Source organism: Ilyomonas limi (assembly GCF_005233845.1).
Classification (GTDB): domain Bacteria; phylum Bacteroidota; class Bacteroidia; order Chitinophagales; family Chitinophagaceae; genus Ilyomonas; species Ilyomonas limi.
Genome location: NZ_SZQL01000005.1, coordinates 173,015 through 230,685, shown reverse-complemented (window position 1 = coordinate 230,685; position 57,671 = coordinate 173,015). Strand labels below are relative to the sequence as shown.

Sequence of the window (57,671 nt, the reverse complement as noted above, 5' to 3'; positions counted from 1 at the left end):
ATCATAACAGCCGGAATAATCTGACCGCCCATATTATCATACACCTGACTCATACCGCTGCCCTCAGAAGCAATCCAGATAGGTCCATTCGGGTTTACCGCTATACCCCACGGATTCACCAGGGTTTCATCTATACGCGATGCTTCGTATTCTTCATTATCTTCATCGCTCACCAGATTGGTTTGCGCATAATTGTGCGTAGGTACATTATCGAGGCGGTTACAACCCGTAGAAATAACAAGTGCTAAGAGCGGAAGCGTAATAAAAGCAAAGAGTGATTTGTTTAGAAGTTTTTTCATAAATGGCAATTTGGAGGTGATAAAAGAGGGTTATACTTATGAGTACGCAACATTAATCACCCGGTTGCCACATAGGAAAATATTTATGCAGTAAATGGTTATATATTTATCAGCCAACACCAGGCCGATAGCTGTATCAAAGATTTACGAAATTCATCTGGCTCATTTCTTTATCGTATTTACTATAAACGACCGTCCTCGGGCTTCGTTATGCTGAGATATGAAGCATCTAAAGATTATACATAATCACTCTTTAAAACAGATGCTGATTTAAGGCAATGCACAAGTGCTCACTTCGTCAGAATGGCAAAAGCAGCTTTTGGTTATAAAACAAAACCTCACAAAAAATAAGCAAATACTTCTCCCGCATTCCTTTAGAAGTGAACAACCCGTTAGATTGACGAACATCAATGCGTAAGAATCTTAATCAATTCTTATTGAGTTTTATCCATCAGCCTTGCAAAAACCATTCGGCGGTAGCTTTTATACCTTCTTCGTAAGGCGTTGGTTTCACATGAAAAGTCTGCTCAAACTTTGATGAATCCAGCCAGTAACCGTATTCATCCTGGTACATCATTTCGTGTATTTCTTTCATTACCGGATTGAATAATCCAATAAAACCTACCACCCATTTTGGTATGACCTGCACTTTATTGGTGCCATGCATGTACCGGGCAGCAAGCTGTATAAATTGTTTACCCGTAAGCGGTGGTGCAGCAGTAGGCAACATCCATGTTTGATCAAATGCTTCGGGATGTTGCGAAAGTATATAAATGGCTTTAGCAGCATCGGGCGTGTAGGTGAGCGAGCGTGGCACAGCCGCATTGGCAAGCCATTGAGGCGTTTGCTTTTTCTTCAGCCGGCTAAACACCAAAGTATTGGGCACACTTTTATCGGTGCAACGCGGACCATAAAAATCGGCTGCTCTTGCAATAATGGCATTCAAAGCGCCGCTTTGCATTTCGTTTAATAACATCATATCTATTTCCGCGCGTATTTTTCCTTTTTTACTTATGGGGTTGAATGGCGTTGCTTCATTCATCTTACCATTTACAATACCATACGGATATACGTTATCAAAAAAGATAAGCTTTGCATTGGCTGCTTTACAGGCGTTTATCACATTGCGCATGATTACCGGCCAATCTCTTTGCCACACTTTATAATTATACTCCAAACCTACCAGCAAATACACTATATCAGAACCTCGCACCACTGATATCACTTCATCATAGTTAAGCATATCGGCAGCAATGTTTTGCGCATAAGAAACCGGTTGCGGGCGGCGCGAAACCAGTCTTATATGTTCTTTGTTTTGGTGCAGAATGGGTAACAGTTCGGTAGCAATAGTGCCGTTCGCGCCAAGAATGGTATGCAGTGCCATAGTTTCAGTTTTGAAGCGCAAAACTAACAACAGATAATGACATGAATACAGTTATCACTGCCTTGTTTGCATATACTTTTTTGTTCATCACTAAAATGCTATAAGTAATGAAGTTTACAGCATAGTTTATTTGCAAACAAATGTTTTATAATTATACATAATAAGCTATTGCATAAAGATGCACATGCTTTGGAAAGTTACATCATCCGTATTGTGGAAATAAACAGCGCATGTGCATAAATATACAAGAAAGGTGTACATACATGAAAATGTACGAACGGTACTAGGGAAATACATTTTAGGCATTATGCTTGCGGATAAAAATAACCGTTTATGAAAAATTTCCGTAAGCCTGTTGCATCATGCAAATCTCATTTTTTTGAAAAATATTGCCTGAAATAACACGTGATGCTAATTTTGCAAGACATTCACAACTAATCTTTTATTTATCGGATAGACATTTAAAAACGAGTAACTTATGAGAACTCTGGCCAAGCCGGTTTTTATGAAAGTAAAAGCAGAGCAGGATTTATTTATATCCTTACGCCAGCAAGTGATGGAAGTGGTAGCAGCTTTGGAGGCCAAGCGTTGGTGGACAATAAAAGCTAAAACAATCTTGTTTCCGTTATTGTATGTAGCTGCGTATGCAGGTGCGCTGCTGTGGGGCAGTAATATTGGTGTTTTGTACATCTGTTATTTTTTGCTCGGTTGTTTTCTGCTGCTTAACTTTCTAAACCTTATACACGATGCTGTACACCATACCCTTTTTAAGCAACCGTGGCTCAACCGCATGTATGTTTATTTCTTTGATATAATGGGCGCAAACAGCTACATGTGGAAGATACGCCATATACGTTTGCATCACAATTATCCCAATGTAATGGGTTGGGACAGCGATTTTGAACAAAGCCCAATGGCGCGTGTATTTCCTCATGGAGCCTATTCTGTCATGCATCGGTATCAGCATTTTTATTTGCCTCTGCTGTATCCGTTGTATCTTTTCAACTGGTTGCTGGTGCGTGACTATAAAGATTTTTTTATTAAGAGCCGGCTGGTATGGAAAGTAAACCAGCATATACCTGCAATAGAATACGTAAAGTTGTTTCTATTTAAAATTTTCTTTTTACTTTATACAATTGTAATTCCCAAAGTAGTACTGGGCATTAGCTGGGCGCAAATATTTATTGCTTTTTTAATTATGATGTTTACCGCAAGTATTATCTCATTAGTGGTTCTGCTCTCGCCACATGCTACGCCGGAGAGTGAGTTTCCTTTACCGGATGAAAAAGGTATGCTGCCAGACACTTGGTTCAGGCACCAGTTGGCTACGACCAATGATGTGATCAGCGATAGCTGGTTTATCCGCTTCTTTATGGGTTCTTTCAATTATCACATTGCGCATCATCTTTTTCCGCATATCAATCATGTGTATTACCCCGAAGTAACTACAGTGATCGAAGCTTTTGCAAAAAAACATCAACTGCCTTACCGCACCTTTACACTCTCCCATTCCTTATTTAATCATTATCGCTTATTAAAGGCAAATGCGGTATATGAAAATTTATTTGAGGAAACGATGTAAACACATACAATAAAGGCGCACCTGCGGTGCGCCTTTATTGTATGTGTTTGACAACGATATACCGTTATGCAATGCTTATTAGCTAACCGCTATTTCTTTGGTTGCCTTTTGCTGCTGTTCCGACTTTGGCATTTCCAGCTTAAGAATACCGTCCTGATAAGTTGCCGAAATGCTATCGTCTTTTACATTATCCGGCAGTTGAAAACTGCGTGTAAAAGAGCTGGAACTGTATTCGTGCCGCGAATATTCCTTATTCTGTCCTTCCTCCGTATTTTCAGTTTTTGTTTCCGCACTAATCGTTAATATATCATCATCCACCTTTACTTTAAAGTCTTCCTTTTTAAAACCGGGCGCCACAACCTCTACATGGTAGCTTTTGTCGTTTTCGGAGATGTTTACAGCCGGTAACTGGGCATTTCTGCCTGACATGGCACCACCAAAAAAATCATCTAAGTTTAAAAAATCCCGCCATGGGTTAACATCCCGGTTTCTTCTTGCAAGATTGTTCATAAAAGCCTCCTTTTTAAAATATAATTTTTAAAAATAGCAGGCATCAATTTTAATACCACTGCAAGTGCTACAGATTGCTTTCATGTGGTAAGGATAATGTTAAAAAACGGAAGCAGCAAAATATCATTCACTTATATAAATGTTTATAAATAAGGGGTAATTTTTTGCAGGTGCAGTTTTTGTTGGGCATACTAAAAAAGGATAGGATATGAAAATAGTTATTTGTATTTTACTCCTCGCCACATTAGGTTGTAAACGGTCTGCAAATAATCAGCAACTCCTTGCCGCAGACACACAGGTTGAAGCAACACCAACGGCTTTTGATCAACAACCCGGCAATACACCCAGTGGTAAATGGCAACTAATTCCTGTTATGCCGTCAGACACTGCTGCAGGTAGAATTCCTGTTTTAAACTTTATAATGGATAGCAAGCGGGTAACCGGCAATACCGGCTGCAACAACTTCTCCGGCACATTTGAAGTAGATAAGAACAGCCTTACTTTCAATCACGATTTTATAAGTACCAAAATGGCTTGTCCCGGCTATGATGAAGCCGCTTTTGAAAGAAACCTGCTACGTACCAACAGCTTTGAAATTAATGGCGATACACTGGTTTTGAAGGTGAGCCAAACACCGCTCTCTTATTGGATAAAAGTAAGGTAAGCCGGAAGGGAATTTGGGGAGGTTATTAGAATTACTGGAAAGTAATGCATATTTTTAATTCACGTCTTAGCGCCTCCACGGTTAAACAATAGAACGATGGAGACGTTTAGTGTGAATAGCAGTTTAGTACACTACATAAACTGCTTTGGCTTGGCCGCTTATCTTTAAACAGTTCGATAAAAAGGTGCGGGCAACTATACTTCGCTATCGCCAAATTCTGCTCTGTACTTTATTAAAGAAAGCTCCTTCATTTTTGTTTCAAGCACAATATCCACGTCTTTCCCGTAGGTATTTATACGCTCGTGCACCCAATCGGAATGCGCTTCTTTCTTACTCGTTGGGTCTTCCTTTTCTTTGCGCGAACTGGAGTAATGAAATACCGGCTTTACATCCCATGTGTTATATGCTGCTAAAAAGGCTTCCTCTTCGCTTTGTGTACCGGGGTGCAGTTTATGATGAAAATAATCAAATACTATTGGTATGCCAATCATTTGGTGCAGGGGTACCAGGTCGGCGACCGTATATAAGCCTGTTTTGTCGTCGTTCTCCACGCTTAGCCTTTTTTGTACACTTGCCGAAAGCAATTTGAAGTTTTGCGCAAAGCGCTCAATTGTTGCCACTTTATCGCCGTAAGCACCACCAACATGAATATTAATCTTGTGCCTGTGGGAAGCGGGCAAGCCCATCAAATCAAATAACCGGCCGTGTATTTCTAAATCTTTAATGGTGTTGGTTAAGGTAGTACCACTGCCTGCCAGCTTATTAAAGGGTCCAGGATGTGTGCTCACACGAACAGGCTGTTTACCTGCTTCTTCCAGCACCAAGCGAATTTCCTTAAAATCCGGCAGCGATTCTAATGTATATTCCGATGCCCAGGGGAATAATTCTGATGTAATGCGGAATACTTTAATGTTATTTGCCACATTCCATTTTAGTATTTCGAGCAATCCCTTCACATTCTGTAATGCCAGTTGGGATGCATACTGAATACCTTTCTCTAAAAAAGTACGCCTGATCATTGTACGATTAGTGGTAATACCTTCTTCGCTCAAGCTAATATTTATACAAGCATATCCTAAACTCATGATTGGCTTATACTGTAAAAATTACACCAAAAATTATGTTGAACCGCAAACCCGACTGTTGGCGGACAGGAACATAAAGAGGGTAAAAATTTGCATAATATGAAAGAATGCCTGACAACGCATTTCTCTTTGAGCCTGCGCAGTCCTATTCTTCTAAAATCTTAAATAGTACCTTATTTCTTTATAATTGTTAATGAAGGATGGATAATAGAGGATATGGCTTTGCCGCAGTAAAAGGAATGAATTAACCAAAACAGAAAATAACCAGTTACACAAACAATTTTATCATACATACATGAAAAAGAATTTACTAAACAAGGCTGCTGCTGAGCAAATGATAATTCGCGTAAATGCTTTACAAGCGAATGCCAAACCTAAATGGAACATTATGAATGCAACAGAAATGCTGTTGCATTGTAACCTCTGCAATAACCAGGTGCTGGACGGAAACATTCCTTATAAGCAAAGCACTTTTTAAACAACAATTGATGAGAATAATAGCTTTGTACATTGATCCTAATTTTCCTAAAAATTTAAAAACAGAATCTGCCAACGACACCGGAGGGAAACTTGGAGCAGACCAGTTTCAAGCCCAGAAAGGAATGTTCATTGAAACAATGCAACAATTTGCCAGCTGCAAAGAAGCAATAACATTGACACACCCGGCTTTTGGCAATTTAACCACTACACAATGGGGTATTGCCGAGTGGAAACACACCGACCATCATCTGATGCAATTTGGGGTATAATATCAGCAATTCAAATAAGCTATGCTTTATAAGCTGCAAGCGACAGGCTACAAGCAGAAAACCTCTGGCTTTCAACCTGGTATAAATGATGCTGCAAGTTGAAATGGTATAATTTTTCCTAATTACCACCTGAAAACTTCTTTTTGGCAAGTACGTTTTCTATGTTATCGGGCAATGCAGAGAGCAGATCAACACCAGTCGCTTTTTCTATGGCGGCTACTGTAGTTATATATTGCATCCAATCGGGTGCAATGCTGTTGTCGTTGGGCGTATCTACAGCTATTACGCGTGTATTATTGTCAATGCGGCTTAAATCATTGTTTCCGTTCGGAATAATAACAACTACTTTCCATATACGAGCGGGCACATTGATTTTACCCTGATTAATAGATTTTGTATAGCCTTTGCTACCTGTACCGCCGCTGCCGTAATTACCCATAATTACATACACCTCATTACCTTTTTTTATCTGGTCTCTGCAATAGCTTTCCAGGTGCTCCCAGGTACGCTGGTTATTGTTGGGAGCCTGCGGAATAATGTTGTCCATAAAAAAGGTAGAAGCATTGGCCTGGGTGGTCGCAGTGCGATCGCCCGAGGGACAGTTGTGTCCTTTATCAAAGCCGGAGCCTTTATAATCGTCATCATCTACAGCATACCAGCCATTGGGCAGGCTTGCATCCGGTCTGAAGTTATCTACACGGTTTACGTTGCCTAAATCGCTGGCGCCAATATGCCAGCTTACCCAATTGGGTGTGCATTTCGTTTTGTTATAACTTTCTATATAATAACCGTGATCAATTAAATAATTGTCGCCGCTGCTAAGGTTGTGCAAGGCATTGGTAGGATTGCCAAGTAACGTATTACTGTTATCTCCTGCAGTGGCAGTTAGTTGTTCGTTATTGCCGGAAGATTTTGGCGGGGTGTTTACAACACCGCTGGCAGCAATAGCAAGAGAAGTGATTAACAGCCTGTTTTTGCCGCCGCTTGCTTTTCTTATTTCAAAGCGCACATTGCCGGTTTGATCAACATCAAAGGCAATCTTTTGTACCGTACGGTTACCGGCCGTAATGGTTGAACCAACCTGTCTGTAAGTATCACCCCCATTTGTGGACATCCATAACTGCCAGGTTGAAGGTTGGTCATTTGCATAAACAGCATAGCCAACATACACCCTTTGTGCGCCGTTTACGTCAAATCCCATCCCCAGTTTGCCGCTATTGCGTATGCGTACGGCAGCGCCACTTTCTGTAACATCCGATTTACTGGTACCAATCAAGGCATCAGCCAAGTACCAATCGCCTGTTTTAAAATTTATAATTGCGGAGGTATAAGTGGGCTTGGAGGCGCCTGAAAAATCTTCTCTGAAAGCTACATCATTTGCAGCATTGACTGCCACTGCCTGCGTAGGTTGCTGGCAACTGCTGAATATGAAACAGGCAAGACTGATACAAAGAAGCAATAACGGTTTGGCATTCATTGCAGGAAGGTTGTAAAAACAAATCTACATTACCTGTTTAGTTTGTACAAGCACAATATCAGGGATTTGGGAATATTGGCGGGCATACCATTTTTTGTATATTATTCATCAAAAAACATAATGTGTTGTAAGGTTGCGTTAAACAAAAACAGGGGCTATAAATGCCCCTGTTTTGCGTGATATATTGTGCAAGGCTCAATATCCCCAGCCTTTCATTATCCGTAAATCTTCTTTGGCACATTCCAACGGTGTTTTATCCTGATAAGATTCCTGCTCTATGATAAATTGTGTGGTGCCACCCTTATTCCGGCCGTAGTCTATCACTTCTTTCACCGGAATAACACCTTTACCCAATACGGTACTTTCGTAGCCGCCGCCCATTTCGCCAGGGTTTTTGCTTTTTATTTCATCTTTTACGTGCATCAGTTCAAAACGTCCGGGGTATTGTTTTACTACATCCATTGCAATGCCGCCGGCTTCGTACATATTGCCCATGTCCAACTGCTGTGCAACCAGATCAGGATCGGTGTTTTTAAGAATTAAATCGTACAACCGTACGCCATCCAGTTTGGTGCTAAACTCAAAATTGTGGTTGTGATAGCCAAACTTCATCCCCGATTTTTTGCACAGTTCACCACATTTATTAAACACATCCATATAGCGTTTAAAATCACTCATATTGTTGCGCATACTTTCGTCAAGCCACGGGCTTATCACATACTGCTGCCCTACAATTGCAGCATCGGCTACGGTTTGTTTCCATTTATCGGTAAAGTCGTTTTTAGCTTCGTCCCAATCCTGCTTGTTCATTACCGTATGCCCGCTGTACATTTTTAAACCTAAGTCGTCCAGCAATTTTTTAAAATCAACAGGTGCGTAGCCATAAAATTTTCCATTCACATAGTTGGCATGTTCTACATACTTATAGCCCATATCGGCTAACTGCTTCAGGGTGCCGGACGGATCTTTTTTCATATCATCCCGTACCGAATACAACTGAATGCCGGTTATTTCATTGCTGGCGGCAGCAGCAGCAAAAAGCCGGTTGGAAAGTAACGATACGCCTGCTAAAGCAAATGAACTTTGCTTTAAAAATGTTCTGCGCGAAGTGTTCATAATTAAATGATTTTTAGAAGTGTAAACCGTTAGTTGTTTTTAATAAAAAAGGCATTGCAGCATTGGAGTGGCAATATATAGCTTTTTGGTGTTTGTATAGTATGCCTGCTTGTTTTAAATAAAAACATTTTTATAGATACCCGCTTTGTCTTCATTGTCTTTAAACGTAGCTTATACCATCCTCAACTTTGCATTTTTACTCTTATCTGCAGCAATCATGTTATTACTTTTGAGCATAAAGTAGCTGGCAGGAATCATTAGCAAAATACAAATGCACAAAGTATAATTGGCAGAAAATGCAACCTCTCCCGGGATTGTCTGAATAAGATTATGCGTAAAATAAAAAAATACATTGCCAGCCCAGTGCATGCCACCCGTAAACCACAGGCGCCTGGTAAGTATAAGCGGAATGATAAATAAAACGCCCAGCAGAAAAAGATACAGGTAAGTAACAATGCCATCGTTCAACCGGTAGATATGGTTGAAAAGATAAACGGCAGCAGAAATAAAAATAAGTGCGGCTACGCTAATCTTACCGTTCAAATGTTTGTACAGATAGCCTCTCGTCAATACATCTTCGGCGAAAGAGGAAAAGAGATTACCGAATAGAAATAACAGCAACGGGCCAATCATGTATGAAAATTGCGGTACACCAACCTTTACTTCAACACCCGTAATAAGATTGATAAAATAGGTTAACCCATACAAGATAATACCCATCATCATTCCAAGCAGCAGTTGGGGAATAAAATGCTTTTTTATACTTAATCCCCAGGCCGCCAGTCCTTCTTTAAATTGCCATTTTGCAATGAACCAGGCTGCTATAAAAAACAGCGCCTGAAAAGCAAGGAAGCCGCCCGCGTTATTTTTAAAAAGAACCATGTATTCCGCAGCGTGATACAGCGCAAACAGGCAGACAAATCCTGTTATAAACCTGATAGGATTAGTTTTCATGCAGTTAATATGGTTATTTGATGATGAAAATTATTGTTTATAGAAACCTGTATTCAAATGCGTTTGCATTAATGCAAGGCTTTAGGTAATTAAGTAATAAGATGTGGATTTTAGCCAAGCAGTTACCAAGACAAAAGCTTATTGCCTTTTAATTCATCATTCCAAGTGAAGTCTTAGATTATTTTTCTCACCTATCAACCTAAATAAGTTGCAAAAAGAATAAAATGATCTTTTTGCAACTTATTTGCTTAATGACTTTGCGGCTCAAAATCCTACTGCACTACCCGCCTTTCCCCTTTAGCGTTTACAATTTCTATTTGTTTAATGCTGTTATTTTTTGTAATAAACCTTGCCGACTGAGATAGGAACGAAGTGCCAAAATATAGTTCTTCTTTGCGTTTTTTACCATCACTTAAAGTGATGTAAGCCACCCTGTCAGCAGATTGCACCGGTACCATATGCTGTGTGTTCAGTTTGCTCTTAAACAATTTTAAATCATCCTTGTTCTGCGATGCAGCTAACAGATAACTGTTATCAGCACCTGTTAAAGCTACTAATGCTTTAGCATCACCGGGCACAAAAAAGCCGCTCTGCAAAATGGTTTGTGCCGTAAAATTACCGGCACCATCGCCGAGCAGTACCAGCCCATTCATCGCATCATAACGGCCGGCGGTTATTTCGTTGCCATAATCATTAGCACAAATAGCAACATCCAGATTGCCATCGCCATTAAAGTCGCCGGTTTGCATACCATTCAATGGCGCCAGTTGCGCCATTTGGGGTAAAGGCTTCATTACAAACTTGCCATTGCCATTATTTTGTATATAACAACTTGTAAAATTATTAGCCTCCAGCACCAGCGCATCTTTCAACTGTTCGGGCGTAAACATTTGGTGAATGTCCGCCACAGCAAAATCTTTATAGGCATTATATTTCTTTTTCAGCGCAGGCATTTGGCTGGTAATATCGTCGCGGGTAAGTGCAGGGTACTCCCGCCTTACACCTTGCTGATCTTTCAGGTACAACGTAAGCACCGCATCTGTATTACCGTTGTTGTCAAAGTCTTTGGCATACACTCTTACCGGCTCTTTATCACTACCTCTTACAAAGGCATTCAAACCAAGATTGCCAGCTATATAATCTATATCGCCATCATTGTCAAAGTCGCCGGCTGCGAGGCTGCTCCACCAACCTTTCTGGCCTGCAATACCGGTTTGTGCAGTTATATTTTCAAATTTACCGCCTTTGTTTTTAAAGAAAGTAACAGGCATCCATTCGCCGGTAACAATTAAATCGGTAGCGCCGTCATTATCAAAATCCGTCCATACCGCATCGCACACCATTCCTATTTTTTGCAGGTCTTTACACACCGAAGCAGTAACATCGGTAAACTTAATAATGCCATTGTGCGAATCATTCCGGTAAATAAATGAGCTGACCGGCATTGGGTAATTGCCCGGCATGCAACGCCCGCCAATAAATAAATCGAGGTCTCCATCACCATCATAATCAGCAGCTTTAAGGCAGCTTTTGCTGGTGTAGTTTAGAGGTATTACTGTGGTATCCAGCCTGAAGTTGCCTTTACCGTCATTAATGTAAAAACGGTCTGCATAGGTACTGCTGTTTGCCGGATATTCATTGCTGCCATTGGCACACCACAAATCGTTGTCGCCATCACCATCGGCGTCAAAGAGTAGCACGCCCATATTTTCGGGACGGCCTCTGCTGTCAATAGAATCGCCGGGAAACAGTTTTTGTATAAACTTTCCATCAGGCTGCTGCAGCAATAAAGACCCATTCTGGTCGGTACAGCCACCAATATACATATCATCCAGCCCATCACCATTTATATCAGCCACAGCCAGTCCGGGACCATATTGCGAAAATTTATGTGGAAGCAAACGCTCTTTATCAAAGTCTATATAATCGGCTTCAAACTGCTTATAGTGAATGTTTGCGTTGGCTGTAATGTCGGTAAATAAAGCAGTGCTGTCTATTTGCGGAGCATCCCAGCTATCGGGTGTATGGGCATTAGCAATATTAACGGTGAGCAGTTGATTAGCTTTTACACCTTTAATGGTTTGCCTGGTAAGATTGGGCCAGCGTATAACGAGCGAGTCAATAGTTTTAGTAGAATCCAATCCGAAAAAAGCTTTGGTATCGGTGCACGAGAGATAGCCGCGGCAAGGCTCATTATCATATACCTGCTTTGTCTTACCATAATATAACTCAACGATAGCGCCAATGCCTTTTGTATTTTGTGCACCGCCATCAAAGGCAATCTTTATATAGTTCTTTTGTGTTTTTTCTTTATCGTTTAATGTATTCTCATACACAAACGCTTCCTCATTAATGTTGTTGATGACATAATCCAAATCGCCATCATTGTCAAGGTCAACGGCAACTGCACCGTTTGAAAACGAAGGCTCATCCAAACCCCAGTCTTTTGTAATGTTTTCAAATTTCAGATTGCCATTATTCTTATAAGCATAATTCGGTATTTTAACGATAGGGATTTCATTAATAATATCCTGTTTTTTTATAAAACCTTTTGCCATGCCTCTGAAAGCAATAAAATCGTGGTCCGTTACATCGCGTGGGTAACCGTTAGTAATAATGATATCATTGTTACCATCGTTGTCAAAGTCGGCAATAGAGGGGTTCCAGCTCCAATCGGTTTCGGCAGTACCGGTGTAAAAACTAATATCACCAAAAGCCGGTGCACCTATCGAGTCGTTGCCATTTACGCGCGGCCCCATATTCAACTGCAAGGTATTGCGCACATATTGCAGTTCGTTGCTGTCGTACAACATGCGTTGATACTCGTAATAGTTGTAACCGCTCATATTTTTTTTCTTGCGGTAATTGTCTTCCGGGTTCATATCCACCGTAAGCACATCTTCCAAACCATCGTTGTTAATATCCGCCACTGCATTGCCCATGGCGTTGCGTGCAGTGTGTTTAAAATAGTCTCTTACCTCATCGGTAAACGTGCCGTTCTTGTTGTTGATGTACAGATGATCGCTGCTAAAAAAATCGTTGGTTACATATATATCTTTCCAGCCGTCTTTATTAATGTCAACTACAGCAACGCCCAGCCCGTAGCCATGCTGGTGAATACCCGCTGCCTTAGACACATCGGTAAACACCGGGTGCTTTAAGGCGGCATTCCAATCGTTGCGGTACAGCCGGTCATAATCCTCCGAGGAAGTATCCCGGATACCGAGACTGGTAGATGCTCTTTTAGCCAGCTTGGTTGTTACCAGATACATGTCCAGATCGCCATCATTATCATAATCGAGAAAAGCGGCATGAACCGCGTAGCTGGTATCGGCAAGGCCGTATGCGGATGCCATTTCTTTGAAACGCGGCACACCATCTGTTTGTTTGCCCTCATTGATGTACAATAAATTCCGGCGTTGCTGCGGATCACTTTTTATAGTAGTACATACATAAATATCTTCAAAACCATCATTGTTTATATCAATAACAGAAGCAGCATTACTCCACTCGCCTACGCCGCTTACACCAGCTTTGCCGGTTACATCCTCAAACTTCAGATTGCCTTTGTTGAGGTACAATTTGTTACTGGTAACACTGGCTGTAAAATACAAATCGGGCAAGCCATCCTTATTAAAATCACCCACGGCAACGCCACCGCCGTTGTACAAAAATTCCAGGTCAAGTGTATTGAGCGAGTCGTTTTCCTGTATCGCATTATTAAAAGCAATTCCGGTTTCCTCGGAAGACAGCTTTTTGAACAACGTTTTTTGGGTACAAGACACCAGCAGTAAGCAAAAGACAGCAATCAGAATCGTTTTCATTGGTGTAATTATAAACAAAGCTGTTTTAGCAGAAAATTAAAGTTTAATGAAAATTTAAATAGCTCATTCCGGTTAATACAAATGCGCCACGGAAAAGGTACAGCTACCCTCACCCGTGGCGTACAAAATATTCATTGTAGTTTGTTCAGATCCTGTTTTTATTCTTCTTTTTTAGCAACACGCTTTCTCAACACATCCAACGGCATCGCAATCATTCTGCCCATTGGCTGAGTGCCGCGATAAGTAATCACCTTCAGCATCACCGCGTCTTTGGGTGCAATCAACGGTTCGGTATATTTTGGATAAAAACGGTCGGGAAAAGAATTATCAAAACTATAATAAATATCCAGGTTATTAGCTTCGGGGGTAAGCGTAATCATCAACTTTCCATCCGCAGTCGTATCGGCACTGAAAGAGGGATCGTACAGGCTGGGTGCATATTTTACATTTGCCTCATCCAGGCGCGGAAACTGCGCTTCTACCCTATCTACAAAATCATTCCAGTTTTTTGCCTTTTTTGGAGACCATACACTTTCTGCAATAGCCATTGCACGCGGCCACAGCATATATTCCACATGGCGCATGTTGTACAACTGCTCTGACCATAAATTGCCTTGCCCGCCTTTTATGTACTTAGGGTCAACGCCATCGGGCACAGGCTCAAACTCGTAAGCTTTTTTCAGGCGAAGCGTTGCATAAATATGTGGCTCTATGATGGGATCGCCCTGCATATAATCGAGGTAAGCAAACGTGGTGGGACTCATTACCACTTCATGCTTTTGCTTGGCTGCTTCTATACCGCCTTGTATGCCGCGCCAGCTCATCACTACGGCATTGGGTGCCAGGCCACCTTCCAGTATTTCATCCCAACCCATGAACTTCTTGCCTTTCGATTCTACAATTTTTTCTACCCTTTTACTAAAGTAAGCCTGCACTTCTTCCATCGTTTTCAGATTTTCCCTTTTCATCAAAGCTTTTACTGCATCGCTTTTTTCCCAAAAGGTTTTAAAGGTTTCATCGCCGCCCATGTGGATATATTCAAAGGGAAACAACTGTGCTACTTCGGTTATTACTTTATCCAAAAATGCATATACGTTTTCGTTGGCCGGGCACAGGTTATCATCTACCAGTGCGGTGTGCGTTGACCAATCTTTGATGGATTCGCCGGAAGAAACGCCATGATTAACAGCTCCGCCAGAACAGGATAATTCGGGATAAGCTGCAATGGCTGCGAGGCTGTGCCCAGGCACATCTATTTCGGGCAAAACATCTACAAAATGCTCCCTGGCATATTGCACTAATTCTTTTATATCATTTTGCGTATAAAAACCACCATAGTTACGCGGCTCATCGGGTATAGGCGGCGAAAAAGTACCAAAATAACCTACTTTTTTTACGTTCCATGCACCTACTTCGGTCAGCTTGGGCAGGCTTTTTATTTCTATACGCCAGCCTTCATCATCTGTGAGATGCATGTGCAGGATGTTCAGCTTATATTTCACCATCTGGTTTATAAAATCTTTTACATCCGCTTTGGTAAAGAAATGGCGCGCTACATCAAACATCAGCCCGCGCCATGCAAAACGCGGATAATCGGTAATCTCTACACAAGGTGCTGTCCAGCTTACATTATGTACAGTGGTATCACTTTCTATTTCTTTGGGCAATAACTGCAGCAGCGTTTGCACGCCGTAAAATAAACCTGCGGGCTGGTTGGCGCGGATAACAATGTTGTTTGGCGTAACAGATAGCTTATAACCTTCCTTGCCTAATGCAGTGTCGCCGTTTTTGTTCAGCAGTAATTGAATAGCAGCATTGCCACCCGAACTGCTAACAGTAACCGGATAACCAATGGCTGTATGGAGTTTATTGGTGAGATAGTCCGTTACATACTGCACTTCTTTGCCAGCTGGCGCACTGATGAGAATATTATTGGCAAAAGTAAATTTGCCTGCCTGCGGCAAAACAGATACGGGCTGCGGCATAATAGCAATGTTATCTTGCTGCGCCGGCAGTATAAAAGGAATAATGAAGACAAAAAGCGAGATACAAATTTTTTTCATAGACAAGTGTTGTGCGGGTAAATATATAATGCACAAAGCATTTACACAAACAACTTTATATTTTTTCTTTATGTGTTTGTATAAAAAAGAACGGGTAAGTATAAAGTTCTGTTTTATACTTACCCGTTTTATAAAATATTTAAATGGAAGTGCTCTTCTAAAAAATGTTAATCATTCAACTGGAGATTGCGTTCGCGAACCACCTGCTTTGTATGCGTTGTAACAACCGGGCTGGTTGCAGGAACAAGGCGAATGATACGCAATTTGTTTAAGCCGCGCATAATGAGGTAGGTAGTATCAAACTCATACCATTTACGCGCAAAGTTGGCGTTGTCTTTATCGTAGTGGTGATTGTTCTGAAAAAGTTCGCCCATCAGCAATACGCCCCACGGAGTGGTATTTTTAGATTTATCGCCATTCTCAAAATTGCTGTAGCCGTATTTATGACCACACCAGTTAACGATAGCGCCTTGCACCGGACCTATAAAAAAGTGTATCGGCAGGAGCAAAAACCACCAGAGGCTTGGGGCAAAATAAATATAAAAAGCAATATATGCAGCAGCAAAAGTGAGCCTCGTAGCCATGTGGTGGCCAATGCGATCCAGCTTGTGCCAAACAGGCAAGTAATCTTTTGTAAACTGCGGATCGGGCAGTTTTTTACCTGTTTGATAAGCACTGTAAATCTCAGCAGTATGCATCATCATCTGCCATACGTCCTTAAAAAAATGAGGAGAGTGCGGGTCTTCCTCCGTATCGCTATACTCATGATGCATGCGGTGCAGGATAGCATAAGCCCTGGGCACTAAATAGGAAGAACCTTGTGCAAACCAGGTAAGAAAATAAAAGGTTTTTTCCCAGCCCTTGCGGGTGGTGTACATTTGATGAGACGCGTAACGGTGAAGGAAAAAAGTGTGAAAAAAGAGAGACAGAAACCAATGTAAAAAGAAAAATAACAAGATAGCAACCATGAGCAAAGTTTAAAAATAAATGATAATCTGCAAACCAGCCAGCACTTGTACAAACACGAAAACTTTTGGTGTTGGTTAACTACTGTAGGTTTTTGGAAAAATAAAGTACACCGCAAAATTAATAAAAAAAATCCCTGATTAAGACACCTTCATGGTGGATTTGGAGTAAACTACCTGCTCCATATCTGCATAATATGCAATAATGGTACATAATCGCTCCATGCTATAACCGCAGGCTTGGATAGCAACAGCTTATACAGCGATTTTAATCTAATGCAATTCCTTAAATTTTACACAATTAATTACTTTCAACGCTGCTCATTGTTGTACATCTCCTTAACATTCTGCCTACATAGCATATTTATGCTATTTCCTTTCGCATACCTGCAAGGTAGTTTCGTATTGCCTTACAAAGCAACTATCACTATTTATATAAACCCTTAAACGAGTATTACTTTATGCAACAAAATAACTTTACCCAACTACTAACCCGCAGCATTTTCCTGTTGTTGATTGGCTTAACAACATTACTGCAACCGGCATCGGCACAAACAGTGCTCACCGGTTTAACCTCCAATGGCGGTCCTGATGGTAAAGGCACTGCCTTTACCATTAATACCAATGGCTCCAATTTTTCGCTCATTCAAAACTTTGCTGATTGGGGCAAAACACCTACCGGCAGTTTGCTGAAAGGAGATGACGGCAAGTTTTATGGTATGACCAGCAGCGGCGGCACATATGGCTATGGTTCTGTTTTCAGCATGTCGGCTACCGGTGCGGTAACCATGTTGAAACAATTTAATTACACTACCGATGGCGCTTACCCTGATGGTGAACTGATAAAAGGAGCAGATGGCAATCTATATGGTGTAACGCCCAGCGGTGGTATTACCTCCTACGGAACCATCTTTAAAATCTCAACTTCAGGTGCATTTTCAGTTATTAAAAACTTCAATTATTCCACCGACGGTGCGCACCCTAATGGTCATCTCGTTTTAGCCAGTGATGGCAACTATTACGGCACTACCTATAGCGGCGGTGCCAACAGCGCCGGAACAATCTATAAGCTTACACCAGGTGGTGTGTTTACAGTAATACATAACATGAATATGGCTACCGAAGGTGGCAATAGTTATAGCAGCCTTACCGAGGGTACAGATGGCAACTTATACGGTCTTGCTTACTACGGCGGCACTTATAACTACGGTACTGTTTTTAAAATAACGAAAACAGGTAACTTAACTGTACTGAAACATCTCAATGGAGCTTCGGATGGTGGCTACCCGCAAAGTGACCTGATACAAGCCAAAGATGGCAATTTTTATGGCACTTGCTATAGCGGTGGGACCGGCGGCAACGGAACCATTTTTAAGATAACACCAAGTGGTGTATATACAGTTTTAAAAAATCTTTCTGCCAGCAAAGATGGCGGCAATCCGTATGGTGCGCTACTTCAAAACACAGATGGTGCTTTTTATGGAATGACCCGTACGGGGGGCGCTTATACTTCGGGCACTATTTATAAATTAGTTGGCAACGTTTATACAGTTATTCACTCGCTGCAGCCAGCTACAGAAGGTAGTACGCCAAACGGTGCCCTGATAAAAGGTAACGATGCCAGCCTGTATGCTTTGGCCAGTCTCGGCGGCACTTACAATATGGGCACCGCTTTTAAAGTAACAACGGCTGGTGCAGTAACATTGCTTACCAGCTTTAATGGTGCTACCCTGGGCAATGAACCTTACGAATCTTTTATAAAAGGTAAAGACAGTGCTTACTATGCTACTACCAGTAAAGGCGGCGCTTATGGCTATGGCACCATCATAAAAATGTGTGGTGGTAATACTACTGTGTTGTTTTCTTTCAACAGAAGTATAAGCGGTGGCAACCCAAAAGGGAGTTTGGTACAGGCAAGTGATGGCAACCTGTATGGTACGGCATCGGAAGGTGGAAATAACAACAGTGGCGTAATTTTTAAAATAACTCCCACCGGAAATTATACGGTATTGCGCCACCTCAACAGCAGCACCGATGGCAGCTATCCGCAGGGTGGGTTGATACAGGCAACAGATGGCTTTTTGTACGGTATGAATAGCTCAGGCGGCGCTAATGGCGGAGGCACTATTTTTAAAATAGCGTTGGGCGGTGCATATACGGTAGTAAGACATTTAGCATATGCAACCGATGGCAGTAGCCCACAAGGCGGACTGGTACAGGCAACAGATGGTAGCCTGTATGGCATGACCACCAATAATGGAAAGATATTTAAGCTTACTTTACCTAATACATTTACGGTATTGCATACCTTCAACAGCAGTACGGATGGATATAACCCGCAAGGTAGCCTGATACAGGGGAAGGATGGCAACTTGTATGGCACCTGCAGTGATGGCGGCAGTTACAGCGCCGGTACCATCTTCAAGGCTTCTTTAACAGGAACTCTAAAAGTATTAAGATACTTAAATGCTACTACTGATGGCAGAATGCCAAAAGGTAGCCTGGTACAGGGTCCAGATGGCGTGCTGTATGGTACAACAAGCATTGGCGGCAAATACAATACCGGTACAATTTTCAAAATTACTAGCGGCGGCGCCTATACAGTGCTGCGCCATTTAAATCTTATTGCCGATGGAGGCAACCCCTATGGCAGCCTGATATTTGCTCCTGTTAATAACCTTGTTGCCAATCCGCAATCTGTTACTACGGATCAGGGAAAAGCCGTAGCCATTACGCTAAGTGGTTCAGGCGGTTCATCACTTACTTATACCATTTCGGCACAACCTAAAAACGGAACAATAAGTGGTACCGGTGCCAACAGAACTTATACTCCTAATGCAGGATATTCCGGTGCTGATTCATTTTCCTTTAAAGTAAGTATTGGCTGCATGGCTTCGGCACCAGCTAAAGTAAAAATAACCGTTAAGCCGGCAACAACCGTTAATCATGCACCGGTGCTGGATACCATTAAAAATAAAACAGTAATTGTAAATAATACATTGAAGTTTAAAGCAACTGCAGCCGATGTAGATGCAGGGCAAACGCTTACTTTCTCACTCAGAAATGCGCCGGCGGGTTCGAAAATCAATGCGGGTACCGGTGTGTTTAGCTGGACACCTACTGCAACGGGTACTTATACCGCTACCATAAGAGTTACGGATAATGGTACGCCGGCAATGTACGATGAACAGGCATTTACAATAAAGGTGAATCCTGCTACTACTTTAACAGCCAATACGATGGCAGGTGAAGCAACAATGAAAACCGGAGACGATGAATTATTTAGTGCAAAGCTCTATCCCAATCCGGTACATAACACCTGCAATTTGCAAATGAATACCGGAGCAGAAACCATCATCGTAACTGTTGCCGATGCAAAGGGAAGTATAGTAATAAATAAGCAATTGCATTTGCAAGGCGCTTCTTCCGCTTCACTGGATGTTGCCACCTTAGCATCAGGCATGTATTTCTTAACCGTACAAACCGATAATAACCGCCAAACCATTAAGTTCATTAAACAATAAAACAACAAGTATTTAAAGCAAAAGCCCGCTGCTTTAACACAGCGGGCTTTTGGTTTCCTTAGTGGATCAACACACCCGAATTATTACAACAGTACATTTTTATCCTGTTTCTTATACCTTTTACCTTTATCTTCATTACTTGTATCTTTATGTTCATTCCTTGTATTTTGCTCCTTTCATTCCTGTACTCATCTTCCTGCAATCACCGGAAACTGAGATATGCGCAATTGTGTGCAGCCATACGGCACCAACGTAATTTCTTCAATTGTATCATTGGTCTTTAAGTTGTAAGCAATGCTGTAAGGGATGGGACCTGCCATTTCGTTGTACAACTGCCAACCAGGTATGCGTTTGGCTTTTGCTTTAATTTGTATTGGCGCGTTATCTAAATTCCAGGGATAACTGGCTATTGCCCCTTTCTTCTCCACCGTATAACTTTCTGCCAGTTTATCATCCAGTACATTCACCAAACCATAGTTCCATGGTGTAGTGGGTAGTACTTCAAAGTAATGGCCGCCGTATTGCGCAGCATCCTTGTTATTTTCTATCTTTTTTACTTCTTCGCCCATTTTTAATGCATATACAATGGGTCCGCGCTCTATTGAGCGGGAGTTTTCGTACCAAGTGTTTTTAAAAATGTGCATGGGTAATTCCAACTCCACTACATCACTGCTTTTCCATGCTCTGTTTATTATTACCATTTGGTTGCCGGGCACTTCCTTCCATACGGTTCCGTTTATTTTAATGGTTGCTTTAGTGCACCAGTCGGGTATGCGCAGGTGAAAGGGAAAAGTAACTGCACCATCTTTATTGTCTATGTTCAAGGTAAATTTTATACCCTCTTCAAAAGGATAAGCTGTTTCTTCTCTAACAGATACCGCAGTACCATTGCCCACATAAGCGTTTACTTCGCTTGGCGAATACACTAATGCCGCCAAGCCTTTATCAGCCGTTGCATACCACAGGTTTTGGGTAAACTTTGGCCAGCCCTGATGCATGTTGGAAGTACAGCAAGGATAGCCGGTAAGCAATCCATAGCACACATCGGTGCCATCGTGGTTCACATCAAAATTGTGCGCCTGTCGGGTAATCATTACCTGGTTGGCCTGCTGAAAATATTGTCGGTTCATGTAATCATCAGTCGTTTGCGTGGGCAGTGCATTAAAAGCAATTTTTTCCAGGTGGTCGGCATAGCTCACATCGCCGGTTATTCGCAGCGTATTCTCCAATGTAAACATCATTTCTACCGCCGTACACAACTCCGAGCCTTGCGTTGGATTATTGCCATGCAGCGCTTCGTCGCCACCATACAATCCATGCGCCATTTCATCGTATTTGCGCAGGTCTGCAAAGCCTTTTTGCATCGCATTCAAATATTGCGCTTCCGGGTGTTGCTGGTAGTATATGGCAGGTTCTTTCATGCCTTGTGCAAGGTTTACACCATGTATGCTTCCCATTGTTGAAAGCATATCGGTGTTTAAGAATGCATTGGTAAAATTGAACGATTGTTTGTGCAGCAAATCACCCAACTTCAGCAGAAATGTATCGCCGGTAATATTATACAACCAATACACTACTTCCATATTGTCGGCGGCGCGGTAGCGTGCCCAAAAAGTCCAGTGGTCAAGCGGTTTTTCGGGCAGCTGTTTTAGCTGGTATTTGAAGTAATTGGTGAGCAGATTAATCACCCGCCTATCGCCAGTAGCACTGTAGTATTGTTGCAATACTTTCAGCATTACCATCTTTGGCCACCAGTCACGGCTATTATCTCTTTGCAAGCCCGGCTCGTAACTATAGTCTTTAGATGGTCCAAAGTAACCATCCGGCTGCTGGCTGCTAATCGTCCATTCTACCCATGGTTTTACTTTTGCAATCAGTTCTTTATCGTCCAGTATATAAGCCAGCGGCAGCAAACCATCTATCCAGTAAGGACCACGCTCCCACTGATCGCCATCGCCGCCCAGCCAGCCATTGCGACTGCCCATCACTAGAGGATACAACTTATCTAAATTGCCGGTTGCACCAGTCTTCTGGCGAATGAGCATTTCCTTCAGCCAGCCTTGTGGTTTAATGGCGCCCAAAGGCAATTGGATGTATGGATTTTCGTGCAGTGGTGCCCGGCTATACACATAACCTTCAAAAGGTGTTTTGTTTTGTTTTTTCTGCGCAATACTATTGAATGAAAAACATAGAAAAAGAACGGCAAAAGCGATTTTCATTAATGACAAATTGTAGATGTTTTTGATAAGTTAGAAATAAATAAGAACGCCCCTAAACTAAAGATAAAGCATTAATTTTTGATCGTCTGTTGCAAACAAAACAGGCCCCGCTTTTGATCAGGCGGTTGCAACAATGTAAAAACAATATTTAAACCTTAATTTTATACAGGTTTTCAACCTACTGTTGCGTATATGTATAAGCAAACCTTTTCTTCTGCAAAAAGAAAAACAAATTGTTGCAATAATTTTGCAGCATAAATACTGGATATGCTATTAACACCGGATAATAAACTAAAGAAGCTCATCATTATTGGCGACCGTGTTTTAATAAAGCCACAACATGCAGACGAAAGAACGTCTACCGGCCTGTTTTTGCCACCCGGCGTGCAGGAAAAGGAACGGGTACAACAAGGCTATGTAATAAAAACAGGTCCAGGCTATGCCATACCGCTGCCTGTAGAAAACGAGCCCTGGAAAACAGAAGAAGAGCAGGTAAAATATTTGCCGCTACAGGCCAGAGAGGGCGATGTAGCTATCTTTTTGATGAACAGTGCAACAGAAGTAATGTATGAAGGAGAAAAATATTTTATCGTACCGCAAAGCGCCATACTGATGCTGGAAAGAGAAGAAGATCTGTAATACCTGCTTTCATTACAAAAAATTTAATTGCCCTATTTATCAGCATTATACTGTGCTTATTGCCTTTGCGCAATAAGCACTTTCATTTTTCCGCAACGGGAATCCTGAAAACCCAAAGAGAAAAAATTATATGAAGTATTATTTATTAATACTTTCCTGAATTTTCATATTCTTCGGCCTTCGTAATTAAGACAATTGCTCTTAAACAACCCAAAGATACCTGAACTGCATTTAAGACTTGTATTGCTGCAATAAACGTGTACATTTATATGGCAATTAAACAATTAGTACCCTTAAAGCGGAAATGCGTATATGAGCGAAAAAGGCTTATACTCTCCGGTTGTTCGCAGGATTATTACCATTATCCTGCTAATAGGAATTATAGGCTCCTTTCTCGCTGTTTATTATCTTGTTTATATGCCGCAGCAGCGCATGCAATACAACCTACGAATCTTTAGAATTCTGCACGAAATAAGTAACAGCTTTAAGCAAAGAGTAGTGAATTATGGAACCGTTTACAGCTACAATTATATAAGCCAGAAAAACAAAGATACTACCCTGCATGTAAATACATTTGCACATACTATACCGGCAGGCACCTCTTCAACAGGCGATAGCGCCACTGCTAATAGTAAAGCTACCATATCCTTCCTGCCTGATAGTACATACAGGCAACGATTGAATGCTGTCTTCCTATCGTCATTCAAAGGAAATGCATTAAGCATTGATGCTTTTCAATCAGGAAAAACTATTCAGCAGGATTCTGTAAGTTTTTTCGTAAACAACCCAGCCGCAAAAAGGGATACGAATGGAAAACCGCAACACGTTTTTACAATAAAACAATCGCTTGCCGATATACTCGAACCGCTTCTTAAGGTGCACACGACCACCTTTGAATCGATACTGCTGATAAAACAAAGAGGGGATTCAGAAAAAAAAGATGCCGGTAAAAATGCCCGTTTTGATGCCATTTTGTATAAGTCTGAAAATGCTGATATTGCGAATATTAATACCGATTCTCTTTTTCATAATAAATATATCGAAGCACCTGTTATTGCAGATCTTGACATAGAAGGCATTACTTATAAAATGTTTCTGCTGCCTTTTCAATTGCAGCCCGGGGCATCCGATACGTATGTACTGGCAGGTATTGTATCGGGCGATGTTTACAAAGCACAATCGCAAAGCGTACCTATCAACCTGCTGGTAACGCTATGTGTTATAATCGTTGTATTGCTGCTTGTACTGCCATTCTTAAAGATATTCTTTTTAAGTGCCCAGGAAAACATCACCATCAGAGATGTAAGAATCATCATTGTTGTCATTTTTTTCATTCCCTTTTTTATAGTGCTCGTCTGTTCATCCACCTGGTTGTATTCGTACCGTACAAGATGGGCTACGGCTGTTTTACAGCACCTGCAAAACAGCATAACAGGCAATTTTTATAAGGAGATCAGCGAGGGTGTTCAGCAATTACGATATTACGACAACACAATTATGCATGCATCCGCAGCCATTGATTCAGACACTAAAGCAAGGCTCGGATTGCTCAACAAACCTGCGCGTGATTCTATAGATTTAAAAGACATCATTTTTTATCCTAAATATTATAAGCATTTTACCAACCTGCACTGGATGAATAATGAAGGCAATGACATTGCCGTATGGACATTGGTAAACAGACTGGCACCCACCTATTTTCAATTGAGCGACAGGCAGTACTTTAGGGATATAAAATTTGGACGAGGATACACACTGCCCAATGCACCACCAGCAATTGCCGGCGAAAGATTTAGCATACAACCTGTACTTTCCCGCCTCACCGGCGAATACACCATTAATATATCGTTGCCCAGCAGCGCCCAGATAAAGACAGCCGGCGACTCGCAAATACCAGCTAAGAACGCAGCCGTTGCCGCCTTATCCAGCAAAATGTATTCGGTGTGGAATACGATAGTGCCCAAGGGTTTCGCCTTTTGCATTGTAGATGAGGCAGGCAATATCATTAGTCATTCTGATACGGCGCGTAACCTGCAGGAAAACATACTGGAAGAATCGGGCGACAGCCTGGCAATACGCAATGCCATCCATCATAAAGACAGTACGTTGCTGCGCAATATTAGCCTGTACGAGCAACAGGTAAGAATGATTATCAAGCCCATGCCGGGACTCCCCTATTATCTTATTACTTATTACAACAAAAGAGGTGAATACCTGTTTTTACTACACATTATAGCATTTGTTTTCTTGTGCCAATCCACACTGCTCTTGTTTGCCTCTCTTTTTTCTTATAGCATGATGATAAGTGGCAAGCGGGCTACCAAACTGCTGTTTACTCCTGCCGATCTCAACTGGCTGCATCCATCGGCTGATAAAAAAGGTTATTATATTAAGAATATTTGTCAATGTATTGCCTGCTTCATTCTTACGTTTTTGTTCGCTGCTTTTTATTACTATCGTTATAGTGCAGAGGAATACTATTTATTTACTGTGAATGCTGCTTTGCTGCTTCCGCTGTTTGTTGTTACGGGCTATTATATGGTTAAGAAATCAAGAGACTTTATTATCAAAGAAAAAATAAAAGGTGCTTATTTCAGCATCAGCCAATACCGCAGATTCCTGCTTTCTAATGTAAGTATTCTGTTGCTGTATATAGTATCTATCCTGCTGTTTGCTATTCTTCAGAATGTTCTTTTTTTTAGTAAAACATGCACCAACGGGCATGTTGTAATATGTGGAATATGGATACTGATCGTATTGGCATTGCCGGTAATAGTAGCCATTGCAGGGTTTAATCCTGACTACAAAAAAAACAGTAAAGAACAGCAAGCCAACAATCATTATCTCGCTTATTTTGTAATTACCTTGTTGCTGGCGGCTACATTAATAAGTGTAGTGCCCGCTATTACTTTTGTAAGTTATGCCTTCAGGCAGGAAAATAATTTGCGGTTGCAGTCTTTACAGATAGACCTTGCAAAAAAGATACAGCAAAGACGCACTGATATCAATCAACTATTCTGGAAAACAAAATTGAATATTACCCCATTTAAGGACAGGGCCACCGCCTACATCAACAATCTCAAGTTTGATACCGGCATGGGTATTTACTTATTGAATAAGGATACACTGGAAAAGATTAATAATTACGGGCAGGTACCACCACAAAATTTAAGTTGCTCCCCCTTTTACAAGTCCATCACACGATACCTTTTTCTGCCGCCCGATCACGATGAGTTTTATGACGATCCATCGCATCACCGATACTATTACTGGCAAATGAATAATACCGATTCAACCCAGGTGCTGCGGTTATTTTACAACAACACTACAGATAACAGATCGGCTTATTCGCTTGTGCTCACTTCTACGCTTCCCCATACGTATTTATTTAAAAAACTTACAGGTAATTATATTGGCTGGCTGCAGCTTTTGCTCTTACTTATCTTCATTTTTGTTTTTTATAAAATCATTTATTCCATTGCCAAAAAGATATTCCTGATAGACTTTTTTAAAACACCCAATATTAATGTAACTGATGCCAATGCTTTGGCGCAGGAAGATACTTTATGGTTGCAAAAGAGCTACAAATCTGCAGGTCTGCAAGAAGCAGGTAAAGGCATATTCACAGAGGTCGAAGCAGTGAATTTTGCAACAATCAGAAAAAAGGAAAATGAAGCATTGAAAGAAAACAATGAGGAAGTAATTATCTGGCTGCACCTTGTACTGAACGATGTATATGAAGCTATATGGGAACAATGCACTGATGTGGAAAAATATACACTGTACGACTTTGCCACTGATGGTTTCACAAACTATAAACAGGTAATACTGCTATATGATTTGTACGACAAAGGATTGTTGGTGAAAGAAGAAGATGGCAACATTTCCCTGATGACAAAAAGCTTTCGCAATTTTCTTATCACAAAAGAGGGAGCTGAGGAAGTAAGAAAAATGAGCCGCGCAAGCAGAACAGGTTCGTGGGGTACATTGCGAACGGTATTTTATATTATTCTTATTGCAAGTGCAATATTCATTTTTATATCGCAGGAAGAAGCCTCCAGAAGATTAATTACTATCGTTACTTCAATGGGTGCATTGCTGCCGGCTATTTTAAAGCTGTTTGACAAGAGTACCTTTAGTATGCCTGCTGCCAGCACAAGTGATAATAAAAAATAAATAATTCCTGATTATATTACTTAATTGGAAATAGCATTATAACACCTGCAATTTTATAAATGCGGCCGGATAGAATAGCCGCGGTGCAAAATATGTTATCCATGTTATAGATTATTAGTATGACAACAGTACAAATTATGGAGGCAGCACGTGATATGTTGCCTTATACTTCGGAGTTTAAGCACGACATTATTCGTATTCCAGTAAGGAGTACACATTCTTTTGATGCGGAATCCTGCCTGCCATCAAATGCTTTGATAGTACCCGACAAATCTTTTTATGAAGTAGAGTTTAGAAAACTGTATATAAAAAATATAGCAGGAGACTGGGAGTTTGTAAAAATTTATTAACAGGCATTAGCAACATATGTGCTGCATAAAAAATATATCTTGTGGCACAGCCAAGACTCTTGCACCTTCATTTACAATGTACCTTCATAAGTACCACCGCGGGCATAACAGCTCATCGTGCTGCAATAAATACAAGCGGTATTACACCATATAAAACTCCCACTGAATACGGTCAGGATCTTTAAAAGCAACGTACTGCTTTTGCAATGTAGGATCGGTTTTGATACCGGTATTTTCTACGCCGGCATCGTTCAGTCCTTTTGCTACACGTTGTAGTTCTTCTTCACTTTCGCAGGCTATGGCAATATGGTCAGTACCAATAGTATGTGGGTTAAATGTTGCATTGTCTGCTGCCTTTTTAAATACAATAAAAACATTGCCAATGGGAAAGGCAAACAAGTCTTCTGTTGCAAGTACAACCGGAAAGCCGATGGTGTCCTGGTAAAAATTCTTTGCAGCCTCCAGATCGCTGCAGCGCAGGTTGATGTGGTGAATGCCTGGTGTTTTTGGAGCAATAGCCATGGTTTACTGTTTTTTTGGATTAAAGATGTTATGCTTTTAAAAGTAAGTTATTTGTCTGAATCGAGGCTTTCAGGATATGAAGGATGGAACTGATTTGAAATCCCTTATCCAAACAACTTTTTCCTTTAAACAAATGGCACATAAATTATAAACTTTGTTCCTTCTCCCTCTGTACTTTCTACCTTTATCTCACCGCCATGCGCTTTGATAATATCATAACTTAAAGATAATCCTAATCCTGTTCCCTGCCCTGCGGGTTTGGTGGTGAAAAAAGGCTGAAAAATTTTATCTGTAATGTTTTGTGGAATACCATTGCCATTGTCTTTTACAGTAATAGTAATGCTATGATTTTCCTTTTTGGTGTGCACTGAAACCTTAGGCTCATACGTTCCATTTAATTGCCTTTTCTTTTCATTTACAGCATAGAAAGCATTATTGAACAGGTTGAGCATTACTCTGCTGATGTCTTGTGGAATAATATTTATCTTACCGACGCCTGCATCAAAGCTGGTGTGAATTGTTGCATTAAGCGCCTTGTCCTTCGCTCTCAATCCATGATAACTTAATCTCAGGCTTTCATCTATCAAAGCATTGATGTCTGTTAGTTCTTTCTTACCACTGCTTGCCTGCGAATGCTGTAGCATGCCTTTTACAATGCTGTCTGCACGCTTACCATGATGCATGATTTTTTGTTCGTTTGCTCTGATGTCATCAGCTATCAACAGTGCTTCTTGTTTATTATCCAACAGCAATTCGTTTTTTAACTCATCAATCAGCTCTTTGTTCAACTCCGAGAAGTTGTTCACGAAATTTAACGGGTTTTGTATCTCATGGGCGATGCCAGCAGTCAGCTCTCCCAAAGAAGCCATTTTTTCTGAATGAATAAGCTGCGATTGCGTAGCTTTCAACTCCATCAGTGCTTTTTCCACATTCGTTTTCTGGATTTCTATCTGCCTTTTTTGAATGGATAACAGCCGGTTCAGCTTTTTTCTTTGATTGATATTAAGCAGCAGCATGATCGTAACAATCAATAGCACTCCCAAAGCAGCGAGCGATACATTTCTGGCAAATTTTTCGTTTTTAAGATCTAATTCCTGCATTTCGTTTTCTTTCATCAGCATGGCTATTTTTCCGGATTGCTTTTGCAATTCCATTGCGTACTCAAGCGTTGCAGTATTAAAATTTAATTTTCTTTCATTAACCGTGTTATACAAATTGTTTAGCAAGCTTTGAAACAGAAAGGCATGCTCGTAGTCGTTCATTTTTTTATATGCTGCCGAAAGTCCTTCATAAATGCCTTTTAATTCGGGGGTTGATTGGATAGGCTTACCTATATCAAGCGCTTTATTAAACAGTACAATAGCTTCCTTATTTTTGTTAAGCGCCATTTGCAGTTGTCCTTTACCTATTAAAGCCTGCATTACATCAACCGGAGAATTATTTTGCTGCGCTATAGTGTATGCCTTATCGAAATAAACATCAGCCGAATCATATGCCTGCTGTTGCTTATACAATTTACCTATATCATTGTAAGTATAGGCTGTACTGGCAGAGTTGCCTAAAGTTTGTACAGCCTTGTTATAGTAATTGTAGGCTTTATTATAATCCTTTTTTACAGCATATACTTCACCAATATTAGTATAAATAATTCCGATAGATTCACTGTCTTGTATATCCTGTGCATAAGGCAGTGCTTTTAAATAGTAAGCAAGCGCCGTATCGTTTGTTGCAGGATTTTTGGAGTATATCACACCAATATTGCCGAGTGTACTTGCAATCCTGAGTTTGTTGCCACTTTGCTTAGCCAGATCAAGTGCTTGCAAATAATATTGAACAGCTCTGGAATTTTCATCTTTATCTGCATAAAAAGCACCAAGATTATTAAGCAGATTCGATGTGCCCGCCTTATCTCCCAGGGTTTTAAATATATTCAATGATGTGTTGGAGTGAACCAGGGCTTCGTAGTAGTTGCCCTGATAGTTTTCAATAATACCCAGCCATTTATAAGCATACGCTTCACCACTTTTAAAGTTTAATTTAATAGCAAGGTCTTTAGCTTTGTTGGCATATTCAAGTGCTTTACCGGGTGACGACTGGTAGTTGGAAACTGTAAGACTGATAAGCGCATTCACCTTAAGGCTGTCATCCTTTCCTTTGGCTACTATCTGTAGCAGGCTATCAGTTTCTGCATCCTGGCTATACCCTTTTGCTGCATAAAGCAAGGCCAAAATAATGCAGGCCATCATTTTAATGAATGAAACAACAGGCTTTATATCACCTGTTGTTAAACAAAAATACTTGTGCTGTTTTTTTAAATTTTCCAATGGAAATTGTTTTATGACATAAGGAGCCTTGCCCTGCCTTGCAAAGTATAAATTACAACTTCACAACCTTGAAAACCTTATAATTATTATCAATCTTAACTCTTATAAAATAAACCCCACTCGATGCACCTGCAGGCAACTCAATTTCAAGATTTCCCAATGAGCGCTTACTAATGCTTGGGATGTATATTTTGCCGGTTACATCTGTTATATGCACATCCCTGTCAGAAATAATTCCCTTACCTGTAGAGATTATAAACCTGCCTTTAGAAGGATTGGGCGATACTGTTGCGGTTGTGCCGGCTGCCTCAGGAGATACACTGCCTGCCAGCTTATTACTTGTTGCCTTCTTACATCTTGCAGACGTAGAACTTGCATCCTGCGCGGTAGCCGTGTATTGATAAACGTTGTATGTTTTAACGGTCCATCTTAGTTTTTGTCCATTAAATTTTATCTGAAAAGTATTATCACCGCCCGGTAAGAAGTACTCAGGTAAATTGCCCACAGCAGTAGCAGCAGCAACACCCGACAAATAATTGTTTGGACCCGTAGGCACATACAGCATTGTAGCGTTGTCGTTTCTGCATCCGTATGTTGCTATATATTTCAACCCCGTTGGGTCATTTATTAATGTATCAACACACACGAGATAAGGCTTAAGGTTTTTGGCATTTTTACCTTTAGGATTTACATACAATGTTCCCTGCGTATAAGTAGTAATATAACATTCAGGACAATCAAGCTCAACACCGGAAGGGATGATTGCATAAGTGCCTGCATTGCCAATATAAACCGGATTAAGGGTATATACCGGCCCACTCAGCAACGTATCGCTGTTTTTAAGACCTTTTATTGTTGAAGTGAATGTGGGTACCACCCCGCCCTGAAACATTAATGTATCGTTTGCCTTTACAGAAAGTGGCGCCGGTAAAATTTTTAAATTGCCAAGTCCATATCTTATTTCAAAATTTTCAGAGATCATGGCAGCCGGAACAATCCTGAAATCTCCTGCCGTTACGCCTGTTACCATATTAACTGATGTAAAATCAGACACCACATTTGTCGCTGCCGGAACATCCGTTTCATCTACAATTACTACAACATTTTGATTACTCGTATCGCCAACAGCATTACTGTTTAAAATACTGCTGCCATTAATTATACTTTTGGCATTTACTTCTGCTGTACCGTTTATTATAGATTTTGCATTGATAATAGCTCTCGCATTTACTATACTTTTCGCATTTACAAGCGGAGAAGCGGATGAATCAAACTGATAGTTATATATGGATTGTACAGCAAGGTCAACAACCTTAGTAGTATCATTTACCACCACACCATTGATGATAGATTTGGCATTGATAATATTGCGTGCATTGATTATGGATTTTGCACTTGCCATTACGCCCATGTTCAGCAGGTCTGCATCGGTCAATGTTCTTCCGTTAATAATGCTTTTTCCATCCACAAATGCTACTACATTATTGTTAACTGTTGTATGATGAACAGTGCTGATATTATTTAAAAAGCCTGCTTTTTCAGCAACCGGTATCAATGAATCGCCATACGTGTAGGTATAATGAAAGCCGCTTATTTTATCGCCATAAGTAAGTATAGTATCACTTGGTGTTACCAGCAATGGCATTTTATTGTTGAAAAGTATGCCGTCCTTAAAGGTGTAATCGTATAATTCAAACGCCAAGGAATCATCAGCAGTCAATGGTTTAAATGAAGGACGTATATAGTACAAGCCAACATTGCTGCTGTTTGTTGCAGGCGTTGTGTACACAATAGAGTCTAAGTTTAAATCAGCAGCAGACAGGCCCGAAGCAGCCAATGGCGCACCATCTACGAGGATTGTTGACGTGAAGTCCGGCAGTTTTTCTCCGTATTTTTTTGTTTTGTTATCAGCCGTTACTGTTATCTTCTTTTTTATAGGGCTAAAGAAATAAAGCGGCTGAGAATATTGTCCATCCAACTTGCTTGGCGTAACAGGAGCTGTGTACATCTGCACCGGCGGATTGCCCATAAATGGAGGAATCACAGCAGTTGCCAGTGTTGAATTGAGGATTTGGGTAGTTACTGGCACGCCTCTCACTGTAACAGTTGTATTAGTACGAAAATATTTTCCCTTTAAGGTTACTGTAACTGCATTTTTGCCCGGAGTTGCTGACGAAGTGTTAGAAACCAGCAAACTATCCAGCTCGGGAGTAGGCGCTGCAAAACTACCAATAGCCGCATCAGCTTGTATTAAACCATAACCACTGAGGTTATCAAAGCCGGGAGTGGAAGTCATGTCCAATGCAGTATTACTTAAAATAATCCTTACAGAATCCGGCTGGAGCACTTTATCATAAAAACGCTTTTTACCTTCCAATATCAAGGCTGCCACGCCTGCAGCATGAGGAGCAGCAGCAGAGGTGCCAAAGAAATTGGGCACACCGTCACCTTCAATGTCTAAAGAACCAAAATTGACCGTGCTGTTACCACCATCAGGCGCTGTGAAGTCTGGTTTATGTCTTACTATACCATATACAGGTGCACCTCCTGTGGATGAAAATGTTTCAATTAAAGCCGGGTTAACACCGTAAGCAGGCGTGCGGGTATAACGGGCAGCAGCAACAGCCATAGCACCCTCTGCATTGGCCTGCCCCACCAGGGTAGAGGTACCGGTTGCAAACTCATTAAACTTCAGTTCGCCGCGATATACGATAAACTTAATTCTTACGTTGGGGGTAGTACCTGCAGCACGCACAATCATAATGTTTGTACGCGTATTGGCCTTTACAATAAAGGGCAGCACTTCAATAGGATCAGCACCAAAATTTGTCCTGTTCATACCAAATAAAATACTGCCGTCATCATTCGTCAGATAAATATCAAAATCGTTTTGTGCGCCACCTTGGCCAAGCGAATAAATAGAATCTTCCCATTGCATTACAATAGTATAGCTGCCCGCCTGTAAAGAATCGTTTTGAAAAATATCCCCGCCGCCAAAATTGTGTGCTTCACCCGTAAGGCCTGCCGGTGCAGCTACAGGGCTAAATATAGCTTCGTAAGATTTGGAGCCAAAATTACCCGCCGCAGAAAAGTACGATACGCCGAGCGTTTTTACACTATTTACAGCCCGCGCAGCAAGCCCGTCTTTGAAGAACGGAGTTGTAATATAAGTAATATCGTCGGCTATTACTTTGCAGCCGGCACGCTGCAGTTGGTTAATGCCTTGTGCAAAATCGCCCTCGCTTATAAAGCCGGTTCTAAAGGCAAGTGTAGCTTCGGGTGCCATATCATGTACATTTTGCAGCATTGCCCTGCCTTCATCTGTTGACCTTCCATAAGGATAATCTGCTAAAACATCTACCGGAGTCGGATGAACAGGATTGCCAGGACCAGGCAGATCTCCGTTTATAATATCGGTATTTGCAGGGTTACCGGGAATAGTGTTGTAGCCATCTGAAAGAACTCCCACCTTAATGCCTGCACCTGTTAAATGAAAGGCATTACGAACAACATCAGCATGAACCGAAGTGTCACCGCCTGTGGTTACAAGACCTGTACTGGTAATGGGCGGATACAACGGCCTGCACGAATTCACATAGCTCTTCATTTCAGCATCACTATTTAACAGACAGAGCTGACTTATGGGTATTTTGCCGGTTATGATCAAACTATTTGGACCGTTATCCACAAAGCCGGTCATGCCATACTGATCCCGTAGTTTGCTCAAGGCATTGTTGTAATTACCAGCCTTAACAACCACTTCAATTAGTACACTCTGGTCAATGATACGGTAAATCTCAGGCGATGGTATAATGCCGTTAGTAAACATCTGGCAAAGCGACGCCAGTTCCGGTCCAATCAGATCATCAGATTTTCCGGCAGCAGGAGGTGTATAACCGGGAACAATAAGACCATCGCCTGCATCAAATCCGGCAAACGGTTCAAAATTTATATTGGAGCCAGCTTGTATATTTACCTGCGTAGCACTCCACAATGCGCCGGTTATATAACTTGTACCTGTACCCGAACCTATATTAATACCGGCGTAAGGTGCCCACACCGTTCCCAGCCATGCAGATGTGTTAGAAGCGCCATTAGAAACAGTAAAGGAGAAAGTATTAACAACGTTTGTGCTGCCGTTGCCATGTACTTCAAGATATATTCTGGATGCCGCACCGCCATTTTTTAAACTGGAAGTCGCCTTATCAAGATCCACATCGCCTTCCACATAAATTCTAATATTACCAGTTGCTGTGCCTTTAAAATCGAACTCCAGTTTGTTGCTGTTTGTGTTATGGATGGATGTAAAGTAATAATCGCCCGGGCCACTAAATGTTACTTTTTTATTGCCGGACAATTTCATGTTGCGGTAATAGCCGGGCGTTATGGTACGCGTAGCAGTTACATCATCTGTTCCTTTGGAAACAAAACTGGTAACAGCAGGCAGATCCGGAAGTGTTGGAATATTGGGTATCTTTTTATATTCCGCTCCGCCGGGCTTCGGCCCCGAATAAATAGTGCCGGGCGGATGTGTTACATTGCCTCCGACTGTTCCCTTGCTAATGAATATATTACCATTCACGTCAATGTTATATTTCACATAAGCATTGGAACCCATTTGAAGAATATTGCCCGTTGCATTATATAGATTTTGAGCAGTGATACTTCCATTTATTTTAGCACCATTTGCAAGATTGATAATCCCACCACTGTTAAGGCTGCAGCTAAGGGTAGTATTACCTGTAGATTTTATAAGATTGTAACTGCCAATACGTCCATTAGTAATAGTAGCTGCCGATGCAATATTTACAGCAAATCCCGGAGAGCCGGGTGTTGTAATACCGGTTAAGGGACCGTCATTTTTGCCGCCAAACAATACAAAATCTGTAATCTTTAGTGGCTGTGCATTTAACTTTAAGGCGATCAAACATAATAACAGCAGAAGTTTAGGCATTTTATTCAGGGCAAATAACTTTAACATAGTAGCGAGATTTTAACATGGCAGCACATTAGTTGGAAAGAAAAACAAGGTAAGTTAAAAAATATATATTAATATAAAATTGATTAATACAAAAATTCACATTTGCACATATTTAGCTATAAAACAAATAGTTAAGCAGGCAATTGAATAATAAGTGCTGTTCCTTCTCCTTCTTTGCTTTCTACCTTTATCTCTCCGCCATGTGCTTTTACAATATCGTAGCTTAAAGATAAACCCAGCCCTGTGCCCTGTCCTGTAGGTTTGGTAGTAAAGAATGGTTGAAATATTTTATCTACTATATTCCGAGAAATGCCATTGCCATTATCTTTTACTTGTATCTCTACTTTGCCATCCAGTCTTTTTGTACACACGGAAACAGTTGGCTCGTATCCTTCACTCCCCTTTAGGGATTGGGGGCTCTTCTTTTTCTCATCCACAGCATAGAAAGCATTATTCAGCAAGTTAAGCAATACCCTGCTGATATCCTGCGGCACAACATCTGTTCTACCTATACTTTCATCTAAATTGATATTAATTGTTGCATTAAACTCTTTACTCTTTGCTCTCATGCCGTGATAGCTTAAGCGTACACACTCATCCACCAAAGCATTGATCTCAGTCAACTCCTTCTTACCAGAGTTTGCCCTGGAGTGTTGCAGCATGCCTTTCACAATGCTATCCGCACGTTTGCCGTGATGAAGAATTTTTTGAAGGTTTTGTTCTATATCATTCAATATTTCATCTTCCGGTTCTCCGTTTTCATGTTTGACTTTTGACCTTTCACTTTTTAATTCTTCGATCAACTCAACATTTACTTCAGAAAAATTATTAACGAAGTTCAATGGGTTTTGTATCTCGTGTGCAATGCCTGCAGTAAGTTCCCCGAGTGAAGCCATTTTTTCTGATTGAATGAGTTGTGCCTGGGTGGATTTCAATTCCTTAAGTGACTGGTTTAACTGCGCTGTCCGTTGGTTCACCTTTACCTCAAGCAGTTTGTTCTGACGTTTTAAATTGAAGGAGCGAAACGCCGCATATATCAATGCTATTAAAACAAAATAAATCACAAATGCCCACCAGCTTTTCCACCAGGGACTCGCTATCGTGAAACTAAATTCGGCGGGCTTGCTCCACTCATAACTATTTAGGGAGCTCACTTTAAAAGTATATTTTCCTGCAGGGAGCTCAAAGTAATTTCTGCTCGAAGTGTTGGTAGTTGTCTCGCTCCATGCACTATCATATCCTTCGAGGTAATACCTGTACTCCGCATCGCCGGTGCCTTCATTCGATTGAACAAAATGAAATTGTAAATTATTCATGTCATAAGGCATGGTAAGATTTACCGGCATGTTGTAAGGTCCGGTAATGCTGTCCCACTTCATTTTATTTCCATAAGCATTTGAGACCATATTCAGTTTTTGCCCCTTGAGATAGTAATTGTTCGTATTGGCATCCCACAGGGTATCTCCCGTTACGGTATATTCGCCCCGCTTGTTTGAAAAATGTTGCGGCTCATTATACACATCAACACTTGTTATATACGTTTTGGAGAGAACAGGTTTATTTAATTGCAGGGGAGGCAAAAAGGTGATGCCTCCATTACCTACCCACCAATAGATCCCATTATGGCTAATGCCATCATTTTGAAATTCACCCAAATTGGCACTAAAGCCTTCATTCTTTCCTAAAGATTGTATGCACCATGTATTACCGGTAAACGGATTTGGCGGCGTAATGATATTTACACCGGCAAAGGTGCCGGAATAAATACAACCGTTATATTCATTAAGGGATTTGATGTAGGAATTAAACAAGCCGTTTTGTGGTGAAAACATGGTAACGGAATCTCTTCTTTTGTTTATTTTGAAGAGAACGGTATCAATTGCTATCCATGTATTGCCCAATGTGTCAGAACACATCGGTTTGAAGACCGTGCTTTCGGCAGATAAGACAGTATCTGTGTATCGAATGTACGCACTACCACTATCTATTACACCCAATACATTCGACCCGGTACAGAGTAATATGTTTGCTTCTTTATCCTGAATTTGTTGCAAATTTTCGTCTTGTTTACCCAGGGAAATATCCACATGAAAACGGAGTTTCTTTTCCAGATTAAATGCTTCAAAGCTACCAGTTCTAAAGTTTTGCAGCCATATATTGCCCTTGTGAAGTACAGGATAAGCTGTTGGCATTTTACCCAGATAAGTTATTGTTGTATAACCCGAATCAATGATGTCGAGCCCGCTTGGTGTGGCTACATATATTTTTCCATCAATGCATTTCACACCCAGCGTATCGTTACTTAAACCTGCCGCTTTATTTAAAATCTTTGCTTTGCCGGTAACAGGGTTTAAAATTTTAATTCCTTTACCTACGTCGGAAATCCAAATATTGTTACGGGCATCCTCCGCAAGTGCAGTAATATTGGTATTGCCTGCATGGTGTGTATCGTAACCATTTTTATTTAAAATCTCCAGATTACCGTAATTGCTTAACCAGATTTGTCCGTTCTTATCCAATAAAGAAGAACCAATCCATCCTTCCTCAGAAGGAAAGCGTATTTCCCTTGTCGTATTATTTTTCGGGTTGATTATCTTTAAATCATGGGTACGTGTACTATAGTCTAAATAATCAACGAGCATATTTCCGTTGCCATCATCCATCATATTATAGACATAGAAAGTTTGGAGGGTTGGTTTAAAATTCGTGGTAGTCCAATCAAGGTGGTTAATAGTTCCTGCGTGCCTGTCGATAACAGACAATCCACCATGAGCATCATCTACCCATATTCTTTTTTCTTCATCCTTTGCAATCCTCCACGTTGTATCAGAGGGCAATCCATTTTCTTTTTTAAAATAACTTATCGTATTCTGCTTTGCATTTATAATATCCAGCCCGTTGTTGGTTGTAATCCACATATTTTTTTCTTCATCTTGTAACAAGCTTCTAGCAGTATCGGCTGATAAACCTTGCTTTACTGTAAAGCTTTTTATAACATTTTTATGTAGGTCAATAATGCGCATGCCGCTATGCGTTTCTACCCATAGCTTACCATAGCTATCAAATGCAAAATCCCATGGAATTGAGCCTTCCATCTGCATCTGCTTAGCATCTAACTCCTGCAATACATTTTTTTCGGTATTTAAAACAAAGAGACCTCTTTCGCCGGAACTGTATTTGAAGAAAGATACCCATATTTGTCCTTTATCATCTTCCCTTAAACTATTAATCTGAAGACGCGCTTTCAGATACCGGACCAGGTTCTCGCCATCGTACCGGAACAATCCGTTTCTTGAAGCAATCCATATAAAACCTGCTTTGTCTTCTAAAGTGCAATCAACTTGTTGTTTGCCTATTATATCCTCAGCATTGGTGATTTCAAAAAAAGGCTGGTTTGTCATTTGTTTAAAAACCAGTGGGCCTGCTTTTATAATTTCAGGCGTAACTGCATAGGTTTTAAAATGAAATGGTTTTGATGGAAGGGTATTATAATTAAAAGCTGCACGTGGCAAACTGTCCCAATTAAAATGAGTTACTACTGGCTTTTTCGAGAAGGGCTGCGCTACCGTGCTATCATACACTTCTTCGGGCAAAGCATCAAAGTCTAACTTTTTTGTTGTAACGATTAATTTGGAAGTATCATAAAACCGTATTTTTTGCGGCGCTGACCAATGGAGTGCGATGGTTTTAGATTGAATTACATATTTCGGTAAAGGGATGTTTCTGTTCCTTTCATTACAACTGTTAATAGCAAATGAAAAGCAGATAATAATGAGCAATACAAAAATTTTATTCATTTGAAGGACTTAGGTTGTTATTGGTAATTGAATTAAAAACGCACTTCCTTCACCTTCCTTACTTTCCACTTTTATTTCTCTATCATGAGCTTTTATGATGTCGTAACCTAACGACCAATGCTGTTTCGTATTCTATAGATAGTGTAGCAAAATATGGCAAGGTATGCAGTACAATTTCCATAAAGAAAGATACAGACAGATAGCATACAAATCATGAAAAGTTTTGTATTTTATCAGAACGGAATTCAAGAATCCTCTTTCCCAAAGCCGTTTCTTAATAAACTCCTGCATTTTATTTTCTCTAAAGAATACCTATCTTCCAAACCTGAATAAACCGTGTGAAATGAAAACCATATTTGTCGTTCTACTAAATGTATTTGCCTTGAACTTATTTGCACAAAACAAAGCAGTGCTGCAAAACAATGCTGCTGCTTTGCCAGCTTCCAACCCATTCAGCGCACCCAGCAAGCTGCCCTTTGCAGCGCCGCCCTTCAATAAAATCACCATTACCGATTATAAGCCCGCACTCGAAGCCGGCATGAAAGCCCAGCAGGAAGAGATAGCTAAAATTGCCAACAATCCGGCTGCGCCTACATTTGAAAATACATTGGTCGCATTGGAAAAATCGGGTCAATTATTGAGTCGCGCAAACCACGTGTTCAATCTTGTTACCGGCGCTAATACCAACGATACCTTGCAGCAGCTACAGGAGGAAATGGCACCGCAACTGGCTGCCAACCAGGATGCTATTTACCTTAATCCGAAATTGTTCAAGCGCATTGAAACCATTTATCAAAACAGAGAAAAACTGCATTTAGATTCCGAATCAAACCGGTTAGTCGAGTACCAATATCTGGAGTTTGTTTTGGCAGGTGCCAAGCTATCGGAAGAAGATAAAACAAAACTGAAAAAACTTAATAAAGAAGAAGCCGGACTAAGCGCAAAATTTACCAATCAACTCCTGAATGCCGCTAAAAACAGTGCCTTAATAATTGAGGATTCATCTAAATTAAAAGGACTCTCTGCCACCGAAAAGGCGGCGTATGCACAAAATGCAAAAGCAGCTAATCTTACCGGCAAATGGCTCATTCCATTGCAAAACACCACGCAGCAGCCACCGCTGCAATCGCTTGATGACCGCGCCACCAGAGCGCAATTGTTTCAGGCATCCTGGCTGCGTGCAGAGCATGGCGATTCCAACGATACACGTTCTACTATTTTGCGGCTTGCAGACATTCGCGAACAAAAAGCAAAACTAATGGGCTTTCCCAATTATGCCGCCTGGAAACTGCAGGACCAAATGGCGCAAACACCCGAAGCAGTTGCACAATTCTTTGCACAATTAGTGCCGGCCGCTACCGCAAAAGCCAAAGGCGAAGCAGCCGAGATACAAACACAAATTGATAAGCGGGGCGACAGTATTACACTGATGCCCTGGGACTGGAACTATTATGCCGAGCAGGTGCGCAAGGAAAAATACAACCTCGATGAAAATGAGATAAAGCCGTATTTTGAACTGAATAAAGTACTAGAAGATGGTGTGTTTTATGCTGCTAATCAACTCTACGGTTTAACCTTTAAAGAGCGCCATGACCTTCCTGTATGGCAGCCTGATGTACGTGTGTTTGAAGTGTTTGACAAAGATGGAAAACCATTGGCTTTGTTTTACGGCGATTATTATAAGCGGGATAATAAATCGGGTGGCGCATGGATGAGCAACCTGGTGGAGCAAACAAAACTGATGAACACCAAACCGGTAATTTATAATATATGCAATTTTACAAAGCCTGCGCCCGGTGAGCCTGCCCTCATCTCTTTTGATGATGTAACTACCATGTTTCACGAGTTTGGTCATGCACTGCATGGTATGTTTGGCAACCAACAATATCCTACGCTTTCAGGCACTAATGTTGCCCGCGATTTTGTGGAGTTTCCCTCGCAGTTCAATGAGCATTGGGCATTGTATCCAACAGTATTGAAGCATTATGCAGTGCATTATAAAACCGGCGAACCCATACCACAAAGTTTGGTGGATAAGATAAAAAGTGCCGGCACGTTTAACCAGGGGTACAGCCTGACCGAGCTGCTGGCTGACGCTTCGCTCGATATGCAGTGGCATACCACCAAAGACAGCAATGCAATAAACAATGCAGATTCTTTTGAATTAGCTGCTTTGCAAGCTACCGGGCTGGCTTTGCCGCAAGTGCCGCCACGCTATCGTTCTTCTTACTTTTTGCACATCTGGAGCAATGGTTATGCTGCCGGCTATTATGCGTACCTATGGACAAAAATGCTGGAAGAAGATGCGTATTCATGGTTTGAAGAAAATGGTGGCTTAACGAGCGCTAACGGTCAGCGTTTCAGAGATATGATTTTATCGCGCGGCAACACCGAAGATTACAACAAAATGTTCCGCAATTTCAGAGGTCATGCACCCAGCATCAAGCCCATGGAAAAAGCATTGGGATTGCCTGCAGGAGAGTAACATTTTTGTTGAATCGTGAAAGCACGAAAGCGCTAAGATTAAGAATTATAAAGTATATAAATTAAAGTTCCGAACTATTACAACAGTTCGGAACTTTCTATTTTGAGTATAAAACAATCCATGATATAGTTCTTATATCAGGTAATCAGCCATCATCAGTATAATCCTGGTCTAAAAAATTAAAATAATCCCCATTCGTCTTCATACTCATCCTTCTCAAAAGAAGCAACCCATTGCTTAAACAACTCGCGGAAAGCATCTATTTCCTGCCGGATAATGAGGCGGTGTTCCGCTTCCATCAAATCATCTTCTATAAAGTTGTTGGTGCTTATTTTTATAAACTGTGCATTCTTTCTTATGATAGCTGCATTCTCCATGCGAATAATATATAGCCCCACTTCGGAACTTCTTATTTTAGCAGCAACCTCATACGCATCACCCAATATCATTTCCTTTTGATCTTCCATAAACTCCTTATTAAACAGGCTGTCCTCACCAGGCTCTTTCATACTGTCAAATGCCGCTTTAAGCACGAGCACTACTGTATTCCATTGTTTATACATGGCTTTGCACAGCTCGGTGGTTACCGAAGATCTCCATTCTTCTCCTTCAGTGTATTCTTCATTAAATTCATCGTCGTCCCACTCGGGCAATTCATTTAAATTATCCGGATTCATGGCATAAAAGTATAGGGTTTATTGTTTTTAGGAGATTTTTTCTTCGGCGACAAGCCTACATTTTACACGGCATTATTTAGAATATAAGTAAAACTACGCCCGTAATAACGAGCGCAGAAGAAGCAATCTTTGCAGTACAGTACAATCAAAATAAGCTATCAGTAGTATTTCGCAGTTGGCTTAAATTCTCTAATAAAATTAAAAATCAGCCATCAATAATGATCTTTATAAAATCCACAGATTGCTTTATTATCGCTCGCAAAGATGCGACTCTTATCCTATCAGGCACAGCAGCCCGGACTAACTTTAAAATTTCCGATTAAAAGATAATAATGAAACAATATTTCTACGAATACAAATACTCGTTTAAGTGATTGATAGTTTGCTGTTGTGTAAGAATGGTGTCTTTTACTACATCGCTCATAGAGATAATGCCAGCTAAGCGATCATTATCAAAAACGGGCAGGTAGCGGATGTTGTTGCTGGTCATTAATCCCATACAATGATCTATCGTATCCTCAGGTGATACACGCGGCAAATCAGCCGTCATAATTTCAGACACGAGCGTGGTATCGGAATGTTTATTTTGCAGAATTACTTTTCTTGAATAATCCCGTTCGGTAACAATACCTAAGAATGTATCGCCTTGCATTATCACTACCGAACCTATATTTTTTTCGGCCATCACTTTTAATGCCTCATACACCGAAGTATCGGGAGAAACTGCAACGGCATTTGTGCCCTTGCGGGAAAGTACTTGTTGTACGCGATTCATAAGAGGGATATTTTATTTGAAAACGGAATGTACAACATAACAATGAAAATTGCCGCAACATTTTGATATGTGTGCTCGATTATCGTCAAAAAAGGGGTATTTATTTTATGCAATTTTTCCAAAGCGCGGGCACCTATTTTCTTTCATAGGTGTTTGTTTACGCTTAGCCCTTAAAATATCTCCCACATTGTACGATTTGGTATGACAAAAAGGACAGGCATTTACATCCCCGGCACTATCTATGTAAATGCTGCGGCTACCGGCATAACAACCAACCCTGCGCTGATGAAAACCATGATACATTACAAAGGGAAAGTCTTTATATTTTTTGTCGCTGTTGATACTTTTAAAAAACTGCTCCAATTGAAGTATATGTGTTTCTTCGAGCAGCACTTCTTTATTGGCATAATGCCCAATGTTTTTGGGCTCTAATAACTGTACAAAGTGAGCACCTAACGTTTTGGCAAACTGCATATACGGCATCAGGTGCCCCCCATCAATAAATGATTTGGTAACGCATATGCTGAGTGTAACTACAAGACCAGCATGTAACGCATGTTGCACACCATTTACAGCTTGCTCAAAGCTGCTGGCGTGCCGCCGGAAACCGTTGTGCAACTCGGGTATATAATGATCAATGCTTACCACCACACCTTTGCATCCGGCTTCTTTCAGGCGTTTAGCATTAGTAGCGGTCAAATTAAAACCAGATGTAAGCACAAAACATTCACTCCTTTTTTTTGCATGCTTTATAACTTCCACCAAATCGTGTATGCGTACCATTGGCTCGCCGCCGCTAAAGTGAATCTGAATAGCTCCCTGCTGCTGGTACAAGTCTACAATTTTAATGAGTTCTTCTCTTGTAAACGTTTCTTTTTTATTCAGGTTGTCCCATTCAAAACAATGCTCGCAGCGCAGCGGACATTTACGGGTAATGGCGAAAAAAACCATGCTTAACCTGCCGGTATATTGCAATGGAAATGCATGACGCAATAACTCATCTTTTAAGAAAGCATTGTACGCCGCCGAAGGCCAGCCAGGGTTGTATAAGTTATTGTAATATCTGCCATCTACTTTGTACATTTTATGCACCTGCGCACCCCAGGTTTGCCTGCGCAACTGCATCAACTGCCGGTAAGCTTTTAATATTTGTACAGGTTTTTTGATAGTAATACAGGCTAAATAAAACAATGTAAGCTGCTTGCAAAACGATACAAGCCATTTTTCCAGCTTGCTGGTTTGCTGTGTACGCAAAACAGTTGGTTTCGCACTATAACTTACATAAGATGGAGCATTTGTTTTTTGCGGAATGATTATAGTCGTTTCCATAAAAAGAATGATAATTTTGAAGAACAGTTTTGGTATTTATTTAGTTTAGCACATACGTATCAGTAACAGCATCCGCTGTTTTGTTGTTCCATTGATAAATGTATTTTGCCCAGTGTACTTCTATTTTTTTAAACGTTTCTTTACTGTACTCATACTCGAATGTGCGGTATTGTTTTTCTTTTTGTAACTGTGCTATAAATCTTTTTTGTAGCAGTTCAAAACCGTTGAGGTGCAAGCCTTCATAAATATTCTGAAGTATCACAATTGCGTTTTTTTCTAAGTCTTCGTAACGCACTTCCACAAGATTACCTGCGGGTATCAAAGCTTTATCTTTTTCGTACTGCTCCATCAGGTGAACGTAATGCCCAAACACGACATTTTCTATTTGGTCATCCGCTATAGATTGCAAGCAAAACTTGCGAATAGCTTTGTACCATAAGTTACGCGTGGAATAAAAAAGATGATAAGGGTCACGGCTGATATAAATAAACTTAGCATTCGGAAACAGTTGCAGCAGATACCGGATGCGTTCTGTATTGGGCGGACTTTTAAGCAACAACTGTTTGCCCTTGTGTTTATAAGTGGCAAGTTTTAAAACATAGAGATATTCTTTTTTCCATCGCTGAAAATAAATTTTATTGTTTAATAGCTGCGAGCAGCTTAGCCATTCTTTCCAGTTTAAGGGAAAAACAAAACGCCAGTAATCGGTATAAGCAGATGCTTTATTAATTAAAAAACGTTCTTCTTCTGCAGGATCGTTTAACGCCGGAACAACATTGTTGAAAAAAGCCGTTTTTAGTTTGAGATGATTGATAATAAATTGCAGTACTTGCTGCAACCATTTGCCAAATAACAAGCTGGTATTTGGGCAAATAATATCGTAGTAAGAAAGGTAGCCGAAGCGCTCATCAGCAGCCATTAGTTTGTGCAGATAAGTAGTGCCGCTGCGGTAATGACCAATGATAAAAGTTGGGTCTTCAGCAATATTTGTGCTTCCGATTTTATTAGCATAAAAAAGCCGTTGCAAAAGGGCGCATGGCATTACCAGTATCAATTTTATATAATATACCACCAACAACATCCAGCCTTTTGCGGATAGCTTACCGGCTGCAAGCACTTTTTGTGTAAAGGTGATTACAGGAGCATGCAAAGGCATTATTTTTAGTTGGTTCTTCATGGGTAATTCTTTAATTGGTGTAAGGCTTACTTCATTGCCCACTTGTTTACATCACCATTCATTGCCTGTTTATACAAACTCATACTAAAGTTGGATAAAGCGCCGGGTTGTTTAAACTGTTTTAAAAAACCTATATCGGCAGCATTAGTAAAATTGCGTACATGCTCGTAATAGCCTTTGGCGTGCAGTATGTACGTTTGTGTCTTATTGTTGTTGGCAATTGGTGTGTATAAATACTCGATAACCGTTGCATTACCGGGCATTGGCTGCTGCAGGTAGCTGGCATCTTCTTTTGCCAGCAATGGAAGTACATTAGCACCGGTTTCATCGGTGGCTTTTACGGGTTGCAGTTTGCTTATTTGCAATGCTGCATCATCGCTAAAATCAATAGCAGCATAATCAATTTCCCAAAACATAAAGCCTGCACTCAATTGCACGTTTAGCTGTTCATCCGTTATGTCATTAAGATTAAGCGGCACTACTATTTCTCTCGTTGCCAGTGGACCAGTGGTAGTAAGGCTTTCTGCTACCTGCCAGCCTTTGCTGGTATGTATCAAAATGTGCAATGGCAGTTGCTGTTCTTCTTTCCAATGCGTTAGTTTCTCAACCGGTGTATTGCTTTGTTTTTTTATAAATGCAGGATAATATTTACCGAAGCCTTGCGTGAATTTTCCATACACCATATCCAACCAATAAGAATTTTTTAGGCGCAAAACCAACTTTGCAGTGGTAGTATTTGCAGATCTTTCAAAAGAGAGATTCAGCGTGTTGTTATTGTTTTTAGCTGCCGCTGTATCGTCAAAATTGAAGCTCCACTCATCATTTGACAGCGCTATTAACGGCATTACATTTTTGCTATTAGCTGTTGCCGTTATCGGGAGCATTGGCTGCGCAATAGAATGTAAACCACCGTTTTCATCGGCAGCAACCCGCACGTTTTTATCATGCGTTATTACCAGCAATTCGGCAATATCAGTAAATTGTTTTTCTTTTAATTCATTGCTTATTTGCAACTGCAGTTTCCCGTTTGCATTTGGCTTCATCTGCAGCGTTAGATAATCGTTGCGGCATAGCTGCGGATAAATAGCACCACCATATATTTCGCCTTGCAGCTTCATTTCGGTACCATCATATGCACTCACAAAAGGGCAGGAACTTTTTAGGGCAAGTGCGATGAGGGAAATAACTGTAAAAGTGCCTGCTGCTATTCCAATACCACCCAATACATAGCTCAGCGTAGTTTTACCTTTATTTTTTTCAACTACTTCTATCTTTTGCACCTTATCAAGCGGGAGTGTATAGGTCAAAAAGGGTTTAGCAGTTGTATCTACAGGCACATACAAGTGTACTTCATTCAGCACTGTTGATTCAATTACGCTGTTTTTATATCTCATATTACCACCTCTGCCATTATGCAAATGCAGTGTATGATATGTCGGCAAAGTATCTAACTGGCAAGTGATATATTTTCTGTCTTCGCTTACTATTATATTGCGCATGTGGTAGGCTTCGCTGCCGGCACGTAATATGAAATACCGGCTTTGGTATTGTGGCGCATCAATATTTTGAGCCATACCAGTAGTATCTTTTAAGGCTGCTTTTTTATTTTGAAAGTCCTGCACCTGATAATAATGCTGGCAGCTGGTAAGCAAGTAAAAAAGTGGAATAGCAGTAAAGCCGAATACTACTCTAAGCAGTGCTGTGGTTGGGTACATAGGATTGGATTTACGGTAATGAAGGATAAAGAAGTTATCAGCAATTTAAACAAAAGTTTTCAGTTGCAAATATTTTATAACAGCGTACCTATTATATATCTATTTACCTGCCGGCAACAAGTCAATTATCTCTTTTTGCCTTTGCCATTCACTTAAACTGCCGTTTACAATAAAAGTGGTGCTTTTTGTAAACAAAGTAATCAATGTTCCGGTAGCAGCACCAGCTACTCCTCCCAAAAGCAACCCTCCTACAGCAGCTTCTGCAGGTGTAGGTGTTATAGCATCGTGAATAATACCACCAAAAGAATTATTGTTTTCATTCGGCTCGCCTGTAACTGCTCCTATAATGCTTACAGGTATTGCTCCGACTATGGCACTTACCAGCACATTATGTCCCAAGTTTCTTCTTGTTTTTATAAAACCAATGTTTACAGCAAGAATTTCAACTGTATCAGTGTTCTTATAAATAAAAACAGAACTGTCTGTTGTGCTCAACAAATGCCCTTTTTGAAACTTGTTGCCCGCCAGGCTGTAAAAGCGCAAAAAGGTTCTTTTTTGCGCATGTATTGCAGTACACCCCAGTACGAATAATAGCAATGAAACAAATAAATTTTTCATAAGTGAAAAATTGTTGATTTACAAAAGCACGGTTGTATGAATACTTATGTACCGGTAACCCAATTATTTTCTTTTGCAACCGTTACGTATCTACATTATCGCTGATGGTATGTTTAGTAATCATAGCTGGTAATCCACCTACGATGGTGTTGTTTGTTAGGGCAGGCTACGCTGCAAGTACCAGGTGCAGCATAGCTTTTAGAGCTTCTTGTCTATTATTTCACAGCTTTTAATGTTGCAGATAAACTATTGGCCAATATTACTTTTACCATGTACATACCATGCGCCCAATTGCCTGCATCGTAAGACAGAATGGTAGTGCCGGCCTGCAGGTTTTTATTAACCGTTTGTATCACCCTGCCCGTGGCATCGGTAATGGTTACCTGTGCAGCCTGCTGCTCCTTTACACTTATTGAGAATCTTAGTTGGTTGGAAAAAGGATTAGTTAATAGCTTTACTGCAAACACATCATTGCCTGTTGCAGGTGCTGCCATCTTTTGCTGCGTAATAGTATTGCTTGTTATAAAGAAATCTGCCACTCTTGCGGTATATACTTCCTGCCCGGTAGATTGCTTGTAACCGGAAAAATACAACCAGTCTCCAACACGCGTAAGCCCGTAAATACTGTTCATGCCGTCTAATGTTGGATCTTGCATTTTATGTGTGCCTCCATTGGTAGCGTCACTTTGCCAAAGGGTATCATTCATAGTAAAAAACAGTTTGTCATTCACATTAACCATATAAGAAAAATAACTGTTGTCAATACCTGGCGTAATATTCTTTATTAAATGTGTTCCGGTTTTTACACCATTGGATACCCACAACTCTGCGCCATGCTTACCATCATCTGCCATAAAATACAACAAGGTATCGCCATTTACCAGCGCAAAAGGATTGGAGCTTGCCGGCCCGTTATTGATGTCTCTTACCAGTTTAGTACCTGCACTGGTACCATCGGTAGCATATAATTCGTACCCGCTGGCAACCGTACTGTAGGCATCAAAGAATAGCTTGTTATGGGCTTGTGCAAATGGCGTATAAGGCTGAATCAGTACAGCTTTCAACACTTTGGTTCCTGCATCCGTTCCATCTGAGGTGTACAGAAAAGGACCATAACCATAATCGGCAGCGAAGTACAGCTTATCATCAAAATTATGCAGGTTGAACGGATAAGATCCATCGTATCCGGCACGAATATCTTTCACTATTACAGTACCGGCAGTCGTGCCATCGCTTTTCCATAGTTCAGTACCGTGCTCAAAGTCAGTATTAACAAAGAACAACATATTGCCTACACCAACCGGCGTTAGAGAATAATAAGGCAGTATATCGTTTTTAATAATTCCGGTACCTGCGGCTGTACCATCGCTGCGCCATAGCTCCTGCAGGTATGTGCTGTAATTGAAAACAGTAAAATAAAGCAGGTTATTGGTAGCAGCCATATCCTGCACATAACCAGTTATATTTAGCTGGTAAAACAAGGAAGTACCGGCAGCCGTACCATCTGTTTTTCCTAAGTAATACCCCTTATTATTATTTGCAAAAAAATACGTCTTATTTTTAAAGTTTGTTAAATGAGAAGGAAAAGAAGCACCCGAACCAGGATATATATCTTTTACCAGGCTGGTACCTGCAGCATAGCCATTGCTCTCCCATAACTCGTAGCCGTATTTGTAAGTACTGGCGGCCAATAAGGCTTTGTTTTTATTGGTAGCAGAAGCTGTAAAACCAAACGGGTACGAAGAAGCGGATGAAGAATAGTTAATATCTTTTATCATTGCTGTACCTGCACTGGTGCCATCACTTTTCCATAGTTCCAGCCCTTTTACGCCATCGTTGGCACCAAAAAGAAAGGTGTTGTGCTTGTAGGTTAAAAACTGTGGGTAAGAACTATACAGTCCGGACATAATATCTTTTACCAACACAGTGCCTGCATCGGTACCATCGCTTTTCCACAATTCAAATCCTAAGGAAGCATTGGCATAAACAAACATTAATATACCATTCTTATTTACAAGTCCGTAATAAAGATTTGTTCCGCCGGGACTAATGCCTTTTACCTGCACCGTTCCGGCAGCAGCGCCGTTACTTTTCCATAATGTTTCATTAACACCATCGGCAGTAATTGTAAAAAAGACAGTGCCGTTAACGTTCATAATACCATCAGGAAAAGAGCTTCCTGAACCAGGCACCATATCTTTTACCAGTTGCACATTATTAGCCTGGTTTGATGAATTGTACCTGCACAATTCTACACCGCTATCAAATGTACTTCCCTGGAAAAACAAGGTTTTACCACTTATTGCAAAAGGCCTTTCATTATTATCGTAGTAGAAGGATGGCAGGGAAATATCATCGCTATTGTTTACAGCATGAGTGCCTGCATCGGTACCATCAGATACCCAAAGATGCACGCCGGTACCGTCTTCTGCAGCAAAATATAGCAAGCCATTCAAAGGTGTTAAATTGGCGGGTAAATCCTGTCCAAACGGGTTGATGTCTTTTACCAAAAAAACACCGGCTTCGGTGCCATCTGCTGTATAGAGCTGCGGGTCTGAAAAAAAGCTTTCCATAGTAAAAAACAATTTACCATTTACGTTGGTCAGATATCTTGTATTGCCACCATACACCGGATAAAAAGAAGAAAAGTCAGCTATCATTATAGTACCTGCTGCAGTACCATCGGTTTTCCACAACTTATCTCTTCCATTGTAGGTGTAGGCATCTGTAACAAAGTACAACGTACCGTTTACATCGGTTAAATAAGAAGGGTTAGCATCCTGGTTAAAAATGCCTATGTCCAGCACCATATATGTTCCTATAGCAGTACCATCGGATACCCATAATTCTCTGCCATTTAAACCATCAGAAGCTGCAAAATAAAATTTATTGCCCGAAACAATTATATCATCAGGATTGGAAGAAGCTACGCCATTGTTAATGTCTTTCAGCAGCCACGTACCGGCGGCCGTGCCATCGCTTCGCCATAGTTCACGGCCATGAATGCCATCATCCGCATTAAAATAAAAAATACCATTCAGTTCGGCATACATATCCAGTGTGGTGTACATGTTGTTGCGCGGGGCAGCATCGGTGGACTTTTCTATATCAATAGCACGGATGTTTTGTGCCTGTGCCAAAGCACCAGGCAACAGGCAAAGCGAGAGAGTAAAAAATTTTATAAAAAAGGGTAAGTTTTTCATACATAAATTATTTAGCAGGTTGATAATGGAAGCAGTAAGGACGATTTACAAGGCAACAATTTTTTTCAGTTCTTCGCCGGATAAAAGTGGGGACTGTCCTTTTTTTATTTTTTCAATAGCCAGTAAAGCTGCCTTTTTGGTTTGCGGCTTGGTAGCAATAAAGCGTTTACCTTCTTTGGATATAAACACCAAAACAAACTGATGATATACAGGCTTACCATCTTTATAAATATCGTAGCCATACGCATTGTTTGGCGCGTTGTACAGCTTAAATGAATAACTGTTCTCCCCGCTGTTTGCGGGCATTGCTTTTTGAGATGGATTGCTAGGCAAGGCCTGCTTTTGCTGCTGTGCAAATGTTGATGTACTTACCAGTAGTACCACTGAAAAAATGCAGGCATTTCGTAGTATTTTTTTTGCTTTCATAATTGCAGGTTGTAGGAATAAATGATAGTGGAATGCAAAGGGGAAATGAAGGTGTACAAAGGGCAAAGTATATGTATAGAAAAATAAAAAGGTAATAAAATAAGCTTGTTGGCCGGCTTAGTGTTATAAATTAATCAGGAAACAATTTAATAAATAGAAACCATTAAAATACCAGTAAAGGGTTTAGGGCGCTTTGGTTGAACACATAGCTAATTGCAGCTCGGCAGCGGAGATGGATAACTTGTTTTAAATACATTATCACTCCAGCAGTTACCAATGCCAGAACCATCCCACAACAGGTCAACGCCCGGCAGTGGAATGTCGAGCACAGGGGGAGCTGCGCCATTTTGTTGAGCTACATTTTTGATAACACGTGTTCCGTCGGGGTTAGGTTCTATATCAAACTGGTCGGGAGTAGCTCCTCCAAGCGCTACCAGCACCAGCGTGCTGAATACAGTAATACCAGAAAAATTATTATGCATAACGGTATTATGCTCTACCGTGGTTTGATCGGTACCTAATATAAGGATACCTAATCCGGATGGTATCACAGATTCCAGCGAGCCCTCTTCGCCAAAATTCTCATGATTATTATCGAAAACATGGTTATAACCAACATATACATTGGTTGATGTTTTTACAGTCTTACCCGGCAGCAGATCTATTAACATGCCGCACACATTGTTGTATGATTGATTGTTAGTTGCTTTGACGTTTGCACTGTTTTCAATTTCCAGTCCATTTACATTAGCATAAGCAGTATTGTATTGCATTTCAATATCAGAAGATTGCCCAACATAAATACCTGTATCGGTGTGCCCAGTTGCTGTACAATGCTCAATCAAGCCGTGAGAAGAAAGTACAGGAAAAAGCCCGTATTCACCATTGTCTATTGTTGTTACATGCGAGATGGTAAAATTATCAACACGGATAAGCAGCACTCCGTTCTCTTCGAAATTTTTAACCGTAACATTTTTAAGTACAAAGCCATCCCCGGCATCGTTTACCTGTATTCCATTTTCCTCATCACCAGGGTTTTGTATAACCACTGCGGCTTCTCCATTACCTACTAAACTAATTCCTGCTTTGTTAACCGTTATACTTTCCATATAAGTGCCGGGTGCTATTTGTATTGTTGAGCCAGGCGCTGCTGCATCTACTGCAGCCTGGATGGATTCGCCTGCATGAACGGTAATGCTCTTTTTTGCACTGCCTGCATTGCGGGAGGAAGATGCGGAAGATAATGATGTATTGGATTGCGTTGCTTCTTCTTTATTGCAACTGCTTGAAACTATTACGAATGAGAGAGATATTGCCCAAAATAAGAGCGTATAAAATTGTGAGTTTTTCATAAAGCCTCCTGGGTTTATTGTATTATTAATGAAGAGAATTTTGTGGCAGTGAAACCGGTTATACAATACTGGCATGCGTTGGTTGAAAAGCTGGAATGCGGTAAAAACTGGTAATAACCACTTAACAATCGAATAATTTGATTGATACAAAAGCAAGTGCAGGCAAAAAGTACACAATACAGATTTCCGGATAAGGGTATCCATTCAGAAAGCACAACAGCTCATCAAAACTTATATTTAACATCTATTTCTATAAAGAAAAATTGATTCCTCACAGCTCCTAACTACTGTATAAAACTATGTACTGCTTTTAAACCCTAATTGTAAAAAAACGACAATTTTAATAGTCCACTTTAGCAACAAATTGCTCCGTTGGCGGCGGAGTATATTTAAAAAGTTCTTCGGGTGACTTGTTGGCAAATTCCCTGCATTCTTTTATAAAATGTGCCTGATCGTAATAGCCACTTTCGTGTGCTATAGCCGTAAAATTTTTGTTTGGATGCAGCATCTTATTTTCAAGCGCATTATAAAACCTGGTAATACGTGCATAGAGTTTAGGCGACATGCCTACTTCGTCCAAAAACCTGCGTTCAAAAGTGCGGATACTCATATTGGCATAATATGCCAGTGCATCCAGCGATACCACTCCTTTGTTTTTTAAAACAATATTTGAAGTAGCAGCAATAGCATTTGTGCTGCTTTTATGGTGCTGCTGTAATAACTTTTTAACAAGATAAGTATTCATACATTGGCTCATCTGCACTATATCTGTTGAAGATGCAAGTTGTTCTGTAAGTAGCCGGTTATTGTCATCCAATATATCTTCAGAAGGAAGCATTGTATCTACTAATAATTTTTGTGGAATACCAAATATGGCAGAAATACCATTTGATTTAAACTGAACACTAAATAATACATAACTACCTTGATAAAAACAACAACCATGTGGTTGTATAAAAAGCGAACTCAGATTGTTTGACCATTTTGATTCTATCTTTTCCGTACTATCCAATACACTGCAACTCGATCCTTTCAAAAAGAAAGTCATATAGCACTCATTCATAGCATGCAACGGCCTTGGCATTACTGCCTCTCCAGTATTAATTACACGCAGTGCATAACAACCAATAAATGGCTGCAAAATAGGGGCTGGTTTTATTTGGGTAGTAGAAACCATATTGAATCTTTTAGAAGATTAATAATGATTGCCTGGTTTGTTTTTGAAAGGTAATGGTGAGCAAACAGCAACACCTTTCTGCAGTTTTAACTTAAATATCTGGGATAGAGCAATGCCTTTCTTTTGGTGCAGGAAGATATAGGAGTTAAGGTAGCAATCTCCTTTATGCTATACTTTTTACATTGATTAGTACTAGTTTTAAATCGTACTGTAATTTACATTTTAAATTGTGATAAAAATATTATTGTTGAAGATATAAGGGGCAAACCAAAAACAATAAACCGTTTCATGCAGCGTACCGTTTATTCGGGTATTTACAGATCTGGTTATTACCAGAAGCTGTGTTAACTGATGAATAAATATTTGATAGCTTTCCCTGCTATGTAAATGCAGTAGTATTTACCGGCAAAGTAGCCAAAATGTATAGCCAAACGAAAATAGTTCTTGTTTTATAAATTCAACATTATGAGTATTATTATATAGCTTTTAAAGGTTTTTAAATTTAAAGCAATAATTGAATAAGAAATTAAGGGTTTAGGAGCTAAAAATAAATTTACAATAACTTCAGATTAACCATACACCGCCTGCATATTAAAGAGTAAAAGAAAGCATTTCGCAAGGTGTCCAAAACTAACATTGCCGCTCTTGAAACGCAACCAGCGTTTAACAGCTGGTGGATTGTAATTGATAACCGCACTTTTGCGTGTTATATTTTTAGATTTTAAAATTGCAGTATGCTTTTCAACCTGAGCTGTAAAAATGCGGCAATTTTAAAATCTGTCTTCCGGCTGTGCAATCCGACGGATAACTGTTGTAATGATCCTTGCTACAGATTAGCATTTGCTGACCTGCCTATATAAGATGTTTTTCTTTCTATTATCGAAGAAAATTCGTCTATAATTAACTTTGCCTTTTCAGCATTTCCTGCTATATCGCTGATAGCTTTCATCCATTTAATATCATTTGGGCTTGTTTCCCAATTCATTTCTTCAATACCGCCTTCCATATTCCAAATAGCCAGCAAATCCCAGTCTCCTGTAATTATATCAACAAGAGCAGGAGCAGGTGTATTTGACTTTTGGCATGCAGCAAGAAAATAATCCTTAATAATTTCATTGCCTCTTGAAGCTTTTCCTTCTTTATATTTTATTAATTCAATCCTTGCCCACTTAGGATTATCATACTATTTGGCTTGCATATCTCCCTGCGCTTTAACTACATCAGCAGATAAAAATGTAAATACAATGGTGATAATAAGTAAGATGGATTTTTTCATAGAGAAGGTTTTAATGTTGTATAAATAGTATTCAGCTTGTACGATAACAGCAGATTGATTTACTAAAATTATATTCTGTCATTAGCATTTGAGCGCCGCAATTGATAAATGCTTTACCTCATTTAGCGGTCGTATAAATGCAATTAGCTGATGATTATGGCTCTATTAAAAGAAGCAGGTATTGTATGTTATCAACTAAAAGCCTATATTTATTAATTGAAACTGCTACTATATAAGATATTCTTTAACCTTAGTACTCACTCTAAAAGTAATTTCCTATACACCTATAATAAGCATGAGCGATTATGGTTGCTGTAACGAAAAAGATGTTTTCTCTCCTTATGCTGATGTTGCTTGAAAACTTTATTCACGCCCAGTATTCTGATGCAGAAGTTTTCAAACAAATGAATCCCTCAACTAAAAAAAATGCCGCTGTTGATAATCTCAAAAGAGATTTGCTTTCTTCTAAAGAAGATACAAGTAAAGCATTACAGCTTTTAAACATCAGCAACATTTATATGTGGTCTTTCCCCGACAGTGCTTTGGTTTATGCGCTAAAAGGCCTTCGCTTATCTGAAAAATTACATTTTACCAGGGGCAGCATTAAGGCATATCATTCCATGGGTGAAGCATTAGCAATAAAAGAGGCTTATCCAAAAGCATTAGAAGTTGAGTTTAAGGCTTTGCATCTATCCCAAGATTTGAATGATCAGTTACAAATTTCGCTTACCCTCTTTTGGATTGGAATTATATACCTGCATTCTGAAAATCCACAACAAGCCTTAGATTATTTACATAGGCTGGCACCAGATTCGGAGCTATATTTAAAGAACAAGGAGTTAATTCTTGCTCATCTTGGATTCTGCTACTTTGGATTAAACAAATTAGATTCTGCTTTGTTTTACATGGAAAAGTCTTGTGATTTAGAGATAAGAGAAAACAACGGGTGGTGTCTTCCATTTATATGGAGAGGCCAGATTGAAGATAAATCAGGCAGGTATGATAATGCACTGAAATACTATCGAATGGGTATTAGTATTGCTGCAGCTAAAAGAGATTTGTTTCAAGCTTATAATAGTTTGGCCTTAACTTTTATAAAATTAAATTTACGCGATTCATCCGTTTTTTATTTAAAAAAAACAATTGATGGCGCTCAGAATGAACCTTTTTTCAGCGAAATTATTACTGCCAGTAAATTACTCGTGGATATATACACATCGCTGCACATGATAGATAGCGCCTTTAAATACCAGGAATTGACATTAAAGGTGAGTGATAGTCTCTTTAATCAGGAGAAAATAAACCGTACACAAAATTTGTCTTTTATAGATCAACTACGGCAGCAACAAGAAGCAAATAATGAACAGCAATTTCAAAGTAAAATACGAATAATTATTTTAGTTACAACTTTACTGGTCTTTCTGATAATTGGAACTATATTATGGCGTAATAACATGCAAAAACAGGAAGCGAATATATTGCTGCAGCAACAAAAATTAAAGGTAGAAACTACTCTTCAACAATTGGAATCCACGCAGGCGCAACTTATTCAAACAGAAAAAGAAAAGCTATTCGCCCAACACATTAAAGAAGTACATGAACTGGAAGCCAAAGCACTGCGGGCACAGATGAATCCGCATTTTATTTTCAATTGCATGAATTCTATTAAAGCGCTTATTCAGAAAAATGAACAGGAAAAATCCATCCTGTATTTAACTACTTTTTCAAAACTCATCCGTACTGTTTTTCAAAATTCCGATAAGCGGGAAATTAGTTTATACGATGAGATGGAAACCTGCCGGTTATATGCTCAGCTTGAAAGTATGCGTTTTAATAATAAATTCAGCTATGCATTTAATATAGATAAAACGCTGGATTTAAAATCTATAATGGTGCCTGCATTAATTGTTCAGCCATATATCGAAAATGCAATATGGCACGGTATAATGCCCAAAGAAAATGGCGGAATGGTAATGGTTACTGTTGATAGAACAGATGGCACCATACGTTGTACCATAGATGATGATGGAATTGGAAGGGAAATGTCGAAGCAAAATAAATTTTTAACCAAGGATTCAACACACGAATCCAAAGGTGTTTATCTTACACAAGCCCGGCTTCACTTAGATAATTTATTAAATGAGCGGAATGCAAGGGTAACAATAATTGACAAGAAAGATGAGCATGATCAATTTTGCGGTACTACGGTAATCCTATGTTTTGATGAGTATTGAAAAACAGCAATTGCACTTTTTCA

At 40.3% G+C, this 57,671-nt stretch carries 36 protein-coding genes (1 of these 36 cut by a window edge); 10 read left to right on the top strand and 26 right to left on the bottom strand.

Annotated features, from left to right (window positions below):
* Together FC093_RS08530 and FC093_RS08525 are read right to left on the bottom strand one after the other, a co-directional pair.
* Positions 1 to 299, bottom strand: the 5' portion of a protein-coding gene (locus FC093_RS08530; protein ID WP_137261346.1) for a TIGR03118 family protein. 766 nt of this gene lie to the left of the window's left edge; 299 of the gene's 1,065 nt are visible here — the first part of the coding sequence; its start codon is at positions 297 to 299; its stop codon lies beyond the left edge, outside the window.
* 451 nt (positions 300 to 750) lie between these two features.
* Positions 751 to 1,683: an NAD-dependent epimerase/dehydratase family protein gene (locus tag FC093_RS08525; protein WP_137261345.1), complete on the bottom strand. Its 933-nt coding sequence runs from the start codon at positions 1,681 to 1,683 to the stop codon at positions 751 to 753.
* A 478-nt stretch (positions 1,684 to 2,161) separates the two neighbouring features.
* On the opposite strand from FC093_RS08525, the gene FC093_RS08520 reads away from it, so the two are divergent.
* Positions 2,162 to 3,265 carry a fatty acid desaturase family protein gene (locus FC093_RS08520; protein ID WP_137261344.1) on the top strand — a complete coding sequence of 368 codons (1,104 nt, stop codon included), beginning with the start codon at positions 2,162 to 2,164 and terminating at the stop codon, positions 3,263 to 3,265.
* Between the two features lie 78 nt (positions 3,266 to 3,343).
* On the opposite strand, the gene FC093_RS08515 is transcribed toward FC093_RS08520, so the two are convergent.
* On the bottom strand, positions 3,344 to 3,775 hold the full coding sequence (locus tag FC093_RS08515; protein ID WP_137261343.1) for an Hsp20/alpha crystallin family protein: 432 nt from the start codon (positions 3,773 to 3,775) through the stop codon (positions 3,344 to 3,346).
* 208 nt (positions 3,776 to 3,983) lie between these two features.
* Between FC093_RS08515 and FC093_RS08510 the strand changes: the two genes are divergently transcribed.
* Complete coding sequence (locus tag FC093_RS08510) at positions 3,984 to 4,439, top strand: META domain-containing protein (RefSeq protein WP_137261342.1); 456 nt, start codon at positions 3,984 to 3,986, stop codon at positions 4,437 to 4,439.
* Positions 4,440 to 4,633: 194 nt separating this feature from the next.
* Here the strand turns inward: FC093_RS08510 and uvsE are convergent, their stop codons facing one another.
* A complete protein-coding gene (gene uvsE, locus FC093_RS08505) occupies positions 4,634 to 5,524 on the bottom strand; it encodes a UV DNA damage repair endonuclease UvsE (protein WP_137261341.1) in 891 nt (296 codons plus the stop codon).
* A 295-nt stretch (positions 5,525 to 5,819) separates the two neighbouring features.
* On the opposite strand from uvsE, the gene FC093_RS23720 reads away from it, so the two are divergent.
* Together FC093_RS23720 and FC093_RS08500 are read left to right on the top strand one after the other, a co-directional pair.
* Positions 5,820 to 6,002, top strand: a complete 183-nt coding sequence (locus FC093_RS23720; RefSeq protein WP_170971030.1) for a hypothetical protein — start codon at positions 5,820 to 5,822, stop codon at positions 6,000 to 6,002.
* A 10-nt stretch (positions 6,003 to 6,012) separates the two neighbouring features.
* A complete protein-coding gene (locus tag FC093_RS08500) occupies positions 6,013 to 6,273 on the top strand; it encodes a DUF1569 domain-containing protein (protein ID WP_170971029.1) in 261 nt (86 codons plus the stop codon).
* 118 nt (positions 6,274 to 6,391) lie between these two features.
* Here FC093_RS08500 and FC093_RS08495 read toward each other — a convergent pair whose 3' ends face one another.
* The 6 genes from FC093_RS08495 to FC093_RS08470 form a co-directional block, all read right to left on the bottom strand.
* A complete protein-coding gene (locus tag FC093_RS08495; protein WP_137261339.1) occupies positions 6,392 to 7,750 on the bottom strand; it encodes a DNA/RNA non-specific endonuclease in 1,359 nt (452 codons plus the stop codon).
* A gap of 195 nt (positions 7,751 to 7,945) precedes the next feature.
* Positions 7,946 to 8,866 carry a sugar phosphate isomerase/epimerase family protein gene (locus tag FC093_RS08490; RefSeq protein ID WP_137261338.1) on the bottom strand — a complete coding sequence of 307 codons (921 nt, stop codon included), beginning with the start codon at positions 8,864 to 8,866 and terminating at the stop codon, positions 7,946 to 7,948.
* Positions 8,867 to 9,037: 171 nt separating this feature from the next.
* Positions 9,038 to 9,820, bottom strand: coding sequence for a CPBP family intramembrane glutamic endopeptidase (locus tag FC093_RS08485; protein WP_137261337.1), 783 nt, complete (start codon positions 9,818 to 9,820; stop codon positions 9,038 to 9,040).
* Positions 9,821 to 10,092: 272 nt separating this feature from the next.
* Positions 10,093 to 13,644: a VCBS repeat-containing protein gene (locus tag FC093_RS08480; RefSeq protein WP_137261336.1), complete on the bottom strand. Its 3,552-nt coding sequence runs from the start codon at positions 13,642 to 13,644 to the stop codon at positions 10,093 to 10,095.
* 158 nt (positions 13,645 to 13,802) lie between these two features.
* Entirely contained in the window at positions 13,803 to 15,707 is a 1,905-nt protein-coding gene (locus FC093_RS08475) for a beta-N-acetylhexosaminidase (protein WP_137261335.1), read from the bottom strand.
* Between the two features lie 167 nt (positions 15,708 to 15,874).
* Positions 15,875 to 16,675, bottom strand: a complete 801-nt coding sequence (locus FC093_RS08470; protein ID WP_137261334.1) for a fatty acid desaturase — start codon at positions 16,673 to 16,675, stop codon at positions 15,875 to 15,877.
* A gap of 458 nt (positions 16,676 to 17,133) precedes the next feature.
* Between FC093_RS08470 and FC093_RS08465 the strand changes: the two genes are divergently transcribed.
* Positions 17,134 to 20,196: a choice-of-anchor tandem repeat GloVer-containing protein gene (locus FC093_RS08465; RefSeq protein ID WP_137261333.1), complete on the top strand. Its 3,063-nt coding sequence runs from the start codon at positions 17,134 to 17,136 to the stop codon at positions 20,194 to 20,196.
* A gap of 188 nt (positions 20,197 to 20,384) precedes the next feature.
* Here the strand turns inward: FC093_RS08465 and FC093_RS08460 are convergent, their stop codons facing one another.
* Positions 20,385 to 22,415, bottom strand: coding sequence for a beta-L-arabinofuranosidase domain-containing protein (locus tag FC093_RS08460; RefSeq protein WP_137261332.1), 2,031 nt, complete (start codon positions 22,413 to 22,415; stop codon positions 20,385 to 20,387).
* Positions 22,416 to 22,682: 267 nt separating this feature from the next.
* On the opposite strand from FC093_RS08460, the gene FC093_RS08455 reads away from it, so the two are divergent.
* The 3 genes from FC093_RS08455 (at position 22,683) to FC093_RS08445 (ending at position 27,580) form a co-directional block, all read left to right on the top strand.
* Positions 22,683 to 23,054, top strand: coding sequence for a co-chaperone GroES (locus tag FC093_RS08455; protein WP_137261331.1), 372 nt, complete (start codon positions 22,683 to 22,685; stop codon positions 23,052 to 23,054).
* A gap of 312 nt (positions 23,055 to 23,366) precedes the next feature.
* Positions 23,367 to 27,230, top strand: a complete 3,864-nt coding sequence (locus FC093_RS08450) for a PDC sensor domain-containing protein (RefSeq protein WP_137261330.1) — start codon at positions 23,367 to 23,369, stop codon at positions 27,228 to 27,230.
* 119 nt (positions 27,231 to 27,349) lie between these two features.
* On the top strand, positions 27,350 to 27,580 hold the full coding sequence (locus FC093_RS08445) for a hypothetical protein (protein WP_137261329.1): 231 nt from the start codon (positions 27,350 to 27,352) through the stop codon (positions 27,578 to 27,580).
* Between the two features lie 141 nt (positions 27,581 to 27,721).
* Here the strand turns inward: FC093_RS08445 and FC093_RS08440 are convergent, their stop codons facing one another.
* The 4 genes from FC093_RS08440 to FC093_RS08425 form a co-directional block, all read right to left on the bottom strand.
* Positions 27,722 to 28,102: a VOC family protein gene (locus FC093_RS08440; RefSeq protein ID WP_137261328.1), complete on the bottom strand. Its 381-nt coding sequence runs from the start codon at positions 28,100 to 28,102 to the stop codon at positions 27,722 to 27,724.
* Positions 28,103 to 28,227: 125 nt separating this feature from the next.
* Positions 28,228 to 30,426: a tetratricopeptide repeat protein gene (locus tag FC093_RS08435; RefSeq protein WP_137261327.1), complete on the bottom strand. Its 2,199-nt coding sequence runs from the start codon at positions 30,424 to 30,426 to the stop codon at positions 28,228 to 28,230.
* Between the two features lie 52 nt (positions 30,427 to 30,478).
* Complete coding sequence (locus FC093_RS08430) at positions 30,479 to 35,407, bottom strand: MBG domain-containing protein (protein WP_137261326.1); 4,929 nt, start codon at positions 35,405 to 35,407, stop codon at positions 30,479 to 30,481.
* 131 nt (positions 35,408 to 35,538) lie between these two features.
* Positions 35,539 to 39,204, bottom strand: coding sequence for an ATP-binding protein (locus tag FC093_RS08425; RefSeq protein ID WP_137261325.1), 3,666 nt, complete (start codon positions 39,202 to 39,204; stop codon positions 35,539 to 35,541).
* A 343-nt stretch (positions 39,205 to 39,547) separates the two neighbouring features.
* Between FC093_RS08425 and dcp the strand changes: the two genes are divergently transcribed.
* Positions 39,548 to 41,689: a peptidyl-dipeptidase Dcp gene (gene dcp, locus FC093_RS08420; RefSeq protein ID WP_137261324.1), complete on the top strand. Its 2,142-nt coding sequence runs from the start codon at positions 39,548 to 39,550 to the stop codon at positions 41,687 to 41,689.
* Between the two features lie 179 nt (positions 41,690 to 41,868).
* Here dcp and FC093_RS08415 read toward each other — a convergent pair whose 3' ends face one another.
* The 11 genes from FC093_RS08415 to FC093_RS08365 all read right to left on the bottom strand — a co-directional run bounded on the left by FC093_RS08415 (position 41,869) and on the right by FC093_RS08365 (position 55,162).
* Positions 41,869 to 42,366, bottom strand: coding sequence for a hypothetical protein (locus FC093_RS08415; RefSeq protein WP_137261323.1), 498 nt, complete (start codon positions 42,364 to 42,366; stop codon positions 41,869 to 41,871).
* A gap of 346 nt (positions 42,367 to 42,712) precedes the next feature.
* On the bottom strand, positions 42,713 to 43,141 hold the full coding sequence (locus FC093_RS08410) for a CBS domain-containing protein (RefSeq protein WP_137261322.1): 429 nt from the start codon (positions 43,139 to 43,141) through the stop codon (positions 42,713 to 42,715).
* Positions 43,142 to 43,246: 105 nt separating this feature from the next.
* Positions 43,247 to 44,470 (bottom strand): radical SAM/SPASM domain-containing protein, encoded by a 1,224-nt coding sequence (locus FC093_RS08405; protein WP_137261321.1) that lies wholly within the window; start codon positions 44,468 to 44,470, stop codon positions 43,247 to 43,249.
* Positions 44,471 to 44,510: 40 nt separating this feature from the next.
* Positions 44,511 to 45,647 carry a sulfotransferase family protein gene (locus FC093_RS08400; protein ID WP_137261320.1) on the bottom strand — a complete coding sequence of 379 codons (1,137 nt, stop codon included), beginning with the start codon at positions 45,645 to 45,647 and terminating at the stop codon, positions 44,511 to 44,513.
* A 26-nt stretch (positions 45,648 to 45,673) separates the two neighbouring features.
* Entirely contained in the window at positions 45,674 to 47,362 is a 1,689-nt protein-coding gene (locus FC093_RS08395; protein WP_137261319.1) for a hypothetical protein, read from the bottom strand.
* A gap of 99 nt (positions 47,363 to 47,461) precedes the next feature.
* Positions 47,462 to 47,980, bottom strand: coding sequence for a hypothetical protein (locus FC093_RS08390; RefSeq protein ID WP_137261318.1), 519 nt, complete (start codon positions 47,978 to 47,980; stop codon positions 47,462 to 47,464).
* Between the two features lie 215 nt (positions 47,981 to 48,195).
* Positions 48,196 to 51,183, bottom strand: a complete 2,988-nt coding sequence (locus FC093_RS08385; protein ID WP_137261317.1) for an ELWxxDGT repeat protein — start codon at positions 51,181 to 51,183, stop codon at positions 48,196 to 48,198.
* 45 nt (positions 51,184 to 51,228) lie between these two features.
* On the bottom strand, positions 51,229 to 51,609 hold the full coding sequence (locus tag FC093_RS08380) for a DUF4907 domain-containing protein (protein ID WP_137261316.1): 381 nt from the start codon (positions 51,607 to 51,609) through the stop codon (positions 51,229 to 51,231).
* 209 nt (positions 51,610 to 51,818) lie between these two features.
* Positions 51,819 to 52,961, bottom strand: a complete 1,143-nt coding sequence (locus tag FC093_RS08375; protein ID WP_170971028.1) for a parallel beta-helix domain-containing protein — start codon at positions 52,959 to 52,961, stop codon at positions 51,819 to 51,821.
* 340 nt (positions 52,962 to 53,301) lie between these two features.
* Positions 53,302 to 54,138, bottom strand: coding sequence for a helix-turn-helix domain-containing protein (locus FC093_RS08370; RefSeq protein WP_137261314.1), 837 nt, complete (start codon positions 54,136 to 54,138; stop codon positions 53,302 to 53,304).
* A gap of 826 nt (positions 54,139 to 54,964) precedes the next feature.
* Positions 54,965 to 55,162: a hypothetical protein gene (locus tag FC093_RS08365; RefSeq protein WP_137261313.1), complete on the bottom strand. Its 198-nt coding sequence runs from the start codon at positions 55,160 to 55,162 to the stop codon at positions 54,965 to 54,967.
* A gap of 557 nt (positions 55,163 to 55,719) precedes the next feature.
* Between FC093_RS08365 and FC093_RS08360 the strand changes: the two genes are divergently transcribed.
* Positions 55,720 to 57,648, top strand: coding sequence for a tetratricopeptide repeat-containing sensor histidine kinase (locus tag FC093_RS08360; protein WP_137261312.1), 1,929 nt, complete (start codon positions 55,720 to 55,722; stop codon positions 57,646 to 57,648).
* Positions 57,649 to 57,671: the final 23 nt, after the last annotated feature.

What these genes read in the sequence shown, in the direction of transcription:
- FC093_RS08525 (WP_137261345.1), bottom strand. Translation starts at nt 1,683, where the DNA reads ATGGCACTGCATACCATTCTTGGCGCGAACGGCACTATTGCTACCGAA.
- FC093_RS08520 (WP_137261344.1), top strand. Translation starts at nt 2,162, where the DNA reads ATGAGAACTCTGGCCAAGCCGGTTTTTATGAAAGTAAAAGCAGAGCAG.
- FC093_RS08515 (WP_137261343.1), bottom strand. Translation starts at nt 3,775, where the DNA reads ATGAACAATCTTGCAAGAAGAAACCGGGATGTTAACCCATGGCGGGAT.
- FC093_RS08510 (WP_137261342.1), top strand. Translation starts at nt 3,984, where the DNA reads ATGAAAATAGTTATTTGTATTTTACTCCTCGCCACATTAGGTTGTAAA.
- uvsE (WP_137261341.1), bottom strand. Translation starts at nt 5,524, where the DNA reads ATGAGTTTAGGATATGCTTGTATAAATATTAGCTTGAGCGAAGAAGGT.
- FC093_RS23720 (WP_170971030.1), top strand. Translation starts at nt 5,820, where the DNA reads ATGAAAAAGAATTTACTAAACAAGGCTGCTGCTGAGCAAATGATAATT.
- FC093_RS08500 (WP_170971029.1), top strand. Translation starts at nt 6,013, where the DNA reads ATGAGAATAATAGCTTTGTACATTGATCCTAATTTTCCTAAAAATTTA.
- FC093_RS08495 (WP_137261339.1), bottom strand. Translation starts at nt 7,750, where the DNA reads ATGAATGCCAAACCGTTATTGCTTCTTTGTATCAGTCTTGCCTGTTTC.
- FC093_RS08490 (WP_137261338.1), bottom strand. Translation starts at nt 8,866, where the DNA reads ATGAACACTTCGCGCAGAACATTTTTAAAGCAAAGTTCATTTGCTTTA.
- FC093_RS08485 (WP_137261337.1), bottom strand. Translation starts at nt 9,820, where the DNA reads ATGAAAACTAATCCTATCAGGTTTATAACAGGATTTGTCTGCCTGTTT.
- FC093_RS08480 (WP_137261336.1), bottom strand. Translation starts at nt 13,644, where the DNA reads ATGAAAACGATTCTGATTGCTGTCTTTTGCTTACTGCTGGTGTCTTGT.
- FC093_RS08475 (WP_137261335.1), bottom strand. Translation starts at nt 15,707, where the DNA reads ATGAAAAAAATTTGTATCTCGCTTTTTGTCTTCATTATTCCTTTTATA.
- FC093_RS08470 (WP_137261334.1), bottom strand. Translation starts at nt 16,675, where the DNA reads ATGGTTGCTATCTTGTTATTTTTCTTTTTACATTGGTTTCTGTCTCTC.
- FC093_RS08465 (WP_137261333.1), top strand. Translation starts at nt 17,134, where the DNA reads ATGCAACAAAATAACTTTACCCAACTACTAACCCGCAGCATTTTCCTG.
- FC093_RS08460 (WP_137261332.1), bottom strand. Translation starts at nt 22,415, where the DNA reads ATGAAAATCGCTTTTGCCGTTCTTTTTCTATGTTTTTCATTCAATAGT.
- FC093_RS08455 (WP_137261331.1), top strand. Translation starts at nt 22,683, where the DNA reads ATGCTATTAACACCGGATAATAAACTAAAGAAGCTCATCATTATTGGC.
- FC093_RS08450 (WP_137261330.1), top strand. Translation starts at nt 23,367, where the DNA reads ATGAGCGAAAAAGGCTTATACTCTCCGGTTGTTCGCAGGATTATTACC.
- FC093_RS08445 (WP_137261329.1), top strand. Translation starts at nt 27,350, where the DNA reads ATGACAACAGTACAAATTATGGAGGCAGCACGTGATATGTTGCCTTAT.
- FC093_RS08440 (WP_137261328.1), bottom strand. Translation starts at nt 28,102, where the DNA reads ATGGCTATTGCTCCAAAAACACCAGGCATTCACCACATCAACCTGCGC.
- FC093_RS08430 (WP_137261326.1), bottom strand. Translation starts at nt 35,407, where the DNA reads ATGTTAAAGTTATTTGCCCTGAATAAAATGCCTAAACTTCTGCTGTTA.
- FC093_RS08425 (WP_137261325.1), bottom strand. Translation starts at nt 39,204, where the DNA reads ATGAATAAAATTTTTGTATTGCTCATTATTATCTGCTTTTCATTTGCT.
- dcp (WP_137261324.1), top strand. Translation starts at nt 39,548, where the DNA reads ATGAAAACCATATTTGTCGTTCTACTAAATGTATTTGCCTTGAACTTA.
- FC093_RS08415 (WP_137261323.1), bottom strand. Translation starts at nt 42,366, where the DNA reads ATGAATCCGGATAATTTAAATGAATTGCCCGAGTGGGACGACGATGAA.
- FC093_RS08410 (WP_137261322.1), bottom strand. Translation starts at nt 43,141, where the DNA reads ATGAATCGCGTACAACAAGTACTTTCCCGCAAGGGCACAAATGCCGTT.
- FC093_RS08405 (WP_137261321.1), bottom strand. Translation starts at nt 44,470, where the DNA reads ATGGAAACGACTATAATCATTCCGCAAAAAACAAATGCTCCATCTTAT.
- FC093_RS08400 (WP_137261320.1), bottom strand. Translation starts at nt 45,647, where the DNA reads ATGAAGAACCAACTAAAAATAATGCCTTTGCATGCTCCTGTAATCACC.
- FC093_RS08395 (WP_137261319.1), bottom strand. Translation starts at nt 47,362, where the DNA reads ATGTACCCAACCACAGCACTGCTTAGAGTAGTATTCGGCTTTACTGCT.
- FC093_RS08390 (WP_137261318.1), bottom strand. Translation starts at nt 47,980, where the DNA reads ATGAAAAATTTATTTGTTTCATTGCTATTATTCGTACTGGGGTGTACT.
- FC093_RS08385 (WP_137261317.1), bottom strand. Translation starts at nt 51,183, where the DNA reads ATGAAAAACTTACCCTTTTTTATAAAATTTTTTACTCTCTCGCTTTGC.
- FC093_RS08380 (WP_137261316.1), bottom strand. Translation starts at nt 51,609, where the DNA reads ATGAAAGCAAAAAAAATACTACGAAATGCCTGCATTTTTTCAGTGGTA.
- FC093_RS08375 (WP_170971028.1), bottom strand. Translation starts at nt 52,961, where the DNA reads ATGAAAAACTCACAATTTTATACGCTCTTATTTTGGGCAATATCTCTC.
- FC093_RS08370 (WP_137261314.1), bottom strand. Translation starts at nt 54,138, where the DNA reads ATGGTTTCTACTACCCAAATAAAACCAGCCCCTATTTTGCAGCCATTT.
- FC093_RS08360 (WP_137261312.1), top strand. Translation starts at nt 55,720, where the DNA reads ATGGTTGCTGTAACGAAAAAGATGTTTTCTCTCCTTATGCTGATGTTG.